General features: G+C 67.3%; 52 protein-coding genes (1 of these 52 cut by a window edge). 30 read left to right on the forward strand and 22 right to left on the reverse strand.

Features of this window, described 5'->3' with window-relative positions; genetic code table 11:
- From ACWPM1_RS01965 to ACWPM1_RS01975, 3 genes are all read left to right on the forward strand, one after another.
- Positions 1-1189, forward strand: partial view of an alkaline phosphatase D family protein gene (locus ACWPM1_RS01965; protein WP_455693164.1) — the 3' portion only. 470 nt of this gene lie to the left of the window's left edge; only the last 1189 of its 1659 coding nucleotides appear in the window; the start codon falls outside the window, past its left edge; the stop codon is at positions 1187-1189.
- 228 nt (positions 1190-1417) lie between these two features.
- Complete coding sequence (gene thrS / locus ACWPM1_RS01970) at positions 1418-3436, forward strand: threonine--tRNA ligase (RefSeq protein WP_455693165.1); 2019 nt, start codon at positions 1418-1420, stop codon at positions 3434-3436.
- Positions 3433-4176 carry a sulfite exporter TauE/SafE family protein gene (locus tag ACWPM1_RS01975; RefSeq protein ID WP_455693166.1) on the forward strand — a complete coding sequence of 248 codons (744 nt, stop codon included), beginning with the start codon at positions 3433-3435 and terminating at the stop codon, positions 4174-4176. Before thrS ends, ACWPM1_RS01975 begins: the two co-directional genes overlap by 4 nt.
- Here ACWPM1_RS01975 and ACWPM1_RS01980 read toward each other — a convergent pair.
- Genes ACWPM1_RS01980 through ACWPM1_RS01990 form a run of 3 tightly spaced genes read right to left on the reverse strand, consistent with a single transcriptional unit; the run spans position 4173 to position 7004 of the window.
- Entirely contained in the window at positions 4173-4295 is a 123-nt protein-coding gene (locus ACWPM1_RS01980) for a hypothetical protein (protein ID WP_455693167.1), read from the reverse strand. The two genes, ACWPM1_RS01975 and ACWPM1_RS01980, sit on opposite strands and share 4 nt — an antisense overlap.
- Positions 4296-4318: 23 nt before the next feature.
- Entirely contained in the window at positions 4319-5296 is a 978-nt protein-coding gene (locus ACWPM1_RS01985; protein WP_455693168.1) for an agmatine deiminase family protein, read from the reverse strand.
- A gap of 4 nt (positions 5297-5300) precedes the next feature.
- The gene (locus ACWPM1_RS01990) at positions 5301-7004 is read right to left on the reverse strand and encodes a M28 family peptidase (protein ID WP_455693169.1); all 1704 of its coding nucleotides are present in this window, start codon (positions 7002-7004) and stop codon (positions 5301-5303) included.
- A 115-nt stretch (positions 7005-7119) separates the two neighbouring features.
- On the opposite strand from ACWPM1_RS01990, the gene glnE reads away from it, so the two are divergent.
- From glnE to ACWPM1_RS02025, 7 genes are all read left to right on the forward strand, one after another.
- A complete protein-coding gene (glnE, locus tag ACWPM1_RS01995; protein ID WP_455693170.1) occupies positions 7120-9819 on the forward strand; it encodes a bifunctional [glutamate--ammonia ligase]-adenylyl-L-tyrosine phosphorylase/[glutamate--ammonia-ligase] adenylyltransferase in 2700 nt (899 codons plus the stop codon).
- Entirely contained in the window at positions 9816-10286 is a 471-nt protein-coding gene (locus tag ACWPM1_RS02000; protein ID WP_455693171.1) for a peroxiredoxin, read from the forward strand. Before glnE ends, ACWPM1_RS02000 begins: the two co-directional genes overlap by 4 nt.
- Complete coding sequence (locus tag ACWPM1_RS02005) at positions 10280-11071, forward strand: ferritin-like domain-containing protein (protein WP_455695104.1); 792 nt, start codon at positions 10280-10282, stop codon at positions 11069-11071. Before ACWPM1_RS02000 ends, ACWPM1_RS02005 begins: the two co-directional genes overlap by 7 nt.
- 199 nt (positions 11072-11270) lie before the next feature.
- The gene (locus ACWPM1_RS02010; RefSeq protein WP_455695105.1) at positions 11271-11903 is read left to right on the forward strand and encodes a M23 family metallopeptidase; all 633 of its coding nucleotides are present in this window, start codon (positions 11271-11273) and stop codon (positions 11901-11903) included.
- Positions 11904-12050: 147 nt separating this feature from the next.
- A complete protein-coding gene (locus ACWPM1_RS02015) occupies positions 12051-13583 on the forward strand; it encodes an acyl-CoA synthetase (protein ID WP_455693172.1) in 1533 nt (510 codons plus the stop codon).
- 2 nt (positions 13584-13585) lie between these two features.
- Positions 13586-14893, forward strand: a complete 1308-nt coding sequence (locus ACWPM1_RS02020; protein ID WP_455693173.1) for a cytochrome P450 — start codon at positions 13586-13588, stop codon at positions 14891-14893.
- 58 nt (positions 14894-14951) lie between these two features.
- The gene (locus tag ACWPM1_RS02025; RefSeq protein ID WP_455693174.1) at positions 14952-15143 is read left to right on the forward strand and encodes a hypothetical protein; all 192 of its coding nucleotides are present in this window, start codon (positions 14952-14954) and stop codon (positions 15141-15143) included.
- Position 15144: 1 nt separating this feature from the next.
- On the opposite strand, the gene ACWPM1_RS02030 is transcribed toward ACWPM1_RS02025, so the two are convergent.
- Both ACWPM1_RS02030 and ACWPM1_RS02035 read right to left on the reverse strand, forming a co-directional pair.
- On the reverse strand, positions 15145-16491 hold the full coding sequence (locus tag ACWPM1_RS02030; protein WP_455693175.1) for an SLC13 family permease: 1347 nt from the start codon (positions 16489-16491) through the stop codon (positions 15145-15147).
- The gene (locus ACWPM1_RS02035) at positions 16488-17381 is read right to left on the reverse strand and encodes a UTP--glucose-1-phosphate uridylyltransferase (protein WP_455693176.1); all 894 of its coding nucleotides are present in this window, start codon (positions 17379-17381) and stop codon (positions 16488-16490) included. The genes ACWPM1_RS02030 and ACWPM1_RS02035 overlap by 4 nt, the downstream gene beginning before the upstream one ends.
- A gap of 76 nt (positions 17382-17457) precedes the next feature.
- On the opposite strand from ACWPM1_RS02035, the gene murA reads away from it, so the two are divergent.
- The 3 genes from murA (at position 17458) to chrA (ending at position 20547) form a co-directional block, all read left to right on the forward strand.
- The gene (murA, locus tag ACWPM1_RS02040; protein WP_455693177.1) at positions 17458-18741 is read left to right on the forward strand and encodes a UDP-N-acetylglucosamine 1-carboxyvinyltransferase; all 1284 of its coding nucleotides are present in this window, start codon (positions 17458-17460) and stop codon (positions 18739-18741) included.
- Positions 18742-18806: 65 nt separating this feature from the next.
- Positions 18807-19055, forward strand: coding sequence for a hypothetical protein (locus ACWPM1_RS02045; protein WP_455693178.1), 249 nt, complete (start codon positions 18807-18809; stop codon positions 19053-19055).
- Between the two features lie 193 nt (positions 19056-19248).
- Positions 19249-20547 (forward strand): chromate efflux transporter, encoded by a 1299-nt coding sequence (gene chrA, locus ACWPM1_RS02050; RefSeq protein ID WP_455693179.1) that lies wholly within the window; start codon positions 19249-19251, stop codon positions 20545-20547.
- Here the strand turns inward: chrA and ACWPM1_RS02055 are convergent.
- Positions 20512-20769, reverse strand: coding sequence for a ribbon-helix-helix domain-containing protein (locus tag ACWPM1_RS02055; protein WP_455693180.1), 258 nt, complete (start codon positions 20767-20769; stop codon positions 20512-20514). The two genes, chrA and ACWPM1_RS02055, sit on opposite strands and share 36 nt — an antisense overlap.
- Positions 20770-20851: 82 nt before the next feature.
- Here ACWPM1_RS02055 and ACWPM1_RS02060 point away from each other — a divergent pair, with 82 nt between their 5' ends.
- Positions 20852-21517, forward strand: coding sequence for a murein L,D-transpeptidase catalytic domain family protein (locus tag ACWPM1_RS02060; protein WP_455693181.1), 666 nt, complete (start codon positions 20852-20854; stop codon positions 21515-21517).
- 13 nt (positions 21518-21530) lie between these two features.
- On the opposite strand, the gene phbB is transcribed toward ACWPM1_RS02060, so the two are convergent.
- Together phbB and ACWPM1_RS02070 are read right to left on the reverse strand one after the other, a co-directional pair.
- Positions 21531-22253, reverse strand: coding sequence for an acetoacetyl-CoA reductase (gene phbB / locus ACWPM1_RS02065; protein WP_455693182.1), 723 nt, complete (start codon positions 22251-22253; stop codon positions 21531-21533).
- Positions 22254-22368: 115 nt separating this feature from the next.
- Positions 22369-23130: a hypothetical protein gene (locus ACWPM1_RS02070; RefSeq protein ID WP_455693183.1), complete on the reverse strand. Its 762-nt coding sequence runs from the start codon at positions 23128-23130 to the stop codon at positions 22369-22371.
- Positions 23131-23472: 342 nt separating this feature from the next.
- On the opposite strand from ACWPM1_RS02070, the gene ACWPM1_RS02075 reads away from it, so the two are divergent.
- The 5 genes from ACWPM1_RS02075 (at position 23473) to ACWPM1_RS02095 (ending at position 29527) form a co-directional block, all read left to right on the forward strand.
- Positions 23473-23916: a DUF3576 domain-containing protein gene (locus ACWPM1_RS02075; RefSeq protein ID WP_455693184.1), complete on the forward strand. Its 444-nt coding sequence runs from the start codon at positions 23473-23475 to the stop codon at positions 23914-23916.
- A gap of 20 nt (positions 23917-23936) precedes the next feature.
- The gene (gene leuS, locus ACWPM1_RS02080; protein ID WP_455693185.1) at positions 23937-26456 is read left to right on the forward strand and encodes a leucine--tRNA ligase; all 2520 of its coding nucleotides are present in this window, start codon (positions 23937-23939) and stop codon (positions 26454-26456) included.
- Positions 26453-26950: an LPS assembly lipoprotein LptE gene (lptE, locus tag ACWPM1_RS02085; RefSeq protein WP_455693186.1), complete on the forward strand. Its 498-nt coding sequence runs from the start codon at positions 26453-26455 to the stop codon at positions 26948-26950. The genes leuS and lptE overlap by 4 nt, the downstream gene beginning before the upstream one ends.
- 10 nt (positions 26951-26960) lie before the next feature.
- Positions 26961-27998 carry a DNA polymerase III subunit delta gene (gene holA / locus ACWPM1_RS02090; RefSeq protein WP_455693187.1) on the forward strand — a complete coding sequence of 346 codons (1038 nt, stop codon included), beginning with the start codon at positions 26961-26963 and terminating at the stop codon, positions 27996-27998.
- A gap of 632 nt (positions 27999-28630) precedes the next feature.
- The gene (locus ACWPM1_RS02095) at positions 28631-29527 is read left to right on the forward strand and encodes a sugar transferase (RefSeq protein WP_455693188.1); all 897 of its coding nucleotides are present in this window, start codon (positions 28631-28633) and stop codon (positions 29525-29527) included.
- Between the two features lie 3 nt (positions 29528-29530).
- Here ACWPM1_RS02095 and ACWPM1_RS02100 read toward each other — a convergent pair whose 3' ends face one another.
- The 3 genes from ACWPM1_RS02100 to ACWPM1_RS02110 are packed head-to-tail and all read right to left on the reverse strand — an operon-like array spanning position 29531 to position 31396.
- A complete protein-coding gene (locus ACWPM1_RS02100) occupies positions 29531-30085 on the reverse strand; it encodes an LptA/OstA family protein (RefSeq protein WP_455693189.1) in 555 nt (184 codons plus the stop codon).
- Complete coding sequence (lptC, locus tag ACWPM1_RS02105; protein WP_455693190.1) at positions 30085-30750, reverse strand: LPS export ABC transporter periplasmic protein LptC; 666 nt, start codon at positions 30748-30750, stop codon at positions 30085-30087. Before lptC ends, ACWPM1_RS02100 begins: the two co-directional genes overlap by 1 nt.
- Positions 30751-30775: 25 nt before the next feature.
- A complete protein-coding gene (locus tag ACWPM1_RS02110; RefSeq protein WP_455693191.1) occupies positions 30776-31396 on the reverse strand; it encodes a ribonuclease D in 621 nt (206 codons plus the stop codon).
- Between the two features lie 79 nt (positions 31397-31475).
- Here ACWPM1_RS02110 and ACWPM1_RS02115 point away from each other — a divergent pair, with 79 nt between their 5' ends.
- Positions 31476-32159, forward strand: a complete 684-nt coding sequence (locus tag ACWPM1_RS02115; protein WP_455695106.1) for a uracil-DNA glycosylase — start codon at positions 31476-31478, stop codon at positions 32157-32159.
- A 218-nt stretch (positions 32160-32377) separates the two neighbouring features.
- Complete coding sequence (locus ACWPM1_RS02120) at positions 32378-33304, forward strand: helix-turn-helix domain-containing protein (protein WP_455693192.1); 927 nt, start codon at positions 32378-32380, stop codon at positions 33302-33304.
- Between the two features lie 18 nt (positions 33305-33322).
- On the opposite strand, the gene ACWPM1_RS02125 is transcribed toward ACWPM1_RS02120, so the two are convergent.
- On the reverse strand, positions 33323-33700 hold the full coding sequence (locus tag ACWPM1_RS02125; RefSeq protein WP_455693193.1) for a helix-turn-helix domain-containing protein: 378 nt from the start codon (positions 33698-33700) through the stop codon (positions 33323-33325).
- Between the two features lie 115 nt (positions 33701-33815).
- On the opposite strand from ACWPM1_RS02125, the gene ACWPM1_RS02130 reads away from it, so the two are divergent.
- Positions 33816-34691 (forward strand): acid phosphatase, encoded by an 876-nt coding sequence (locus tag ACWPM1_RS02130; RefSeq protein ID WP_455693194.1) that lies wholly within the window; start codon positions 33816-33818, stop codon positions 34689-34691.
- 41 nt (positions 34692-34732) lie between these two features.
- Here ACWPM1_RS02130 and ACWPM1_RS02135 read toward each other — a convergent pair whose 3' ends face one another.
- Positions 34733-35308, reverse strand: a complete 576-nt coding sequence (locus ACWPM1_RS02135) for a hypothetical protein (protein WP_455693195.1) — start codon at positions 35306-35308, stop codon at positions 34733-34735.
- 135 nt (positions 35309-35443) lie between these two features.
- Positions 35444-35629, reverse strand: a complete 186-nt coding sequence (locus ACWPM1_RS02140; RefSeq protein WP_455693196.1) for a DUF3606 domain-containing protein — start codon at positions 35627-35629, stop codon at positions 35444-35446.
- Between the two features lie 177 nt (positions 35630-35806).
- On the opposite strand from ACWPM1_RS02140, the gene ACWPM1_RS02145 reads away from it, so the two are divergent.
- Positions 35807-36058 carry a hypothetical protein gene (locus ACWPM1_RS02145; protein WP_455693197.1) on the forward strand — a complete coding sequence of 84 codons (252 nt, stop codon included), beginning with the start codon at positions 35807-35809 and terminating at the stop codon, positions 36056-36058.
- Here the strand turns inward: ACWPM1_RS02145 and ACWPM1_RS02150 are convergent.
- From ACWPM1_RS02150 to ACWPM1_RS02165, 4 genes are all read right to left on the reverse strand, one after another.
- Positions 36039-37475, reverse strand: coding sequence for a glutamate synthase subunit beta (locus ACWPM1_RS02150; protein ID WP_455693198.1), 1437 nt, complete (start codon positions 37473-37475; stop codon positions 36039-36041). The two genes, ACWPM1_RS02145 and ACWPM1_RS02150, sit on opposite strands and share 20 nt — an antisense overlap.
- Positions 37475-42115, reverse strand: a complete 4641-nt coding sequence (gene gltB, locus ACWPM1_RS02155) for a glutamate synthase large subunit (RefSeq protein WP_455693199.1) — start codon at positions 42113-42115, stop codon at positions 37475-37477. Before gltB ends, ACWPM1_RS02150 begins: the two co-directional genes overlap by 1 nt.
- A 175-nt stretch (positions 42116-42290) precedes the next feature.
- A complete protein-coding gene (locus tag ACWPM1_RS02160; RefSeq protein WP_455693200.1) occupies positions 42291-43142 on the reverse strand; it encodes a hypothetical protein in 852 nt (283 codons plus the stop codon).
- Between the two features lie 37 nt (positions 43143-43179).
- Positions 43180-44412: a TIGR04063 family PEP-CTERM/XrtA system glycosyltransferase gene (locus ACWPM1_RS02165; protein WP_455693201.1), complete on the reverse strand. Its 1233-nt coding sequence runs from the start codon at positions 44410-44412 to the stop codon at positions 43180-43182.
- A 182-nt stretch (positions 44413-44594) separates the two neighbouring features.
- Between ACWPM1_RS02165 and ACWPM1_RS02170 the strand changes: the two genes are divergently transcribed.
- Genes ACWPM1_RS02170 through ACWPM1_RS02190 form a run of 5 tightly spaced genes read left to right on the forward strand, consistent with a single transcriptional unit; the run spans position 44595 to position 49111 of the window.
- The gene (locus ACWPM1_RS02170) at positions 44595-45980 is read left to right on the forward strand and encodes a DUF5935 domain-containing protein (RefSeq protein ID WP_455693202.1); all 1386 of its coding nucleotides are present in this window, start codon (positions 44595-44597) and stop codon (positions 45978-45980) included.
- Positions 45981-46038: 58 nt separating this feature from the next.
- Positions 46039-46488 (forward strand): MaoC family dehydratase, encoded by a 450-nt coding sequence (locus ACWPM1_RS02175; protein WP_455693203.1) that lies wholly within the window; start codon positions 46039-46041, stop codon positions 46486-46488.
- 49 nt (positions 46489-46537) lie between these two features.
- Complete coding sequence (locus ACWPM1_RS02180; RefSeq protein ID WP_455693204.1) at positions 46538-47713, forward strand: acetyl-CoA C-acyltransferase; 1176 nt, start codon at positions 46538-46540, stop codon at positions 47711-47713.
- A gap of 37 nt (positions 47714-47750) precedes the next feature.
- The gene (locus ACWPM1_RS02185; RefSeq protein ID WP_455693205.1) at positions 47751-48317 is read left to right on the forward strand and encodes a carboxymuconolactone decarboxylase family protein; all 567 of its coding nucleotides are present in this window, start codon (positions 47751-47753) and stop codon (positions 48315-48317) included.
- Complete coding sequence (locus ACWPM1_RS02190; RefSeq protein WP_455693206.1) at positions 48314-49111, forward strand: SDR family NAD(P)-dependent oxidoreductase; 798 nt, start codon at positions 48314-48316, stop codon at positions 49109-49111. The genes ACWPM1_RS02185 and ACWPM1_RS02190 overlap by 4 nt, the downstream gene beginning before the upstream one ends.
- Here ACWPM1_RS02190 and ACWPM1_RS02195 read toward each other — a convergent pair.
- The 3 genes from ACWPM1_RS02195 to ACWPM1_RS02205 are packed head-to-tail and all read right to left on the reverse strand — an operon-like array spanning position 49108 to position 51481.
- Entirely contained in the window at positions 49108-49695 is a 588-nt protein-coding gene (locus ACWPM1_RS02195; RefSeq protein WP_455693207.1) for a hemerythrin domain-containing protein, read from the reverse strand. The two genes, ACWPM1_RS02190 and ACWPM1_RS02195, sit on opposite strands and share 4 nt — an antisense overlap.
- Before the next feature lie 17 nt (positions 49696-49712).
- Positions 49713-50906 (reverse strand): zinc-dependent alcohol dehydrogenase, encoded by a 1194-nt coding sequence (locus ACWPM1_RS02200; protein WP_455693208.1) that lies wholly within the window; start codon positions 50904-50906, stop codon positions 49713-49715.
- A complete protein-coding gene (locus ACWPM1_RS02205; protein WP_455693209.1) occupies positions 50903-51481 on the reverse strand; it encodes an SRPBCC family protein in 579 nt (192 codons plus the stop codon). Before ACWPM1_RS02205 ends, ACWPM1_RS02200 begins: the two co-directional genes overlap by 4 nt.
- A gap of 124 nt (positions 51482-51605) precedes the next feature.
- Between ACWPM1_RS02205 and ACWPM1_RS02210 the strand changes: the two genes are divergently transcribed.
- The gene (locus tag ACWPM1_RS02210) at positions 51606-52217 is read left to right on the forward strand and encodes a DUF4126 domain-containing protein (RefSeq protein WP_455693210.1); all 612 of its coding nucleotides are present in this window, start codon (positions 51606-51608) and stop codon (positions 52215-52217) included.
- On the opposite strand, the gene ACWPM1_RS02215 is transcribed toward ACWPM1_RS02210, so the two are convergent.
- The gene (locus ACWPM1_RS02215; RefSeq protein WP_455693211.1) at positions 52214-53458 is read right to left on the reverse strand and encodes a polyhydroxyalkanoate depolymerase; all 1245 of its coding nucleotides are present in this window, start codon (positions 53456-53458) and stop codon (positions 52214-52216) included. The genes ACWPM1_RS02210 and ACWPM1_RS02215 overlap by 4 nt on opposite strands.
- A gap of 144 nt (positions 53459-53602) precedes the next feature.
- Between ACWPM1_RS02215 and ACWPM1_RS02220 the strand changes: the two genes are divergently transcribed.
- A complete protein-coding gene (locus ACWPM1_RS02220) occupies positions 53603-55408 on the forward strand; it encodes an ABC transporter transmembrane domain-containing protein (protein ID WP_455695107.1) in 1806 nt (601 codons plus the stop codon).
- Positions 55409-55470 lie beyond the last annotated feature (62 nt).

Here is a 55470-nt window from a genome sequence, read left to right on the forward strand (position 1 = left end):
CTTCAACGGCTACGCGCACGCGGCCGCTGCCGACGAGTTCGACCTCGCGGTGCACCTCGGCGACTACCTCTACGAATATGACTCGAACAATTATCCGAGCGAGCAGCAGCGGATCGCCGGGCGCCGGCCAGAGCCGCTGAACGAGATCATCCAGCTTGCCGACTATCGCCTGCGCTACGCCAGCTACCGCCGCGATCCCGATCTCCTGCGGCTGCACCAGCTCTATCCCATGATCTCGGTGCTCGATGACCACGAGAGCGCCAACGATTCGTGGCGCGGCGGGGCGCAGAACCACACGCCCGAAACGGAAGGATCGTGGGAAGCCCGCAAGCGCGCCGCCATCCGGGCACGCAACGAATGGCTGCCGATCAGCGATGATCCCTGGGCGCGGTACGACGTCGGCGACTTGGCGACGATATTCCGGCTCGAGACGCGGCTCATCGCGCGCGACAAGCCGCTCGATCTGGCGTCGGTCACGCGGGACTTGCCGCCCGAACAAGCCGACAGCGCGCTGCGGGCATTGCGCGAAGGGGCGTGGGTGGATTCCGCGCGTACGATGATGGGCCCGGTGCAGGAAAGGTGGCTCGCGAAGGGACTCGCATCATCGGTGCGATCCGGGCGCAAGTGGCAGGTGCTGGCCCAGCAGGTCGTCATGGGCGGCCTGTCGACACCTCCCGGACTGCTAGATCGCGCCGGCAGCGATGTGCCCGACTACGTTCAGCGGCGACTGAAGGCCGCGGTTTCGGCGAGCCGCACCGGGCTCCCTGCAAACATGGACGCCTGGGACGGCTACCCCGCTGCGCGAGCGCGGTTGCTGCGGTCGGCGCGGGAGGCCGACGCCAATCTCGTCACGCTGACCGGCGATACCCACAATGCCTGGGCTTTCGAATTGGTCCACGGAGGCGAGAACGCCGGGGTCGAATTCGCCGGCCAGTCGGTCAGCTCGCCGGGATTCGAGGGTTCGCTCGGCAACATTCCGCCGGGCGATCTGGCCGCTATGCTTGTCGGCCATAACCCGCGTTTGAAGTGGGCGGATACCAGCCGCCGCGGCTACATGGCGGTCGAACTCACTCCACAGGCCGCGACGTGCGAATGGCGTTTCAGCGCGCCGGTCAGGCAGCGTTCGGCGGAGCTCGTCGGCACGCACCGGATGGTCGCGGCGCACAGCGCCCGGCGCTTCACGGGTTGAGCCGTTAACCCCCAGCCGCTATGGACGCCTCGATGACGCACCGCGCCGCCAGCACATCGACTACTACCACCCGGGTCCTCCGGGGGCGGTCGGTCGCGCGTTAGCACGATCTGCCGCCGCCCGGTTTCGGGCGGAGCGGCGTCACTCTCCCGAAGCCTCGATCACCTGACGCCTTTGCGGCCTTCGACCCTTTGTGCCAAGGGCCGCGCCAAAGAAACGAAGGTATTCATGAGCGAGCTTCTCAAGATCAGCCTGCCTGACGGTTCGGTGCGCGAGGTTGCGCCCGGCACCACTCCCGCGGATATCGCCGCCGCGATCGGCCCGGGGCTTGCCAAGGCCGCGCTCGCGGCGCGGGTCGATGGCGAACTGCGCGACCTCAACCGCGCGTTCGAGGGTGATGCCGAGCTTGCGCTGGTGACCAGCCGCGATGAGGCAGATGCGCTGGAACTGGCGCGTCACGATTTCGCCCACGTGCTCGCCGAGGCAATCCAGGCGTTGTGGCCGGGCACGCAGATCACGTTCGGGCCGGCGACCGACGACGGGTTCTATTACGATGTGATGGCACCCGCGAGCCGCGCCCCGTTCTCGATCGAGGACCTGCCGGTGATCGAGGACAAGATGCGCGAGATCATCCGCGCCGACAAACCGCTCACGCGCGAAGTGTGGAGTCGCCAGCAGCTGATCGAAAAGTGGCGGGCCGACGGCGAGACGTTCAAGGCCGAGTGGGCCGCCGAGCTTCCCGAAGGCGAGGAACTGACGGTCTATCGTTCGGGCCCGAAGAACTCTGAGGACTCTTGGCTCGACATGTGCCGCGGGCCGCATTTGCCCAGCACGGGCAAACTCGATCCTGCCGCTTTCAAGCTGACGCGTGTCGCCGGTGCCTACTGGCGCGGCGACCAGCGGAACGCCCAGCTTACGCGCATTTACGGGACCGGCTGGCTCAACAAGAAGCAGCTAGACGCGCACCTTTTCCGGCTCGAGGAAGCGGCCAAGCGCGATCACCGCAAGCTCGGCCGCGAGATGGACCTGTTCCACTTGCAGGAAGAGGCCCACGGCAGCGTCTTCTGGCACCCGCAGGGCTATCGCATCTGGCGCGAGTTGGAGGCCTACATGCGGCGCGCGATCGACGGTGCGGGGTATCAGGAGGTCAAGACACCGCAGGTGATGGACGCGCGCCAGTGGGAGCAGTCCGGTCATTGGGGCAAATACCGCGAGAACATGTTCGTCATTCCCGATGAGGTGCCCAACACCGAGGATGAAGGTCCGGTCATCAGCGGCGAGGCCGACTGGATGGCGCTCAAGCCGATGAACTGTCCGGCGCACGTGCTCATCTTCCGGCAGGGGTTGAAGTCCTATCGCGAACTGCCGCTGCGGCTCTATGAAAACGGATGCTGCCACCGCAACGAGCCGCACGGCGCGCTGCATGGGCTGATGCGCGTTCGCCAATTCACGCAGGACGATGCGCATATCTTCTGCCGCGAGGACCAGATCGTGTCGGAAGTGCGGGCGTTCTGCGAACTCGCCGACCGCGTCTACCGCGACTTCGGATTCACATATTCGGTCAAGCTCGCGCTGCGACCCGAACATCGCTACGGATCGGATGCCGACTGGGACAAAGCCGAGGCCGAACTGCGCCAGGCGGTGATCGACGCCGGCCTCGCGACCGAAGAATACGGCTGGGAAGAGTTGCCGGGCGAAGGCGCCTTCTACGCGCCCAAGCTTGAGTGGCACCTGACCGACGCGATCGGCCGCACCTGGCAGGTCGGCACGATCCAGTCCGATCGGGTCCTGCCCGAACGGCTCGATGCGAGCTACATCGGCGAAGACGGCGAAAAGCACCGTCCAGTCATGCTTCACAGGGCCATTTTCGGCTCGTACGAGCGCTTCATCGGCATCCTGATCGAGCATTTCGCCGGCAAATTGCCCGTCTGGATAGCGCCCACCCAAGCCGTGGTCGCCACGATCGTGTCGGACGCGGATGAGTACGCCCGAGACGTTGCCTCTCGGCTCGAAGCGGCGGGAATCCGCGTCGAGACCGACCTTCGGAATGAGAAGATCAACTACAAGGTTCGCGAGCACAGCGTGGCGAAAGTCCCGCATCTGCTGGTGGTCGGCAAACGCGAGGCAGACGAAGGGACGGTCGCCGTGCGTACCCTCGGCGCGGAGCACCAGAATGTGATGAAACTCGACGAAGCGCTGGCGATGCTGGTGGCGGAGGCGACCGCGCCGGACTTGCGCGCGGGTTGATCCTGGGGCTCACCGCCCTGGCGATCGCCACCGGACTCGCCGCAGCGCTCGTCGCTGGGTTCGTCCGCGGCCTCGCGGGATTCGGCCTTGCGATCCTGTTGGTGCCGGTGCTGGGCCTTGCCATCCCGCCCGCCGAAGCGGTGGTGGTGGGCAATTGCCTCGGGTTCATGATCAGCCTCGTGTCGCTGCGCAAGCAGGTCGCCGACACCGAACGGTCAGCCTGGCTGATCGCCGCGTGCGCGATTCTCACGATCCCGCTTGGGGTGCTTGCGCTCAATGCTGCCGGCCCGGCGCTCGCGCGCTTGCTGATCGCGCTGGTGGCGATTGCGGCGTTCATCGCCGTGGTGTTGCCCAAGCGGCCGCACGAGCGCGCGCGGCGGGGCGAAGCGGCCGCGACGGGTATCGCTTCGGGCGTGCTGACTGGGTTTGCCGGTATGCCGGGGCCGCCGGTGGTGCCCTTCTATGTCCGCCGTCCGATCCCTCCTGCGGTCGCGCGAGCCTCGATGATGTCGGTGTTTCTCGTTACGCAAGGTGTAGGGGCGATGACCGCGCTGGCACTCGGCCTAGCGACCTGGCGCGAAGGCGCGCTGGCTCTGGGCCTTTATCCGGCGGTATTGATCGGAAACTGGGCCGGTTCGCGGGCGTTCGGACGCATCAATCCGGATGCGTGGCGGCTGATTGCAGGGGTCGTCTTGGGCTTGGCCGCGGGAGGCGCGGTTCTCAAGCTGGCAAACGGCTAGAAAGGCAGCGCGCGGCCCGCGAAGATCAACGCGAGCGGGCAGCCGGTCACCAGCGCGAACCGGACGACTTCGCACAGAGGCGATTCGATCGTCAGGACTCGGGCGACGGCTCTGGCCATGACCGGATCGTGCGCGCGAAGAACTAATGTCCGGTTAAAAGCGGCATCTGCTGGCTGGCGCAATGAAATCCGCCTCCCCCGGCGAGAACCGCGTCTCCTGACAGACCGATGGTGGCACGGTCGGGGAACAGGGCGGCGATCGCCGCCACCCCATCGGTATCGTGAATCGATCCGAACGTCGGGACGACCACCAGGTTCGTCGTGATGGCGAAATTGGCGTAGCTCGCCGGTTCGACGAAATCACCGCGGGTGATCAATCCGGGCGACGGAATGTCATGGACCTTGAGGCCTGCGGCGAGCAGGCGCGCCCTGGCGTCGGCGTAGATGTTTCGGTTGGGGTCGTCCTCGCCGCAGGCGCGCGGCAATGCCACCTCGCCGGGCGCCACGAACCGCGCGAGGTTGTCGACATGCCCATCAGTATGGTCGTTCACCAGGCCGTCGCCAAGCCACACGACCCGTTCGAAGCCAAGATCGCGCGCGAGCCGGGTCTCGATGTCTTCGCGCGAAAGTTCGGGATTGCGGTTAGGGTTGAGCAGGCATTGCTCAGTGGTGAGCACGGTACCGGTGCCATCGGTATCGATCGCGCCCCCCTCGAGAACCCAGTCGGCCTGAGACACCGGTAATCCGGCATCGGTCGCCAGTGCCGCGCCGATGGATTGGTCGCCTTCCATAAGATACTTGCCGCCCCACCCGTTGAAGCCGCACCGCAAAGCGGTGCCGTCGGAACGCACCAGCGGCCCGGTATCGCGCAGCCAGATGTCGCCGAACTCCCGCCGCTCGAGCCCGACCGCTCCCGAAACGAGCGCTCGCGCCCGCCCCTCGTTGGCGGCATCGCGAACCAGCAGCCGCACCTCCTGCCCGCTCTCGGAGACCGCGTTCGCGAACGCGGCTATCTGCTCCTGGGCCTGGGCGAGATAACCGGGCCATTCCTCGGCCAGATGCGGGAAACCGATCCACAGCCACTGCTGCGGCGCCCACTCAGGCGGCATCGTCGAGGTCATCTTGTCAGCAGCCGGCTTGGGCTACCTTACAGCTCTCCTCGCGGATGCCGCGGAATTCGTCGCCTTCGACCCAGTTGGGCCAGCCGGTGGCCATCGCTATGCTGCGGCCGATACGGTAATAGAGCTGGAGCTGTTGCATCAACCCCGTCAGGTCCCAACCTGCGTCGTGTTCGTCCGACGGCTGGTGATAGCGATTTTCCTCGTAATCCTTGGCTGCCGCCTTGCCGGCGTCGACACCGCCGGCTTCGAGGTCCTCGCCGACGTCGATATACAACATCGGTACCCCGCGCTTGGCCATGCTGAAGTGGTCCGACCGGTAGTAGAAGCCCTTCTCGGGGGTCGGCTCGGGCGTGCCCTTGCGCTTCTCCGCACCGAGCGCCCAATCGAGATACTTGTCGAGATCGCTCTTCCCGCCGCCGACAATCGTAACGTCGTTAGAGCGGCCGCCGGGAAGCAGTCCGTCCATGTTCACCCCGCCGACCGTCTGGGCGAGGGGGAACACCGGGTTGGCTGCATAATACTCGCTGCCGAGGAGGCCGGATTCCTCAGCGGTGACCGCCAGAAAGATCTGACTGCGTCGCGCCGGCCCCGCTTTGACGTTGGCCTCTGCCAGCGCGACGAGCGCGGCGGTGCCGGTCGCATTGTCGACCGCGCCGTTGCAAATATCGTCGCCGCTTGCGTCTGCCTTGCAGCGCCCCAGGTGGTCCCAGTGCGCGGTGTAAAGCACGTATTCGTCTTTCGCTTCGCTGCCCTCCAGCAGACCGATGACGTTCTGCGATTCAAAGGTGCGAATCTTGTTGGTAAACCCGGTGGAGGCAGTGACTCCCAGAGGCACGGGCTTGAACCCCTTCTTCTTTGCCGCCGCGGAGAGTTTCGCGAGATCCTGTCCGCCAGCCGCCAGGATCTTCTCGGCGACGCGCTTCTGCACCCAGCCGTTGACCGTGGTCTGATTGGCGCCCTTGTCAGCTCTCTGGGCGTAGACCTGCGGGCCCGACCACGAGCTTTCGACAACGTTCCAGCCGTAAGCGGCCGGGAATGTGTCGTGGACGATGATGGCGGCGGCCGCGCCTTGCTTGGCAGCTTCCTCGTACTTGTAGGTCCACCGGCCGTAATAGGTCATTGCCCGGCCGCCGAATTCACCTTGCAGACCGGAAGCCTCGTAATCCGGATCGTTAATCAGGATGACCGCGGTCTTCCCTTTCATGTCGAGGCCGGCGTAGTCGTTCCAGCCTTTTTCGGGTGCGTTGATGCCGTAGCCGACGAACACCAGCTCGCTGTCGGCAAGGTCCACCGTCGGTGTTTCACGATAAGTCGCGCCGACCCAGTCGCTGCCGTAGGCGAAGCGTTGGATCGCACCGTCCTTACCGGTGATCGCTAGCGGCGCGTGGCCCTCGCCAGTGATTTCCACCAACGGCACCTTCTGCACCCAGCTACCCTTGTTCCCGGGCTTGAGCCCCGCCTTCTGGAATTGCTCGACCAAATAGGCGACCGTCTTTGCTTCCCCTGGAGTTCCCGGGGCGCGGCCCTCGAACTCGTCGGACGCGAGGCGCTCGGTGATCGCCTTCACCGTCGCCTCTGACAACGCACCGGCTGCGACCTCGGGCACATCGATCGCGGCGGAAGAAGAGCCCGCATCGCCGGTAGCGGACATCGAGCAGGCGGCCAACGACAAGGCAGTGGCCACGGCGGACATGGTGCGAAGAAACATCGGGCGATCCTTGGGAAATTGGTCCAGGTGCGTGGCACGCTTGTTGCAAAGCGCGCAGGCCATCGCAAGGCCCGGTGCTTGCGCGACAGGGGGCTAGCGGGCAGTGCGCCCGAGCATGGCGGCAGAATGGCAATCGGCAATGACTCGGGCGCGGGAACACGCGCCCTTCCTCGCCCGCGCGCTCGAACGCCAGCCCGATCTGGCGGCGCTACTCGAAGCCGGGGATGGCGATGCCGCCCTGGCATGGGCAAAGGCCGCCGGGGCCGAGGTCGAGAGCGTGGCCCTCGCGCTGCGGCGGGAAAGGCTGGCCTTGGCGACGGCCCTCGCGATCGGCGACCTCGCGGGCGCCTTTTCCCTCACGACTGTCATGACGGCACTTTCGGCCTTCGCCGACCACGCGCTCGATGCCGCGCTGGCGGCGGCGATGCGCACGCGGGTGAGCGATGCGGAGCCGGCGGGCATGATCGGCTTGGCGCTCGGCAAGCATGGCGCCGGCGAGCTCAATTACAGCTCCGACATCGACCCTATCCTGCTCTACGATCCCGGCTCGCTACCCCGGCGCGAGCGCGACGAGCCGGCGGGGGCGGCCCAGCGATACGCCCGCGAGGCCGTCCGCTTACTTAGCGAAGTGACCCCCGACGGCTACGTTTTCCGCGTCGACCTGCGGCTACGCCCGGCAAGCGAGGTCAGCCCTCCGGCGATACCGATCGAGGGCGCGCTCACCCACTACGAAAGTTCGGCGCTGGCATGGGAGCGTGCGGCATTCATAAAGGCCCGCGCCGCCGCGGGCGACATCGAGGCAGGCGAACGGTTCCTTGCCGCCATCCGTCCTTTCGTCTGGCGCAGGAGCCTCGACTTCGGGGCGATCGGCGATATCGGGCGCCTGACCGGGCGCATTCGCGCAAGCCATTCCGGGCCGCGCACGCCGGGGCCGGGATACAATGTCAAACTGGGCCGGGGAGGTATACGCGAAGTCGAGTTCTTCGCGCAGACTCACCAGCTCATCCACGGGGGCCGAGACAATTCGCTGCGTGTTCGCGGCACCCGCGCAGCACTCGACGCGCTGTCGGCAGCCGGCATAATCGACTCCGCCGATGCGCTGACTCTCGGCGAATCGTACGACCGCCTGCGCGTGGTCGAGCATCGGCTGCAGATGATCGGCGATCAGCAGACCCATTCGCTGCCCGCGGGAGCCGCGCTCGATGCCGTGGCCCGGCTGGACGGGCTCTCCGATGGCGCCGCGCTCATCGCCGACCTTGAGGCGGTCACGGAGCGGGTCGCGTCGCGTTACGATACTCTGATTGCGGAAAGCGAAGCCTCGGCCTCGGTCATCGTGGCGCGGGGCGACGGTCTCGAGAAACGGTTGAGCGAACTGAACTTCGCCGAGCCCGCGCGGCTCGCAGAGCGCATCGCCGGCTGGGGCGACGGCCGCATTCGCGCCCTGCGTTCGGAGCCGGCCCGAGCTGCGCTCGATGCCCTCCTGCCGACCATGCTGGAGCATTTCGCCCTCGCGCCCGACCCAGGCCAGGCGCTCAACCGCTGGGAGAGGGTGCTGGCCGCCGCTCCGAGCGCGCTGAATTTGTTCAACCTGCTGCTCCAGCGGCCCGCACTGCTCGACCAGCTCGCACGCGTTCTCGTGCTTGCACCGACGCTGGCCGACGAACTCGGCCGGCGTCCCGAACTTCTCGACACGCTGATCGGCCGCCAGGCGCTCGATACTCCCGGCCCTGTCGAAGAAATCGCCCGGTTGATGTCGGCGGGCGAAGCCGACGACGACTATGAACGGCGCCTCGATCGCATACGCCGTGTTACGGGCGAGCTCCGTTTCGGCCTTGGACTCCAGACCATCGCGGCCGTGCACGATCCGCTCGAGATCGCCGCTGCCCTGTCGCGTACCGCTGAGGCGGCGCTGTGCGTTGCCCAGGAGGCGGCTGAAGCCGAGTTCGAGCGCGCGCACGGAAAGGTTCCGGGGGGCGAGCTCGTGGTGCTCGGGCTCGGCAGGCTGGGGGGCGGTGCGCTGACTCACGCCTCGGACCTCGACCTGGTTTACTTGTTCACCGGCGGGTTCGAAGGCGAATCGGATGGACCGCGACCGCTCGGGGTCACGCACTACTTCAACCGCCTCGCCCAGCGGGTCACCGCAGCGCTCAGCGTACCGACGGCCGAAGGCGCGCTTTACGAGGTGGACACGCGGCTCCGGCCGCAAGGTGCGCAGGGGCCGCTCGCGGTAAGCTTCGATGCTTTCGCCCGCTACCAGCGCGAGGAAGCGTGGACCTGGGAGCATATGGCGCTAACCCGCGCGCGGCCACTCACCGGGTCTGGACCCGCGCGCGACAGCTTGCGCGAGATAATCGGCTCGGTGCTCGACCGCCCGCGAGAAGCTGCTTCGCTCAAGGGGGACGTGCTCAAGATGCGCGCCGAGATGGCCGCTCACAAACCGCCGCAAGGACCGCTCGATGCCAAGCTTCTGCGCGGCGGGCTGGTCGATCTCGAATTCCTCGTCCACTACCTGCAATTGCGTGAGCGGATCGGCTTCGACCCCGACCTGGGTTCGGCGATCAGGGTGCTGGCCGGTGCAGGGCTCATCCCCGCATCGGTCGGGGAATCGCTCCGGCTGATGACGCGTCTGCTCGTGGCGGCGAGACTGCTCGCGCCCGACCTCACCGAGCCGCCCCCCGTTGCCGCGACCGCGCTTGCCGAGGCGTGCGGCTATGCGGATCTTGCCTCCCTCTTGCACGCGCTCGATGGCGCACGGCAGGAGGTGGCGGCCGCCTGGGCCGATTCGTTCGGGCAGCAATTGGGAGAAATGGCATGACCTGTCCGACCGTAGGCGATCCAATGCCCGACATCGCGTTAGAGACGCCCGAGGGAGGCACGGTGCGGCCGTCGGAATTCAAAGGCAAGCCGGCGGTGATCTGGTTCTACCCGAAGGACAGCACCCTCGGGTGCACGAGCGAAGCCAAGGACTTCACCGCGCTCGCGGGAGAATTCGATGAGGCCGGAGTTGCCTTGCTCGGAGTCAGCAAGGACAGCGCGGCCAGGCACCGTGCGTTCATCGCCAAGCAGGAACTTACCGTGCCGCTGGCGACCGATCCGCCGGAAAATGGCCTGTCCGACGCGCTCGGCATATGGACCGAGAAGCAACTCTACGGGAAGAAGTTCATCGGCATGGTCCGCACGACGTATCTGCTCGATGCCGAGGGCCGGATCGCACGCGTATGGAACACGGTGAAGGTCAAGGGCCACGCGGCCGAAGTGCTCGAGACGGCGAAGGCATTGTGAGCCTTGGCGCTGCAATCCGGGGCGCGCTTCTGACTGCCGAACCGGCGCTCAAGGTAAAGGCTGCGCGCAATGTGGCACGCGACTGGCGGCTGGCACGGCTGGCGTTCGCTTTCGACGCGTCGATGCCCGCCCGGCCTGCCCGTCCGGCGCAACCCGAACTGTTGCCGCCGAACCGTATGCCCAAGCGGGGCAAGGGCGGCTCCGCACGGGGCCGGCAGGCGTTGTGGCATGCCCTGGCGCATATCGAATTCGTCGCGATCGACCTGGCGCTCGACATGGCCGGGCGTTTCGGCGGCGAGATGGGGCCCGCGTTCGTGTCGGACTTTCTGACAGTGGCGGCCGACGAGGCGATGCACTTCGCGCTACTCGACCGGCACCTGCGCCAGATTGGCAGCTTTTACGGCGCGCTGCCGGCACACGACGGTCTGTGGCAGGCCGCCGAAGAGACGGCGCATGACGTCGCCGCGCGGCTTGCGGTAGTGCCCATGGTGCTCGAGGCACGCGGCCTCGATGTCACTCCAGCAACCATCGAGCGGGTTCGCGAACAAGGCGACGAAGTGGGTGCGCGAATCCTCGAACGCATCCTTGACGACGAGATCCGCCACGTCGCGATCGGCGTCAAACATCTTAATGCGTGCGCTGCGGCGCATGGAGAAACGCCGGATTCGTTATGGATTTCGCTCGTGCGCAGACATTTTCGCGGGGGCCTGAAGCCTCCATTCAACGACTCAGCGCGTTCGACAGCCGGTTTATCGCTCAGTGCCTGTGCCGCACTTGCTTGTTAAATCTTTCGCCGGTTAACCCACAATCCACGAGACGGCGGGGGGTTCCGATCAGTCTCAGGAAATTTCGCGAAAGGCCGCTTTGCCGGTGATTTCGTGAAGGGTCGCGCGGCACCGGGGGGTGTCCGCATTACGAAGGACGGGTATTTTGGTCGCAAACCTTATCCAGCGCCGGTTCGTTGCTGCACTCGCGGCGGTTGGCATGTTTTTCTCGGCTGGCGCAACGCCGGCTCTCGCCAACGCCAGCGCAGCGGCCGCCGACATCGCCGCTCCGGTACGCGATGCCCGGGCCTCCGGGATCACCGCCGGCGACGAGCAGTTCAAGCAGCTCTTTGCCAGCTGGCAGGCCCTGGACACCGGCGTTCCCGCCACGGTGCAGAACCCGATCGCACCCAGCTCGACCGTTTCCATTCCCTCGCGCAACCCGCTGGCAGCTGGCTCGACCAGCAGCGGCTACGGCATGCGCACTCACCCGGTTCTCGGTGGCGCCCGCTCGCACAAGGGCATCGATCTAGCCGCGCCGACGGGCACTCCGATCTACGCCACTGCCGACGGCACCGTCGGCAAGGCCGAGTGGTTCTCCAGCTACGGCATGTTCGTCGCCATCGAGCACGGCGGCGACCTCGAGACCCGCTATGCCCACATGTCGCGTATTGCGGTCGCTTCGGGACAGCGCGTCCGCAAGGGCGACGTGATCGGCTACGTGGGCTCGACCGGCCGCTCGACGGGCCCGCACCTGCACTACGAGGTCCGCGTCGCCGGGACCGCCGTGAACCCGGTCCCCTACATGGCCGACAGCAGCGCCGCCTCGGGCTACGCACTAGCCGCCAAGTAACGCGGACAGACATACGGCCCGCCGCGCGAACGGCGGGTCCCGGACACTCGGGGAGGGTGCCGGATAAGGGCGGCGGGTGAACAACCTGCCGCCCTTTTCGCTTGCCCGGTTGCGAAGCGAAACTAGTCTCTCGCCCGGGAGAGACACATGCATCCGACGACTCACGCGAATACCCGGCCGGACCACCCGGCCATCATCATGGCGGGCAGCGGCCGCACCGTCTCCTTCGGCGAGATGGACGCCGCCGCCAATCGCATCGCGCAGTTGTTCCGCGCTCACGGCATCGGCCCGGGCGAGACCGTCGGGTTGTGGCTGGAGAACCGGCCCGAGTACCTCGAGATCGCCTGGGGCAACCAGCGCGCGGGCACCACGCTGGTGCCGATCTCCACCCATCTGACGGCGGACGAGGTGGCCTACATCTTGGCCGACAGCGGGGCGAAGCTGCTGATCAGTTCGGCCCAGTTCGGTCCGAGGCTGGAGGAACTGAAAGCGCTCTCCCCGCAAGTCGAGCAGCTCGTCTTCGAAGGCGAGCAAGGTGCCGCCGCCGCGATAGCGGCCATGCCTGCCGAGCCCGTCGCCGACCAGAGCGTGGGCCTTGCGATGCTCTACAGCTCCGGTACCACCGGTCGCCCGAAGGGCATAAAGCCGGTGACGCCGCCGGATCCCGACCACATGGCGGTTAGCCCGTTGCTGATGCTCGCGGCCCATGCGTTCGGCTGGCCGATCGACGGGAGCGTGATTTACCTTTCCCCCGGCCCGCTCTACCACGCGGCGCCGTTCCGCTGGACGATGACCGCGCACAGCCTCGGCGGCACGGTGGTGATCATGGAGAAATTCGACGCCGAGGCGGCGCTGGCGGCGATCGAGAAGTACCGGGTGACCGACAGCCAGTGGGTGCCTACGCACTTCGTGCGCATGCTCAAGCTGCCCGAGGACGCCCGATCGCGGTACGATCTGTCGACCCACAAGCGCGCCATCCACGCCGCCGCGCCATGCCCGGTCGACGTGAAGAAGGCGATGATCGACTGGTGGGGGCCGATCCTGCTCGAATACTATGCCGGGTCCGAGGGCAACGGGATGACCTTCCTCACCTCGCAGGCCTGGCTCGAGCATCCGGGCTCGGTCGGGAAGCCGATTATGGGGACGCCGCATATCTGCGATGCCGAGGGCAACGAAGTCGCGGTCGGCGAAGAAGGCGTGGTATTCTTCGAGAACGAGAACCAGTTCGCCTACCACAACGATCCCGACAAGACCGCCGAGGCGACGCACGCCAACGGTTGGACCACGCTCGGCGACATCGGCAAGCTCGACGAGGACGGGTATCTCTACCTCACCGACCGCCGCTCCAACATGATCATCTCGGGCGGGGTCAACATCTACCCGCAGGAGATCGAGAACCTCCTGATCACCCACCCCAGGGTGACCGACGCCGCGGTGATCGGCGCGCCCGATCCCGACATGGGCGAGCGGGTCGTCGCGGTGGTCCAGCCGGCCGACATGGCGCACGCCGGCGATGCGCTGAAGGCCGAGTTGCTCGAATACCTCGGCACCAAGCTCGCCCGCCTCAAGCTCCCCAAGGTGATCGACTTCCGCGCCGAGCTGCCGCGCGAGGCGAACGGCAAGCTCTACAAGCGCAAGCTGAAGGACGAGTACAAGCAGCGCGCCACGCAGGAGGCATGATTATGGCGACCGCCGCGTCAAACGTCGCCCCGAACGCAGTGGCCCGGGCCGTAATCGACCCCAACGCTTACGCCGAGTGGAACGGACTGCTCGACACGTTCGACTGGCTGCGCGAGCACATGCCGGTGGCGCGGATCGAGCCCGGTCCCGAGGCGCCGGGCCTGTTCCCGCCGTTCTGGCTGGTCACCCGCTACGACGACGTGATGCGCGTGTCGAAGGACAACGCGACCTTCCTCAACAACCCGCGCACCGTGGTGTTCAGCACCACCGACGGGATCGAGTTCGCCAAGAACTTCAGCGGCGGCAGCGAGCACATGGTGGCCAGCCTCGTCACCTTCGATGCGCCGCTCCACATGAAGTACCGCAAGCTGACCCAGGAATGGTTCATGCCCAAGAACCTGCGCACCATCGAGGACGAGGTGCGCGAGATCGCCTGGAACGCCGTCGACCGCCTGCTAGCGGGCGGTGGCGTAGTCGACTTCTGCAAGACGGTCGCCGCGCCTTATCCGTTGCACGTCGTCATGCAGATCCTCGGGGTGCCCGAGGATGACGAGCAACGCATGCTCACGCTGACCCAGCAGATGTTCGGCGGGCAGGACGAGGACCTCAACCAGTCGGGCATGAAGGACCTGCCGCCCGAGGTGATCACCCAGATCGTCGCCGGCGCGGTCAAGGACTTCGAAGCCTACTTCGCCCGGCTCACCGCGGAGAAACGGGCCGCGCCCACGGGCGACGTCGCCTCGATCATCGCCAATGCGCGCGTCGACGGCGAGCCGCTCAACGACCGCGACATGATGGGCTACTACATCATCGTCGCGGCGGCAGGCCACGACACGACCAGTGCCAGCACGGCCGGCGCCATGCTCGCCCTGGCGCAGGACCCGGAGCAGTGGGCGCGGGTCAAGGCCGACCGCTCGCTGCTGCCCGGCATCGTCGAGGAGGCGATTCGCTGGACCAGCCCGGTGCAGCACTTCATGCGCACCGCGGCCGAGGATACCGAAGTCGGCGGCCAGCCGATCGAGGCCGGCGACTGGCTGATGATCAACTACGTCGCCGCCAACCACGACCCGGCCCAGTTCGACAACCCGCGCAAGTTCGAGGCCGCCCGCAGCCCCAACCGCCACCTGGCGTTCGGCGCCGGCGCGCACCAGTGCCTCGGCCTCCACCTCGCGCGGCTGGAGATGCGCATCCTGTTCGAGGAGCTGCTCGACCGGATCGAACGCGTCGAGCTGGCCGGCCCCTGGGCGCGTTCGAAGAGCACCTTCGTCGGCGGGCTCAAGACGCTGCCGCTGCGAGTGACGGCGGCCTGATTCGCCGCTCCTTTGTTCAGCCAGCGCGGGTGCGGGTGCTTCACGCGCATCGCGCACGATGTCTCGATCACCGGGCAAGGTTGCGGTGGTCATCGGCCGCGAGACGTTCACTCCGACCGCGGCCAGTGACCTCGGCAAGGCGTACGGCGCGGTGCCGCTGCAGTGGCGCTACACCAACGTCTACCCGTGGGAAGGCGGCCGAGGGCAGCGGCTCGCGCGGCAGGCCGCCGTCATCCCGCCTCCGCGCTAGCCTAAAACGGAAACACCACCGGGATCGCCACACACGCCACCGCCCACGTGATCAGGTCCAGCGGCAGGCCCACCCGCACGAAGTCCATGTAGCGGTACTTGCCCAGCTGGTAGACCAGCGCGTTGGTCTGGTAGCCGAACGGGGTGGCGAAGGCGGCGCTGGCGGCGATCATCACCGCGGCGGTGAACGGCTTGGGGCTGACCGCGAGGCCTTCGGCGAGGCTCACCGCGACCGGGGTCAGCAGCACCGCCACCGTGGCGTTCGAGAGCAGCTCGGTGAGGAACAGCGCCGCGCCGTAGAACAGCACGAGCGCGAAGAACGGGCCCAACGGACCGATGCTGCCCACCAGCCGGTCGGTCGCGGCGGCGGCGAGGCCGGTTTCCTCCATCGCCACGCCGATCACCACCATTCCGGCGATGAGCATGAGGATCTCGGGGCGGAGGCCGTGGTAGGCCTCGTCGGCGTCGATCGCCTTGATAAGGATAAGCAGCACCGCGCCGGCGAACGCGGTCGCGGCGATCGGGGCGACGCCCATCGAGGCGGCGGTGACCGCGCCGATGAATACCCCGAGCGAGGCGATCGCGCGCCACGGGCGGAACTTGTGCTCAGGCGCGAACACGTCCGCGCTGCCGACCGAGGCCGAATGGTCGCCGTGGCGCGGCACCAGCATGGCGGGCGTGGCGGGCGCTTCCTGCGGATCGTCGTAGCGAATCAGCCGGCCCGAGAAGAAGAACAGGAAGGCCCCGCCGGCGAGCGCGACCGCGAGGCCCACCGGGGCGATCTCGAACATCGAGAACGTCGCGCTGCCGCTGCTGCGCGCCATGTCGTTGACAAGGAGGTTGGTCGAGGTGCCGATCAGCGTGCAGCAACCGCCGAGTACCGTGATGTACGACAGCGGCATCAGGTACCGTCGCGGGTCGCGTCCGGTGCTCATCGACACGTCGCGAATTACGGGGGCGGCCAGGACGACGATCGGGGTGTTGTTGAGGAAGGCCGACGCCGCGCCGCACAGCGTCATCACGATCCAGATGCCCGTCGCTCCCGCCTGCCTCGCCAGCCAAACCCCGCCGCGGATCGCGAGGTCGAGCAGCCCGGAACGCTCCATCGCGTAGGCGATCACGAACAGCGAGGCGAGCGCGATTATCGCCGGGCTGGCGAACGCGACCTGGACGTCCACCGGCCGCACCGCGCCGGTCATCAGCAACACCGCCGCGCCGGCCAGCGCGACCACGTCGGCGCGGAAGCGGTCGAGAATCAGCGCGCCCACAACCGCGACGAGCACCGCCAGCGTCACCGCCTGGTGCCCGGTGAGGCCGATGGCCTCGATAAAGGGCGGCGTGGGGATCACCGCCCGGCCAGCAAGCGCTCCGCCATCGCGCGCACTTCGGCGCCCATGTCCTCGCGTTCGAGTGCCAGCGCCAGCGTCGCCTCGACGAAGCCGGTCTTGCTGCCGCAGTCGAAGCGGCGGCCGGCGAAAGTCACCGCGTGGAACGGCTGGGTGCCGATCATCTTGGCCATCGCATCGGTGAGCTGGATCTCTCCGCCGGCGCCCTTCTCCTGCGCTTCGAGCGTGCGCATGACTTCGGGCTGGAGGATGTAGCGGCCCGAGATGATCTTGTTCGATGGAGCTTCGGTGCGCGGCGGCTTTTCGACGAGGCCGGTCACTTCGGTCAGCGTGTCGGACACGGTCGCGCCGGGCGCGATCACGCCGTAGCTGGAGACTTCCTCCTCGGGCACCTCGAGCACGCTGATGAGGTTGCCGCCGACTTCCCCGTACGCCTCCACCATCTGCTTCATGCAGCCGGTGCCGCCGCCCTTTTGCGCCACCATCAACTCGTCGGGCAGGAGGATCGCGAACGGCTCGTCGCCGACGACCGCGCGCGCGCACCAGATCGCGTGGCCCAGCCCGAGCGGCACCTGCTGCCGCACCGTGATGAGATTGCCCGGGGTGAAGCGCGTGGGCTCGAGCACTTCCAATGACTTGCCGCGCTCGGCCATCGTCGTCTCGAGCTCGTAGGCGATGTCGAAGTGCTCGACGATCGCGGTCTTGCCGCGTCCGGTGACAAAGATCATCTGCTCGATCCCCGCCTCGCGCGCTTCGTCGACCGCGTACTGGATCAGCGGCCGGTCGACGATCGGCAGCAGTTCCTTCGGGATAGCCTTCGTCGCGGGGAGAAAGCGGGTGCCGAGGCCGGCCACGGGGAACACCGCCTTGCGGATAGGTTTGCGACTGCTCATGCCAGCGCGATAGGCAGCCCCCGCGGCCCGCGCAACCGGCGCTTGCGGCGCGTCTAAATCAGGTTAGTGCGGCGCGATGGACAAGATCATCGTCGAAGGCGGCAAGCGCCTCAGTGGCACCATCCCGATCAGCGGCGCCAAGAATGCCGCGCTCACGCTGATCCCCTGCGCATTGCTGACCGACGAGCCGCTGACGCTGAGGAACCTGCCGCGCCTCGCCGACATCGACGGTTTCCAGCACCTGATGAACCAGTTCGGGGTCACGACCGCGATCCAGGGCAACCGGCCGGAAGATTTCGGCCGGGTGATGACGCTGGAAGCGACGCGGATCACCAACTCGGTCGCGCCGTACGACCTGGTGCGCAAAATGCGCGCCTCGATCCTTGTGCTCGGCCCGATGCTGGCCCGCAACGGCGAGGCCAAGGTCTCCCTTCCCGGCGGGTGCGCGATCGGCAACCGGCCGATCGACTTGCACTTGAAGGCGCTCGCCGCATTCGGCGCGGTGATCGAGATCGCGCAAGGCTACGTCGGCGCGCACGCGCCCGACGGCGGGCTGCCCGGCGGCGACTACGATTTCCCGGTGGTCTCGGTCGGCGCGACCGAGAACGCGCTGATGGCGGCCGCTCTGGCCAGCGGCACGTGCCGGCTGTTCAACGCCGCGCGCGAACCCGAGATCGTCGACTTGTGCAACCTGCTGGTGGCGATGGGCGCGGAGATCGAAGGCATCGGCACGTCCGACTTGACCGTGCACGGCAAGAAGCGGCTCCATGGCGCGACCTACCGGGTGATGCCTGACCGGATCGAAGCCGGTTCCTATGCCTGCGCCGCCGCCATCACCGGCGGCGAGGTAATGCTCGAAGGCGCGCGGGCGGAGGAGATGTCCTCGACCATCCACGCGCTGCAAACCATCGGGGTTCACGCGGAAGGCACGCTCGGCGGAGTGCGCATCGCGGCGGACGGCAAGCTCAAGGCGGCCAACCTGTCGACCGCGCCCTATCCGGGTCTCGCGACCGACATGCAGGCCCAGTTGATGGCGCTGCTGACAGTGGCCGAGGGGACCAGTGTGCTCAACGAGACGATCTTCGAAAATCGCTACATGCATGTGCCGGAGCTCAACCGCATGGGCGCACACATCGAGACCTCGGGCCGCACCGCAATCGTACACGGAGTCGCCAAGCTGACCGGCGCCGAGGTGATGGCCACCGATCTGCGCGCCTCGATGAGCCTTGTCATCGCCGGTCTCGCCGCCGAAGGGCAGACCCAGGTGCGCCGGCTCTACCACCTCGACCGCGGCTACGAGCGGCTGGAAGAGAAGCTCGCGCTCGTCGGCGCCCAGGTGGAGCGCGTCGGCGACGAATAGAGTCCGATTTCCGGGATACGACTCGCAGCCTCCGGAGTTAACCTTCCAAGCAACGGAGGTTCCCCATGGCACTGCTCAAACTGGCCGCGCTCGGTGCGCTCGGCTACACCGGATACAAGTATTATCAGAAAAATATCGCTGGTCATTCAGCGCGTCCCGCGTTCGCGGGCGGCGAAGGCAGCAAAGACAACATACATCAGGTGCGCGGCGCCGGTCCCGATGCTATGAGAGACGACACGGCGAAGGACTGGGACAAGGCGGACCAGGCCAGCGACGAGAGCTTTCCCGCCAGCGATCCCCCGGCGACCTATTAAGGAGCAACGGGACTGGATCGCTCCTGACGGGGCGAGAGGCGGGCGGACTTCTTCGGGAATCCGCCCGCTTTTCTTTGTCTTCCAGGCGCGTTAGACCTTGGCGGCACGGGGCGAAGCGGCCTCCCGTCCAAGCGCTTCGGATGCGCTCAAGCGTCGCGGTTCAGCGGGCGGTTCTCCGCCCGAAGGAGCGCGCATGAGTATCACCCCTACCCCATCGTTTGCCCAGCTGGTTCGCACCAGCGCCAAGATCGGCGCGCTGAGCTTCGGCGGTCCCGCCGGCCAGATCGCGCTGATGCACCGCGAATTCGTCGACGACCTCAAGTGGGTCGAGGAAGGCGCGTTCCTGCGCGCGCTTAACCTGTGCCACTTGCTGCCCGGCCCGGAGGCGCAGCAGCTCGCCACGTGGATCGGCTGGCGACTGCATGGAGTGCGCGGCGGCCTCGCCGCCGGACTGCTGTTCGTGGTGCCGGGCGCGCTGGTGATGCTGGCGCTGTCACTCTTGTACGTGGCGGCGGCGGGGCTCGGCTGGTTCGCGGCGCTGTTCCTCGGGATCAAGGCGGCGGTGCTGGCGATCGTCGCGCAAGCGGTCGTGCGGGTCGGCAGCCGTGCGCTCAAGACCCGGTTCAAGCTGGGGCTGGCGTTCGTTTCCTTCCTCGCGCTGGCGCTCGCGGAGGCGCCGTTCCCGCTGGTGATCGCGCTCGCGGCGGCGATCGGCGCGGTGGTCAGCAAGGTGCAGCCGGAGTGGCTCGGCGCGCACGCTGCGCCCATAGCGGCGGCCGAAGGGCCGCGCCGCGGCTCGCTGGTTGGCTCGACGCTCGCGACGATTGCCGTGTGGCTGGCGATCTGGGCCGCGCCGATGGCGCTCGTCGCGGCGACGCTCGGCACCGGCCACGTGCTGTGGGACGTCGGGGCGTTCTTTTCGCAGCTCGCAGTGGTGACTTTCGGCGGGGCCTACGCGGTGCTCGGCTACATGGCGCAGGAGGCGGTCTCCGGACTCGGCTGGCTCAGCGCGGGGGAGATGGCCGACGGGCTCGGGCTCGCCGAGACGACCCCCGGGCCGCTCATCATGGTCACGCAGTTCGTCGGCTTCCTCGCCGGCTGGCGCGAAGCCGCACCGCTCACGCCGCTCGCCGCCGCGGTGGCCGCCGCGGCCCTCACCACCTGGGTCACCTTCGCGCCATGCTTCCTGTGGATCTTCGCCTGCGCGCCGTGGATGGACCGGCTCGAACGCAGCCCCGCGCTGCAGGGCGCGCTGGCGGCTATAACCGCGGCGGTGGTGGGTGTTATCGCCAACCTCGCGCTATGGTTCGCCTGGCACGTGCTGTTTCCGGCGTTCGACACCTCGCAGCCCGGCCTCGGCTTCGATTGGCGCGCGGGGGTCATTGCGGCGGTCGGCGCGGCGCTGATCTTTGCATTGAAGCGCGGCATCCTGACGACGCTGGCGGTGTGCGGTGCGCTAGGGCTCGCGCTCGGGCTCGCTTTCCCGCTGTGACACCAGCCACAGGCGGATGGCGCCCGCCAGTCCGCAAGGTGTCGGAGAGCCGATCCGCTCCTCGTCGATTCGACCCACCAGTGCGTTGAGCGGGACCCCCTCCGCCGCGGCCGCTTGGCGCAGCATGTCCCAGAACAGAGGTTCGAGGCTGATCGAGGTCTTGTGGCCGGCAATCTCGACCGAGCGCTTTACCGGGGGGTGATAGGGCGCGGATGCGGACATCGCCCCAGCGCTACGGCGAACCTGTCGCTGGCACAACGGGGCGATACGGCGAGCGACAGGCAGGATTTGCTATGCCGCGCGAATGGACGAGGTGGGACTTCCATACGCCGCGCAGCGGCGGCGCTTTCTGGCCGGGGCAGGCATTGCCGTCGCCGGGCTGTCGCTGCCGTTGCTCTCGAGCGCCTTGCGCGAGGCCGCGCCGCGCGCCGCGATGCCCGCGACGCCGCGCCCTGCGCCCGACCTGACTATGCCCCGCCTCTATCCGCGCGCGATGGCCGCGCTCGAACGCCACGCGGACCTCATCGCGCACCGCGACCGGATCGCGGTGGTCGACTTCGCGCAACCCTCGCGCGAGCCGCGCTTCCATCTGATCGACCTCGAGAGCGGGCGAACAGACAGCCTGCTCGTTTCGCACGGCAGCGGTTCCGATCCCGACCGCAGCGGGTGGTTGCAGCGCTTCTCCAACGTGCCCGATTCGAAAGCCTCGTCGCGCGGCGCCTACCTTACCGGCCAGGCCTACGTCGGCAAGCACGGCCGCTCGCGCCGGCTCGTCGGGCTCGACCGCGACAACGACCTCGCCGAACCGCGCGCGATCGTGATCCACGGGGCCGACTACGTGAGCGAGGCGATGGCCTCGGCGCAGGGGCTCATCGGGCGCAGCCAAGGGTGCTTCGCGTTCGCTGAGGATGCGATCGAAGAGGTGTTGGAGCGTCTGGGTGAGGGGCGGTTGTTGTTCGCCTGGAAGTAGCCACCGGCCGCCGTCAGTACATGTGCTGACCGCCGTTGATGCTCATCGTCGAACCGGTCACGAAGCCTGCCTCTTCGGACGTCAGGAACACCACTCCGCGGGCGATTTCCTGGGCATGGCCGAGGCGGCCGACGGGGATCTTGGCGACGATCTTCTCGAGCACCGGGGGCGGAACCGCGGCGACCATGTCGGTATCGATGTAGCCCGGAGCGATGGCGTTGACGGTGACGCCCTTGCGCGCCCCTTCCTGCGCCAGCGCCTTGGTAAAGCCGTGGATACCGCTCTTGGCGGCCGCGTAGTTGACCTGGCCGTATTGCCCCGCTTGGCCGTTGATCGAGCCGATGTTGACGATGCGCCCCCAGCCGCGCTCGACCATCCCACCGAAGCAGGCCTTGGCCATGTTGAAGCAGCCGCCGAGGTTGATCCGCATGACGTCGTGCCAGTCGTCGTAGCTCATCCGCGCGAGCGTCCCGTCGCGGGTGATGCCCGCGTTGTTGACGACGATGTCGACCGGGCCGACTTCCTCGGTCACTCGCGCGCAGCCGTCGAGGCAGGCCTGGTGGGCGCCCACGTCCCACTTGTAGACCTTGATGCCGGTAGCCTCACTGAACTCGCGCGCCTTGGCGTCGTTGCCGCCGTAGTTGGCGACCACCGTGCGCCCTTGTTCCTTGAGCGCGAGGCTGATCGCCTCCCCTATGCCACGGGTACCCCCGGTGACGATTGCCACGCGTGCCATCCCAGCTCCTCTTTTTTTTGAGCGTTCTCTCCGCGGTCTTGCGTATAGGAACCGCACGCGAGCGCAAAGAAAAACCCCGCCGAAGCGGGGCGCGGCGACCGAGATTTCCGTAGCGTCAGAAGCGGAACTGGGTGCCCACATAAACGGCTTGATCGTCCCGCACCGCATCGGTCAGCGGGGCAAGCCGGTCGCGATCCTGGCTGAGGCGCACGCCCGCGGTCACGTTGAGATTCCGCGAGAGCCGATAACCTGCGCCGAGGTCGACCGCCTGCTCGCCGGCGCCCTGCAGGGTGCGTGGGCTGCTGCCGGCGCGAGAGGCCTCTTCCAGCGCGATGCGCGGCTGGAGCCGGCCCGGAGTTTCCTTCACGCCTTCGCGCGGCCGGAAGCTCGCCAGGTCGATCATCTCCACGCGCTTGAGATCGATCGTCGGTTCGGCAGTCTTGGCGAAGCTCTGGTAGCCGCGCGAAATACCGAGGTTGTAGCGCGCCGGGGCTAGGGTCGCGAGCGACGGGCCGAGCCCGGTATCGCCCTTCGCAGCGGCGATAGCACCGCGGACGGAAATGGCCCGCGCTTGTTCCGGATCGACGCGAATAGCCACGGTCACCGTACGGCCGGCTTCGAGGGTAGCCCCCGCGGGAGTGAAGCGCATCGCCTGTCCACGCGCAGCTATCTTGGCCGCTACGCGGCGAGCGATCGCAGGATCGCCGTTGGCCGGAGTGAACAGCCCAAGCCGGGTTATCGACGGGCGCGAAACGAACGTGTCGGTTACCGCGAGAACGGCCGTGGGCAGCCCGGTCAGCACAACCGCCGAAACGGCAAACGCAGCCAACCGGCCGGCCCGAGGATTCCTGCGGTCACGATTGCCGTCCAGCTTCACGATACCAGCCTTCGCATTCCCCAGAGCGACGCGTTTTGCCGCGCTTTCTAACCTGCCCGCCCTGAACGATCGATGAGCCGGGCTGGTTTCATCCGAAACCGACTCGCCTCGACCGACCCGGCGAACAACTGGGATAAGCCGACGCCGCCCCTTTCGCCAGCTTTTCCACAGGCATGCTCCCATTCCGGGGCAGGTGTTGCAGCGACCCCACAGAACCCCGCGCGCAGCCCGATTAAGGAGGCATTCACGGCGTGCCCCCGCTAGTGACGCACGACGCCTTGCCCGCATCGCGCGGGGGCACTAGAGGCTTTGCCGAATTATCATGAGGAACTCTCCTTGCGCATGACCGCCCTTTCGCGCGCCACCCGCATCGCGCTCGTTGCCGCCACCGCCACCGCCCTGTCGGCTTGCGCCAGCGGCCCGGACAAGCCGAAGGCCGACCTCGCCGCCAGCCAGGTCACCACGATCGGCGTCAACGCCTATCTCTGGCGTGCTGCGCTCGAGACCGTGAGCTTCGCTCCGCTGCTCCAGTCCGACAGCAATGGTGGCGTCATCGTGACGGACTGGTACACGAATCCGCGCAATCCGAACGAGCGGGTCAAGATCACCGTGTCGATTCTCGACCAGGATCTACGCGCCGACGCGGTGCGCGTGGCCGCCAGCCGCCAGGTCGCGCAGGCCGGCCAGTGGGTCGATGCCCCGGTCCAGGCCGCGACGGTTCAGCGCCTCGAGGACATCATCCTCAGCAAGGCCCGCGCGCTCCGGCGCCAGGCCATCGCGAGCTGATCGAAACAAAAGGTTCTCCCATGATTGACCAGCGTTTCGATCCGTCGGTGGCGGATGGGCGCTGGCAGCGCGCCTGGGACGAACGCCTGACGTTCCGCGCCGACAGCGCGTCGAACAAGCCCAAGAGCTACGTGCTCGAGATGTTTCCCTATCCTTCGGGGCGCATCCATATCGGGCACGTGCGCAACTACACGATGGGCGACGTTCTCGCGCGCTACAAGAAGCTGACCGGCCACGAGGTGCTCCACCCAATGGGGTGGGACGCGTTCGGCATGCCGGCGGAGAACGCCGCGATGGAAAAGGGCGTTCACCCCGGCGGCTGGACCCGCGCCAACATCGACCACATGAAGGCGCAATTGAAGCGTCTCGGCTTCGCGCTCGACTGGTCGCGCGAATTCGCCACCTGCGACCCGGAATACTATGGGCACGAGCAGGCGCTGTTCCTGAAGCTCTACGAGGCGGGACTCGTTTACCGCAAGGAGAGCGAGGTCAACTGGGACCCGGTCGACATGACCGTGCTCGCCAACGAGCAGGTGATCGACGGCAAGGGCTGGCGCTCGGGCGCGCCGGTGGAGCGCCGCAAGCTGAGCCAATGGTTCCTGCGCATCACCGACTTCGCCGAGGAACTGCTGGAAGGGCTGGGCAAGCTCGACACCTGGCCCGACAAGGTCCGGCTGATGCAGGAAAACTGGATCGGCAAGTCAACCGGCCTGCAGTTCGCCTTCGACCTTTCGAACGGCGATAGCCTTGAAGTCTATACCACGCGGCCCGACACGATCTTCGGCGCCACTTTCGTGGCGGTCGCGCCCGACCACCCGGTGGCGCAGGCCGTGGCGCTCAACAATTGCGAAGCGGGCAAGTTCATCGACGCATGCAAGCGCGGCGGCACGACCGCGGCCGAGCTGGAGACGGCCGAGAAGCTCGGCTTCGACACCGGCATCGGCGCGGTCCACCCGTTCACCGGAAAGCACCTGCCGGTCTACATCGCCAACTTCGTGCTGATGGAATACGGCACCGGCGCCATCATGGCCGTGCCCGGCCACGACCAGCGCGATTTCGAGTTTGCCACCAAGTACGGCCTGCCCATCCCGCGCGTCGTGGCGGCGAGCCCCGAGGACGCCGACAAGCCGTTTACGGGCGAGGCCGAGTCCGGCGAAGGCGTGGTCGTCAACTCCGACTTCCTCGACGGAATGAGCGTCGAGGACGCCAAGCGCGAGGTGATCGCGCGGCTCGAGGCGCAGGGGCGGGGGCAGGGCAAGACTGTCTGGCGGCTGCGCGACTGGGGTGTCTCGCGCCAGCGCTATTGGGGCACGCCGACTCCGTTCATTCATTGCCCAGCCTGTGGCATCGTCCCAGTTCCCGAAAGCCAGCTACCGGTAGTGCTCCCCGACAACGTCGACTTCGGGATGCCCGGCAATCCGCTTGAGCGGCACCCCACCTGGAAACATGTCCGATGCCCCGGCTGCGGCAGCTCGGCCACCCGCGAGACCGACACGCTCGACACGTTCGTCAATTCGAGCTGGTACTTCCTGCGCTTCGCCAGCCAGCCGGCCGACCGGCCATTCGACCGCGACGAGGTCGCCAAATGGCTGCCGGTGGACCAGTACATCGGCGGGATCGAGCACGCGATCCTGCATCTGCTCTACGCGCGCTTCTGGACCCGCGCGCTGCAGCGCATCGGCATGCTCGACTTCGCGGAGCCGTTCGCTTCGCTGTTCACCCAGGGCATGGTGACCCACGAGACCTACTCGCGCCGCGACGGCGACCGGGAGGTCTGGTTCGGTCCCGACGAAGTGGAGCGGACCGGAACCGGGGCGACCTTGTCGGCGGACGGCGGGCCGGTGACCATCGGCAAAGTCGTCAAGATGTCGAAGTCGAAGAAGAACGTCGTCGACCCCGACATGATCGTCGACCGCTTCGGCGCCGATGCCGTCCGTTGGTTCATGCTGTCCGACAGCCCGCCCGAACGCGACCTGCCCTGGTCGGAATCCGGCATCGAAGGCTGCTCGCGCTTCGTGCAGCGGTTGTGGCGGCTGTTTCAACAGTTCGATCAGACATCGAATGGCCCCGATCAAGCGCTTGATCGCAAGGTTCACCAGACCATCGACGCCGTCGGGCGGGACATCGAGGCGCTGGCGTTCAACAAGGCGGTGGCGCGGATTTACGAGCTCACCAGCGCCGTTGAAAAGGCCGAGGCCTCCGGCGTGCGCAGCCGAGCGATCCGCACGCTGGTCCAACTCGTCGCACCGATGATGCCTCATCTTGCCGAGGAAGCCTGGGCGATGATCGGAGGCGAAGGCCTCGTCGCCGAGTGCGCCTGGCCGGCCGTCGATCCAGCTCTGCTCGTCGAGGACGAAGTGACCGTGGCGGTGCAGGTCAAGGGCAAGCTGCGCGACACGCTGACTGTCGCCAAGGGCCTGCCCAATGCCGAGCTGGAGGCGCTTGCGCTGGCCTCGGACAAAGTCCAGCGTTCGCTGGATGGAGCGCAGATACGCAAGGTGATCGTGGTGCCCGACCGGCTGGTGAACATCGTCGCATGACCCGCGCTGCGCTCATCGCAGGGCTTGCACTCGCACTCGCCCTTGCCGGCTGCGGCCTGCAGCCGATGTATGCCGGCGGCGGCAGCGGCGTGGTAGGCCGCGAGCTGGCCGCCGTCGAAGTGCCGCCGATCGAGGGGCAGTCCGGATGGCTGGTACGCAACGCGCTGGTCGACCGGCTCGGCGCCGCCGGGCAGTCTGCGGCGCGCTACCGGCTTGACGTGCGCCTCGACGACAAGCTCGAAGGGCTCGGCGGGCTTAGCGACGACACGATAGGCCGCGAGCGCCGCACGCTTCGCGCGCGCTATCAGTTGGTCGACTTGTCCGACGGGGAGATCCTCGTCGATGCGACCGCGGGATCGGATGCTGGGATCGACGTCGTCTCGAGCGAATACGCGACGATCGCCGCCGAGCAGACGGCGCTCGAGAATCTCGCGCGGGAAGTCGCCTCGCAGATCACCACCCGGCTGGCGCTGACGCTGCGCAACCAGCAGTGACGGGCGGCCGATGAAGGCCAGCCAGAAGGATTTTGCCGCCGTCGCGCCCCGCGCGGTGCGGGCGTGCAAGACGTTCTTCTTCTGCGGCCCGGACGAAGCGGGCGCCGCGGCCGCGGCGCAGCGCGTCGCGGCCATGCTGGCGGAGCCCGGCGAACGGGTCGAACTGGCCGGCGGCGACTTGCGGCGCGACCCGGTCATCCTCGCCGACGAGGCGCGTTCCACTTCGCTGTTCGCCGGAGCGCGGCACATCGTCGTTCGCGCGACGGGGGACGAGGTGCATGACGCGTTGGCCAATCACCTGGCGGCGATCGATGCAGGCGAGGGCGAGCCGTGCCCGGTGCTGATCGTGGCGACCTCCGCCACCGACAAGTCGCGCACGGCCAAGCTGCTCGAGGCGCGGGGCGACGCGCTGGTGGCGATGTTCTACCCGCCCGACCTCAACCAGCTACGCGACTCGGTTCGCACGATGGGCGAGGAACTGGGCCTCAAACTGACGGGCGAGTTGGCCGCGCGCATCGCTCGCGCCGCCGGTCTCGACGTTCGGCTAGCGCGATCGGAAATCGAGAAGCTGGCGCTTTACCTCGACGCCAGCCCGACCGCTCCAGTCGCTGCGGATGCCGAGGCGCTCGATGCAATTGGGGCGCGGACCGAGGACGACGGCTCCATCCCGCTGGTGAACGTGGTGCTGGCCGGGCGCACCGATCGCCTCGCCGGTGAACTCGCGCGGATGCGCGAGCTGTCGCTCAACCCGGTCGGGCTGCTGCTCGCCTTCGAGCGCCGCACCGCGCAGCTAGCTCAGCTCAACGCTAAGCTGGGGCGAGGCGGAAGCCCGCGGGCGCTGGTCGAGGCGGAAACCAAGGCCCGCCGTGTGTTCTTCAAGGACCAGCACGATCTGGCCGAGCAACTCGAGCATTGGCGCGGGCGGAAGTTGGCGCGATTGGCGGCGCGGCTGATCGAACTCCACCGGTCGCTGCTCGCTAACAGCGCGGCCGGCGAGACCATGCTGGCGCAGGCGTTGGCGGGAATTGCCAGTGCTGCGCGCCGCTGAACTGGCTGACGCGAGGAGTGGACTCGGCCAAGGGTTGGTATTGTATAATTAACCTTGTTTCGGCACCCTCGTGCTCGACGGCGGGTTGGCCAGCACTCTTGCTCGCCGCGCCTCCCGGCGATGAATCGCGGAGCGTGAGATGAATGCCCCATTGAGACCGGGACCGACCGCGCCACGCACGATGCGCCCGCTCGCCCCGTCGCTCGAACGGCGGCGGGTCCGCCTGTATATCGCGGTGCTGCTTATCGACGTTGTGCTGTTGCTAGGCGCGTTCGGCTTGGTCGGCACACTCTACCGCGACGTTATCGGTGCGCGCTCTGTGCTTCAGGAGGGGCAACTGTTGTTGCCGTTGTACCTTACGCTGGCGCTCTATCAGCAAGCGTATTCGATCGGCGCCCTCAATGACTGGCGGTTCGGAGTGTGGCGCTCGCTGTGGGCTTTGGCCGTGGCCGCTGCGCTGCTCATCTTCATAACCTTCTTCACCAAGAGTACCGCCAGCTTCTCCCGGGTCCTGTTTACCGGCGGTCTGCTGCTCACCGCTCTGCTCATCGTCGCCAGCAGGCGTGCCGTGGCTGTGTGGATTGAGAAGACCTGGGGCACCGCCGTCACCAACCAGCTGCTGCTTAGGGCCGGTGGGGCCGGAGGTCACCCTTCGCGATGCCATCCGCATCGACGCTGCCGCGCATGGCTTGCGCCCCGATGCCGCCGATCCGCAGGCGCTGGACCGGCTCGGGCGTTACCTCGTCAACATGGACCGGGTCATCGTCAGTTGTCCGGCAGTCGACCGGCCCGCCTGGGCGCAAGTACTCCGCGCCGCAGGGGTGCGCGGAGAGGTGGTAAGCGACCGGCTGAACGAGCTCGCCCCGATCGGCCTCGCGGTCGAGGACGGCTGGACGTCGCTCATCGTCTCGGCCGGCCCCTTGGGCTTGCGGCAACGGGTGATGAAACGCGGGTTTGACATCGCCGTAGCGGTCGCCGGTCTCGTCGTCCTCTCACCGGTTATGTTGCTGACGGCGCTCGCGATCAAGCTGACTGATCGCGGGCCGGTGTTCTTCGTCCAGCGCCGGCTAGGCCGAGGGAACCGGTTCTTCGAGGTCTACAAGTTCCGCTCGATGCGGGCCGAGGGCAGCGACCATGACGGCGGCCGGTCCGCCGCGCGGGACGATGATCGGGTAACTGCCGTTGGCCGTTTCATCCGCCAAACCAGCATCGACGAACTGCCGCAGCTCATCAACGTTTTGAAGAGCGAGATGAGCGTGGTCGGGCCGCGCCCACATGCGCTGGGATCTCAGGCCGGCAAGAAGCTGTTCTGGGAGGTGCACGGCGACTACTGGCACCGTCACTCGCTGAAGCCGGGCCTGACCGGGCTGGCGCAGGTTCGCGGGCTGCGCGGAGCGACAGACATGGAGGTTGATCTCACCGACCGGCTCGGCGCCGACCTCGAGTATATTCGCGGCTGGAGCATCTGGCGCGATGCGCTGATCGTGTTGCAGACCGTGCGCGTGCTGGTGCATCCGCGGGCGTATTGAGCGCTAGTTCTGCGGCACGCTGAACGACCCGCTGACACGTCCGCTGCCGCTGCTGTTCACCGAACCGGTAACCGACGACGAGCCGTTGGCACGCCCATCGACACTGGAAATTCCGCTCCGGAGATCGATCACTAGCCGTCCGCCATTGAGCGTGTCGCCGCCGCGGTTGAGGCGCACGTTACCGGCCAACGTGATCAGTCGGCGATTGAAATCGTACACCGCGACCTCGCCCGCCGCGCGCTCGTTGCCCCGCGTGACCGTGACGCCCCCCGTGGCCGTGATACGCTGGATGCGCAGGCTGCCCGCGTCGGTGTAGTTCACCTGAGTGCGCGCCGCCTGCAGCCGCAGCCCCCCCTGAGTGATATCGACGCCGCCCGACAGCACCACGCGGTTCTGCCGGTCCTGCAGCTCGATGCGGTCGGCCGAGTAGTTGACCGGCGCGTTCGAGTTGTGCCCGGCGATGTCCTGCGCGCCCGCCTGGATGCAGGCGAAGGCCGCGGCGGTAGCGGCGAAGGCGCCCAAGCCCCAGCGGGCGGCGGTGTGGAGGTGAGCGTTCATCAGGGCATCCTCAGCTTGCCGGGCACCATGCGCAGCCGCGCATTGCCGGCGAGTGTCACTGTCCGGGCGTTGAGATCGGCCTCGAGCCGGTTGGCGGAGAAGGTTCCTGCGGGAATGCTGCCGGACACCCCGCCCGCGCCGACCAAGCGCTTGCCCGGCAGGTCCACCGATACCCCTCGCGCGGTCATCCGATAGCCGTCGGCCGCGGTCACGGTGACTCCGCCAGGCACGCCGACCACTTCCTCGCGAATATCGTACTGGCCCACCCCGGCGTTCACACTGGCTGGGCCTTCGGGCAGCAGGATGCGCGCGACGAGATCGCGCATGCGCACGATCCCCTCGGCGCCCGAGCGCTGGACGGCCTCGCCCGCGGTCAGCGAGAACGGACGGCCTTGAGCATCGGCGCCCCGGTACATCGCGTTGTCCACCCGCAGGCGCTCGTCGATCACTTCCACTTTGTTGCGGTCGAGCAGGAAGCTGATCTCGCCGCGGGGCGACAGCGGGGTGACGATCATCAGCGCCGCGATCACGCCGACGCCCATCGGCAGCGCGCGCGAGAGCACCCACACCACCTTGTCGTGCGATCCCCCGGGCGCGGCGAAGCGCCGCCGCGCGCCACGCAGCTCCTTGGCCTCCTGGGTCTCGATGCGGCGGGTTAGGATCATCGCAGTTGCCAAACGCCCCGGCGGCCTAATCGTGGCTGAATATGTCGCGATCGGCCCAGCCGGCGAGGTCCAGCAAGGCTCGCGTCGGAAGGAACGCGAAGCAGGCCTCGGCGATCTCGGTGCGGTGCTCGCGCTCGAGCCGCTGGGTCAGCACCTCGCGAAGCCGGTGGAGATACCGCACGTCGCTCGCCGCGTATTCGCGCTGCGCCTCGTTGAGCTCGGGCGCGCCCCAATCGGAAAGCTGCTGCTGCTTGGAGAGGTCGGCGGCGAGCAGTTCCGACACGAGGTTCTTGAGCCCGTGACGGTCGGTATAGGTCCGCGTGAGCTTGCTGGCGATCTTGGTGCAGAACACCGGCGCGGCCCAGAAACCCAGGTAGTGGTAGATCGCCGCAAGGTCGAAGCGGGCATAGTGATAGAGCTTCAGCCGCTTGGGATCGCCGAGCAGCGCCTTGAGCCGCGGCGCTTCGTATTTCGAGCCCGGCGAAAAGCGGACGAGATGCTCGTCGCCGTGCCCGTCGGAGAGCTGCACCACGCACAGCCGGTCGCGGTGCGTGATGAGGCCCAGCGTCTCGGTGTCGACCGCGATCGGGCCGTCGGCGAAAGTCAGCCCTTCGGGCAGGTCTTCTTCGTGAAAGTGAACGGTCATGCCCGCCGCACTTAGGAGCAATGGGGATAGAGGGAAAGGGGCGCTGGCGGCGCAGGGTGCCGAGTTCTATTTCCGCAGGATGGGCAGCGAGACCATCCCCGAGAGCTGGCGGCCGGTACTGGAGCCGGTGCTGGCGAGCCCCGAGGCGCGGCGGCTGGGCGGCTGGCTTCGCGCGGAAGAGGACGCCGGCAAGCGGGTATATCCACCCTCCGGATGCCGATTGAAGGCGTTCGAGCTCACCCCGCTGGAGGCGGTTCGGGTCGTCATCCTCGGGCAGGATCCCTACCACGGCCCCGGCCAGGCAATGGGGCTGTGCTTCGCGGTGCCCGAGGGGTGCAAGTTGCCGCCGAGCCTGGCCAACATCTTCAGGGAGCTCGCCGGCGACTGCGGCATCGACCGCCCCGCGCATGGCAATCTTAGCGGCTGGGCGCGGCAGGGCGTGCTGCTGCTCAATACCTGCCTGACGGTCGAGGAGGGCAAGGCCGGTAGCCATGCCGGGCGGGGGTGGGAGACGCTGACCGATGCCGCCGTTTCCGCGGTGGCCGCGCGGCCCCAGCCGACGGTGTTCATCCTCTGGGGCAGCCATGCGCAAGCGAAGGCCGGGCGCATCCGGTCGCTCGGCGACCAGCGCCACTGCGTGATCGAGAGCCCGCATCCCAGCCCTCTGTCGGCGTATCGCGGGTTCTTCGGCAGCCGCCCGTTCAGCCGCGCCAACGCCTTCCTCGAATCAAGCGGGCGGGGGACGATCGACTGGCGGCTGTAGGACTTGGGACAGTTGGCACACTGTTCAGGCGATGAATCGATGCCGGTGCAATCAGGCCGTGCTCTCGGCCCGCACGCCCGGCCGGAGCGGGCGCAAAGGAGGGGGCGACGGAGCTTGTGCATGGGCCGATTGATGCACGCTCGCGCCTTTGTAGGAAAACGATTTTCCGCCGCCAATCCCCGCTGGACAGGGACGGTGCGGCAGGCGACAAGGTGGCGATGGGTCGCGCCGCCACCGATGTCGAAGAAGCCCCCCGGCTAACCCACGCCGGGTCCATCCGCATGTCGCTGATCGCGCCTGCGGGAGCGGCGGCACCGCTGGCTACCACGTTCTTCCGCCTGAGCTGCGACGAGGAATGGATCCGCGATGTCCAACCCTCCAGCTTGGGCATCTTCGCGGTCATGGCGCGGGGGGGCGGCCACCTCCATTTCCTCGACGGGCGTGTCGAGCCGAGCCACCCGCTCACGGTGATAACCCCGACCGATGCCGCCGCGACATTCGTGGTGCAGGGTCCGTGGGAACTCTGCGGCGCGATGCTGAGCCCGGTGGGGTGGGCCAGCCTCACCGGCCGCTCGGCGGCCGTCGAGGGCAACCGGCTGCACGATGCGCGCGAATACCTGCCGGGCCCCCTAGTGGCAGCGGGCGAGGGAATCCTGCGCGATTTCGACCGGCTATCCGACGCCGAGATTAGCGAGCGGCTCTCGAACGGACTGCTGGCCGCCGCCCGGCCGTTGCCCGAAGCGCACGTGCGCTTCATCCAGACCATGGGCCAATGGCTCGCGCGTTCGCTGTCACCCGAGGTCGCCGACCTGCCCGCGATGACCGGCTACAGCGGACGACAGGTCCAGCGACTGGCCGAGCGCTACTTCGGCCTCACTCCGAAGGCGCTGGCGCGCAAGTACCGAGCCCTGCGCGCGGCGGTGCTTCTATCGCGGCCGGACGCTTCGGCAGACGACATCGCCCCGGTGCAAGAGCATTTCTACGACCAGTCGCACATGATTCGGGAATTGCGCCGATTCGCCGGGCGGACACCCGCGCGCATCGCGGATCCCGATACGCCCTATCTCGCGTCGTTCATGAGTCTGCGTGACTTCGGGGAGCCCGGCGTTCGCATGGCGCCGATCCCGAGCGACCTCAGGGCCTGACGGAAGGGCTCCTCGCGATCATTCGGCTGATTCGCGGTCCGCCTCTTCGCTTCGACCGGTCCCTAGCGTGACCTTGATCGCCACTTGCTCGGCCGGAACGCCGAGCGCCTTGGCGATGCTGTGCTGATGGCTCTCGAGCAAGGAAGCGACGCTATGGCCTGTCCTTGCCTTGTCGGCGCCGTTGAGAAGGATTTCGACGGGAATCTCGAGAATCTCGCTCAACCGGCCGAGCATCTGCAGCCGCGGGCGCGACCGGTCCATCTCCCAGCCCCATACGGACACCTTGGAGATGCCGAGCTTGCCGGCCAGCGTCTCCAGGCTCCACCTGTGCGCATGCCGCGCTTGGCGGATGCGACCGCCGAGGGTGTTTTCCTCAACGAACATGCGATCGAGCATGCTCACGAACGTGAAGCTTTGGTGCGACCCATGTCGGGTCGTCTAACGCCGGCTAACAGGTTGTGCAACTGAGATAAGTTAGTTGTGAAACGCGACCCGCGCCTTCTGGAAGGGCATGCTGGTGCTGGCGATCGGCACGGAGTTCGGGCATCAGCCGGGCATGAACCGATTTCTCGCCGGCATCCTCGCGCTTTCGCTCACTGGCTGCGCCGCCGCCTACGCGGCGCCCGAAGACGCCACGCCGACCGCCGCCGCGCAAGCACCGCCCAGCGACCGCGCGTTGTTCGACATGGGCCCGGCCTACCTCGGTGGGCCTCTACCGGATGGGGGTCTGCTCGTGGGGCCGCCGCCGGGCGAGGGGTCCGAAGCGCTGGCGCGCGACCGGGCGGCCAATGCAGCCGCGCTGCTGCTCGCCGGTTCGACGCGATTTGCGCTCGCCGGGCGCGATGCAGACCTCGGACCGGGCGCGTTGCCGCAGGCCCTTTCATGCGCTGCGGGCGCGACCATTTCAGACCAGGCCACGCCCGCAATTGCCCATTTGCTTCGCCGCGCGACCGCCGATTTCGCCACCTCCACGAGCGGGGTGAAGGCGCAGCACATGCGCGCGCGCCCGTTCACGCTGAGCGGCAGGGCAACCTGCACGCCCAAAGCGGAGGCGGCGCTGCGCAACAACGGTTCGTACCCCAGCGGTCATGCGGCAATCGGTTACGGGGACTCGCTGGTGCTCGCCGCGGTGTTTCCCGCCCGCGCCGCGGTGCTGGTCAGGCGCGGCGTCGAATACGGCGATAGCCGCCGCGTATGCAACGTTCATTGGCTGAGCGATGTCGAGGCCGGCCGCACGATTGCCGCCGCGACTTTCGCGCGCCTGCAAGCGGACCCCGGCTTCCGCGAAGACCTCGCCAAGGCCCAGGCCGAGGCCAAAGGCCCGCTCCCCGCACCCGACGCTGCGGCGTGCACGATGGAAGCGGCCGCGCTCGGCGGCCAGGCTTGACGTGATCGGGAGCCGCCGGTTTCCCGGCGGCCCCGCTTCACTCAGCGATTGTCCGGACGGTTGCTCTTGAAGCTGCTGACGCAATCACCCTGATTGCGGAAGCCGGCCGCCTGCCAGCCGTCGTTCTTGCACTGGTCGGCATTCGCCAAGCCGAGCCCGCCAGTGGCGAGGTTGATGCGCTGCCCGTCGATCGTGAGGTTGCGCACCTGGATCACGTCGGGGTTGGCGATCTGATTGTTGACGATGCCGACCTGCCCGGCCGCGCCACTGGTGATCCCGGTGATGGTCTCGGTGACCGTGAACCAGCCGTCACCGTCGGTATCCGTGCCGCACGCCGATCCGTTCGGGTCCTGGTCGAACGTGTTGTAGGCGCCGCCCTGAATGAACACCCGCGGTGCGCCGCCGCCGCATGGGCCTTTGTACTCGAAGCTGATGACGTCGCCGTTCTCGACCGCGAGGTTGAGGTTGGGAATCTCGTGAGATGTCCCAGCAGCCTGACCGCGCGCGTCGAGGGTAACCACCCCTCCGCTTACCGTAGTGCCCGGATTGAGGGTCTGCGCGTTGGCCGGAAGGGCAAGGGCGGAGGCAGCGACTGCTGCCATTGTCAGTTTCTTCATGGCGTCTCTCCTGATTGCAGGCCTTTGCCTGCGACGGGGTGACAACGCCCCGGCAACCCGATGGTGACTCAGCTCGGCCAGTGAAAACAACGCCCTAGCGGGAAATGCAACATGCGGCGCCGGCGGGAAGCCAGGCTAGCTCTTCATCTGCCGAACTGCTTCCTCGAGCTCCTCGCGGCTGCTGCCGTGACGCTCGATCAGCTGTTCGGCTTGCTCCATGCTGATCCCATTTTGCTCCGCGAAGTAGCGCACCTCGTGCTCCTGGCTGCCGGAAACGCGCGCGCGATCTTGCGGGCCGCGATTGTTGGTATCGTCGGACATTACTGTTCTCCTTCGCCTTTCGAATCCGCGAGCGGCGCCTTGGTTTCAGGAAACGTACTAACCCAAGTCAGTTTTCGTGGGTTTGCCTGTAATCATTGTTAAATAACGCGTTTCTCCCTTGGAACGTCGGTGCTCGCTCCGCTTTTCCGAGGTCCACGGATGGCGCGGAGAGACGATATGCCGCTTATCGCTGCAGCCACGTTCTACAGCAGGACGGACCTTCGCAACGCCATTGAAGGCCTGCGCGAAGCGGGGGTGCCGGAGGAGTACGTCGCGGTTGCTTCGCGCGACGTTGCCGGTCCCTTCGCCGTGACCGTCGGCGAGCATGCCGGGGTCGAACCCGACCGGGTCACGAGTATCCTCGAGCTGTTCGGCGGCCACTCGGAAATGCAGCCAGCGGTCCAGCCGATCAGCGCGGAAGCTCGCTGACTCCCATCAGCATCTCGTCCACCGCCCTGGCCGCCTGGCGCCCTTCGCGGATGGCCCATACGACGAGGCTTTGGCCGCGGCGCATGTCGCCGCAGGCGAAGACGCCCGCTTCGCTGGCGGCGTAGGAGAATGTGTCCGCCGCTACGTTTCCGCGCGGGTCAAGCTCAACGCCAGACTGATCGAGCAGGCCGCCCTTGAGTGGGCCGACGAAGCCCATCGCCAGGAGGATAAGGTCCGCCGGAACGGTGAATTCGCTGCCAGCGACTTCTTCCATTTGCCCGCCGCGCCATTCCACGCGCACGCATTCGAGCCCGGAGACCTCGCCGCCCTCGCCGATGACCCGCTTGGCGAGCACCGACCAGTCGCGCTCGACGCCTTCTTCGTGGCTCGAGGAGGTGCGCAGCTTCATCGGCCAGTGCGGCCAGGTGAGCGCCTTGTCCTCCTTCTCCGGCGGACGCGGCATGATCTCCAGCTGGACGACGCTCTCCGCGCCTTGGCGGTTGCTCGTGCCGACGCAGTCCGAGCCGGTATCGCCGCCGCCGATCACGATCACCTTCTTGCCGGTCGCCACCAGGCTGCCGCGCGGTGCGGCGCGGACTTCGTCGTCACCCGCATTGCGCTTGTTCTGCTGGGTGAGGAATTCCATCGCCAGACGCACACCGGGGAGCTCGGCGCCCGGGATGAGCAGGCGGCGCGGATCTTCCGCTCCCCCTGCGAGCACGACCGCGTCGAAGTTCTCTTTGAGGCTCGCGAACGAGACGTCGACGCCGACTTCGGTGCTGGTGCGGAATATGACCCCTTCCGCCTCCATCTGCACCGCGCGGCGATTGACGAGGTGCTTTTCCATCTTGAAGTCGGGGATGCCGTAGCGGAGCAGGCCGCCGAGGCGGTCGTTCTTCTCGAACACCGTCACCGAGTGGCCGACCCGGGCCAGCTGCTGGGCGCAGGCAAGGCCTGCCGGCCCGCTGCCGACGACAGCGACGCGCTTGCCGGTGCGGGTCTCCGGCGGCTCGGGGACGATCCAGCCTTCCTTCCACCCGCGGTCGGCGATCGCGCATTCGATGCTTTTGATGGTCACCGGCGCGTCGATGAGGTTGAGCGTACAGCTCGCCTCGCACGGGGCGGGGCACACCCGGCCGGTGAATTCGGGGAAATTGTTGGTCGAATGCAGGTTGTCGAGCGCGTCCTTCCAGTCCCCTTCGTAAACGAGCTGGTTCCAGTCGGGGATCAGGTTGTTCACCGGGCAACCGTTGTGACAGTAAGGGATGCCGCAATCCATGCAGCGGGCCGCCTGCTGGCGCAGATCCGGCTCGGCGGGCGGAATGGTGAACTCCTTGTAGTGCCGCAGGCGCGCCTTCGGGTCCGCGTAACTGCGGTCTTTGCGCTCGAATTCGAGAAAGCCGGTTTCCTTGCCCATTATTCGGCTGCCTCGAATTCATGCTCGAGGCGCTCGGCCTCGAGCTGGCGCAGGGCCTTGGCGTAGTCGGACGGCATGACCTTGACGAAGCGAGCCAGCGAAGCCTCCCAATCGTCGAGAATCTCGCCGGCTTTGGCGCTGCCGGTGTGGAGCTTGTGCCGCTCGATGAGCACACGCAGGCGCTCGGCATCGTGGCGTAGCATGTCGCCCATGCCGGCGTCATCCACGCTGCGCGCGCGCTGGAGCGGACGACCGGTGCCGTCTTCCTCGTCGCGCGCGGCGGATACCGAAGACAGCTCGACCTGCGCCTGGTTGCACAGCTTCGCGAACGCGCCGTCCTCGTCGTAGACGTAGGCGACACCGCCGCTCATCCCGGCGGCGAAATTACGCCCCGTCCGGCCGAGCACGACGACCACGCCGCCGGTCATGTATTCGCAGCCGTGGTCGCCGCAGCCTTCGACCACCGCGACCGCGCCGGAATTGCGCACCGCGAAGCGCTCGCCGGCGACCCCGCTGAAGTACGCCTCGCCCGCGACCGCGCCATAGAGCACGGTGTTGCCGACGATGATGTTCGCCCGCGGATCGCGGTCCACGCCGCCGGGCGGGCGGACGACGATGCGGCCGCCCGAGAGGCCCTTGCCGACGTAGTCGTTGGCGTCGCCGGTCAGCCGCAGGGTGATCCCGTGCGCGAGCCAGGCGCCGAAGCTCTGCCCGGCGACCCCGGTGAGCTCGATGCGGATGGTGTCGGGCTTCAATCCCTGGTGCCCGTAGCGTCGGGCTACTTCACCCGAGAGCATGGCCCCGGTGGCGCGGTTGGCGTTGCGGATGAAGCGCTCGATCTGCACTGGAACACCGCTTTCCAATGCTGACTCGCACGCTTCGATCAGCTCGACATCCATCGCCCCGCCGAGCGCGTGGTCCTGCTCCTCGGAATGGTACAGCGTATGGCCGTGGACCGGCTCGACCTGGTGGAGCAGGCGCGAAAGGTCGATGCCATGCGCCTTCCAGTGCCTTGTCGCGCGGGCCATGTCGATCCGGTCGACCCGCCCGACCATCTCCTCGACGGTGCGGAAACCCATCCCGGCCATGATCGCGCGCAGTTCCTCGGCGACGAAGAAGAAGTAGTTGATCACGTGCTCGGGGGTGCCGGTGAAGCGCTTGCGCAGCACCGGGTCCTGCGTCGCGACGCCGACCGGGCAGGTGTTGAGATGGCACTTCCTCATCATGATGCACCCGGCCGCGATCAGCGGGGCGGTCGCGAAGCCGAACTCGTCGGCGCCGAGCAACGCGCCGATCGCCACGTCGCGGCCGGTCCTGAGGCCGCCGTCGACCTGCACCGCGATCCGGCTCCTGAGGTCGTTGAGCAGCAGGGTCTGCTGGGTCTCGGCGAGGCCGATCTCCCACGGGCTGCCCGCGTGGGTCAGCGAGGTCAGGGGCGAGGCGCCGGTGCCGCCCTCGTAGCCCGAGATGGTCACGTGGTCGGCCTTGCACTTGGCGACGCCCGCCGCGACCGTGCCGACGCCGACCTCGGCCACTAGCTTGACCGAGATGCGCGCCTCGCGGTTCACGTTCTTGAGGTCGTGGATTAGCTGCGCGAGGTCTTCGATCGAGTAGATGTCGTGGTGCGGCGGCGGGCTGATGAGGCCTACGCCGGGCGTTGAGTGGCGGACCTTGCCGATCACCTTGTCGACCTTGTGCCCGGGAAGCTGGCCGCCCTCGCCGGGCTTGGCGCCCTGGGCCATCTTGATCTGGATATCGTCGGAGTTGACGAGGTACTCGGTGGTCACCCCGAAGCGCCCCGAGGCGACCTGCTTGATCTTCGAGCGCATCGTGTCGCCGTTGGGCAGCGGCTTGAAGCGGTCGATCTCTTCGCCGCCTTCGCCGGTGTTCGAGCGCCCGCCAATGCGGTTCATCGCGATAGCGAGCGTGGTGTGCGCCTCGCGGCTGATCGAACCGAAGCTCATCGCGCCGGTGCTGAAGCGTTTGACGATCTCGGCCGCCGGCTCGACCTCGTCGAGCGGTACTGGGGTCGCCGCCGGCTTCAATTCCATCAGCCCGCGGATCGTCAGCAGCCGCTCGGACTGTTCGTTGATCGCCCGCGCATAATCCTCGTAGCGCTCCAGGCTGTTGCCGCGCACCGCGTGCTGGAGGTCGGCGACGGTGCCGGGGGTCCAGGCATGGTCCTCGCCGCGCAGGCGGAACTGGTAGATGCCGCCGGGGTCGAGCATGTGCTCGTAGGCCGGGTTATGACCATAGGCGAGCGCATGGCGGCGCACCGCCTCCTCAGCCACTTCGGCGAGGCCGACGCCTTCGATGGTGGTCGCGGTGCCGGTGAAATACTTGTCCACGAACGCGCTCGACAGCCCGACCGCGTCGAAGATCTGCGCCCCGCAATACGACTGGTAGGTCGAGATGCCCATCTTGGACATGACCTTGAGAATGCCCTTGCCGATCGCCTTGACGTAGTTCTTGCGCACGTCCGCTTCGCTTGAGTGCGGCAGCTTGGTGCGGCGGATATCCTCGAGTGTTTCGAACGCCACATAGGGGTTGATCGCCTCGGCGCCGTAGCCCGCCAGCGCGCAGAAGTGATGCACTTCGCGCGCCTCGCCGGTCTCGACGATGAGGCCGGTCTGCATCCGCAGGCCCTGACGGACGAGGTGATGGTGCACCGCCGCGGTCGCCAGCAGGGCGGGGATCGGAATGCGGTCCTGCGACTGCGCGCGGTCGCTCAGCACGAGGATATTGTGATCCTGCAGCACCGCCTCTGTGGCCGCCCAGCACATCTCGCGCAGGGCCAGCTCGACGCCCTCGACCCCGGCGCCGGCATCCCAGCAGATGTCGATCGTCTCGCAGCGGAACGCCCCGTCGAGCGCCGCCTCGACCGAGCGGATCTTGGCGAGATCCTCGTTGGTGAGGATGGGCTGGCTCACCTCGAGCCGCTTGTGGGTGCCCGCATCGCGGCCGAGCAGATTGGGGCGCGGGCCGACCATGCTGGTAAGGCTCATCACCAGCTCCTCGCGGATCGGATCGATCGGCGGGTTGGTGACCTGCGCGAAGTTCTGCTTGAAGTAGTCGAACAGCAGGCGCGGGCGACTGGAGAGCACCGCGATCGGCGTGTCGGTGCCCATCGATCCGAGCGGGTCGTCGCCCAACTGCGCCATCGGCTCAAGGAACTTGGAAATGTCCTCTTGTGTGTAACCGAACGCCTGCTGCCGCTCCAGCAGGTCGGTCGCCGGCTCGGGCACGGCCGACAGCTCGGGCTCGATATGGTCGAGGTCTTCGAGCTTGTACTGTGCGTCTTCGAGCCACTTTGCGTAAGGCTGCGCGGCTGCGAGGCTCGCCTTCAGCTCGGCGTCCTCGATGATCCGGCCCTGTTCGAGGTCGACCAGCAACATTTTGCCCGGTTGCAACCGCCACTTGCGGACGATGTCGTCTTCCTTGAACGGCAGCACCCCGCTCTCGCTCGCGAGGCAGATCAGGTCGTCCTTGGTCACGCAATAACGCGAGGGGCGCAGGCCGTTACGGTCGAGCGTGGCGCCGATCTGGCGCCCATCGGTGAAGCACACCGCCGCCGGCCCGTCCCACGGCTCCATCAGCGCGGCATGGTATTCGTAGAACGCGCGCCGTTCGGGGTCCATCAGCCGGTCCTTCGCCCACGCTTCCGGGATCAGCATCATCATCGCGTGCGCGAGGTCGTACCCGCCGAGCAGTAGCAGCTCGAGCGCGTTGTCGAGGCACGCGGTGTCCGACTGGCCGTGCGGAATGATCGGCCACAGCTTGTCGAGGTCAGCGCCGAGAAGCGGCGATTCCATCGTCCGCCGGCGCGCGTTCATCCAATTCACGTTCCCGCGCACGGTATTGATCTCACCGTTGTGCGCCATGAAGCGGTACGGGTGCGCCAACTTCCAGCTGGGGAAGGTGTTGGTGCTGAAGCGCTGGTGGACGAGGCCCAATGCGCTGACGCAGTCGGGATCGCGCAAGTCGTCGTAGAAGCTGCCGACCTGGTTCGCCAGAAGGAGGCCCTTGTAGACGATCGTCCGGCTCGAGAAGCTCGGGATGTACATCTGAGTCAGGCCCGCGATGCCGAGCTTCTCTTCCTGCTTGCGGAGCGGGTTCTGGACCTGCTTGCGGATGACGATCAGCTTGCGCTCGAAGGCATCCTGGTCGGCGCAGTTGGGCCCGCGGGCGATCACGCACTGGCGCATCACCGGCATCGACGCGACGACCGCCCTGCCGAGGCCGTCGAGCGTGACCGGCACCTCGCGCCAGCCAATCATCCGCTGGCCTTCCTTGGCGACGAACTTCTCGAACTGCTCCTTGACGAACGCGCGTGCGCTGTCGCCCTGCGGCATCATGCATTGCGCGACCGCGTATTCGCCGGGCGGGGGCAAGTCGTGGCCATTGGCCTCGGCCCACTTGCGGAACAGCGGATCCGGGATCTGGATGAGGATGCCTGCGCCGTCGCCGAGCAGCGGATCGGCGCCGACCGCGCCGCGGTGATCGAGGTTGGCGAGAATTTCGAGCGCCTGGGCGACGATGGCGTGGCTCTTCATGCCCTTGATGTGCGCGAGCAAGCCGACGCCGCAGGCATCGTGCTCGTTACGCCGGTCGTACAGTCCCTGGTTGGGCGGAAAACCCATCGTGCTCGCAATCTACAACGCCTGGCCCGCGCGCCGGCGGGCAATGAAACGCGACTCGCCGTGCTGCCTCGCGCAGCAAAGTTATCGCAGCTTCGGGCCATGACGACACGAACGTTTTTCCGCAATCGCGAAGGGAATTGAGCGCGATAAAGCCCCGCTTTCGCGAGGCCGGCCGTCAGGCGGCGCCGCTCATGCGCTCCAGCTTTTGGAGGGCTTCGCGCAGCGCGCGCTCGTTGTCGCCCGGCTCGCGCGGGGGAGCGCGCCTCATCGACAGCAGCGACGGATAGTTCTCGGCCAGCGGCTCGGCCGTGTCGAATTCGGCCGGTTCTTCGGCGAGCGGGCGTTCCACCGGCGCGGCGCCCGGCATGTCCGCCGCGTCGCCGGCGCGGTCGCGATGCTGTTGCAACGCGCGGGCGAGACGCTCGACCAATTCGACCATGGCCAGTTCGCCGAGCGGGCGGCTATCTGCCGGCGTGGCCGTAGCCTCGGCGACAGTCCCCTCGGGCTCGCCTTCTTCGCGGTGCAGCGCCTCGCGCTTGCGGTCCTCGGAAATCCAGTCGCCCGCCGCAGAGATTTCGGCAGCTGGCGGCAGTTCTTCGCTGTCGAAGTCGCCGATGTCGTCGTCCTCGACGAGTTCGGCGCTTTCGAAGTCCTCGGCGACGGCGAGCGACGGTTCGGCATCGAACCCGTCCTCGCCCAGCTCATCGGGCGCGGAGAGCGGAGCCTTGGCGAAGTCTTCGCCTGCCGCTGGTGTTCGGCGCGCGCCGGTTGCCGCCGCCACGCGCCGGGCAATGGCCAGGCCTGCGAGGGCTCCGAGCGCCGCGCCGGCCAGCGCCACCGCTGTCCGCGCGTACTCGCCGAGGGAGGCGATGCCGCCGGCATTGCTCACACGCTCGATCACAACGGGGGGCATCACCATGCTGCCGAGACCCAACAGACCGGCAAACCACAGCGCGACGATCGCCGGAAAGGCCGGGTGCGCGCTGATCGGGGCCTTAGCCCCCTGTCGTCTGGTTTGGCTGCTCATTGGACACCCCGTTGGCGGCTGCCGCCGCGATCGCCGGTCAGGCGGCGGCGGACAATTTCCCGTTCGGGCGATGAGCTAACAGGTGTTGGTAAACGTCCTGATAACGACGAATGTTGCGCGACCAGTCGTGGCGCTCGCGCACCCGGGCCTGCGCGCGCGCCAGCATCGCCGGCCAGTCGTCGCGCTCGTCGAGCAGGCCTGACAAGGTATCGGCGCACGACCGGGCGTCGTCGGCGGAGAACAGCGCGCCGGTGACGCCGTCCTCGATCAGTTCGCGGTGGCCGCCGACGTCGCTCGCGGCAACGAGCCGGCCCTGCGCCATGGCTTCGAGCGGCTTGAGCGGGGTGACGAGTTCGGTCAAGCGGCTGGCCTTGCGCGGGTACGCGAGCACATCGATCAGCGAATAGTAGCGCTCCACTTCGGCGTGCGGGACCCGGCCGGTGAAGTGGATCGCGTGGGCCGCGGGCGAGGCGGCGGCGCGGGCCCGCAGCCGGGTTTCGCATGGGCCACCGCCGACCAGCAGCAGGCGGGCGCTGGGATGATGCCGGCGCAGCTGTGGCAGCGCGTCGATGAGCAGATCGAGCCCTTCGTAGTCGTAGAAGCTGCCGATGAACCCGATCACCGGGTCTTCGGCCCCGTAGCCGAACTCGTCCGCCAGCGCCGCGTCGCGCTCGGGCGGCGTGCCGAACAGGCCCAGATCGACGCCGTTCGGCGAGAGCCCGATCTTTCCCGGCGCGTGGCCCCGCGCCACGAGATCGTCGCGCAATCCATGCGAGATGGTGAACACCGCGTCGGCGTCGGCGACGACCCGATCCTCGAGCGCGCGGGTGAGGCGATACTTGACTGAGCCTTCGCGTCCCGTGCCGTTGTCGACCGCGGCGTCTTCCCAGAAGGCGCGGATCTCGTAGATCACCGGTATGCCGAGCGCGCGCCCCGCGCGCAGCGCGGCGTGGCCGCACAGGGCGGGCGAGTGCGCGTGCAATACGTCCGGCCGCCAATCCTCGGCGAGAGCGATGATTGCGTCGGCGAGGCGAGCGATCTCGCGCCATTCGCGCATTCCGGTGACGCCCGACGCCACCCCTGGCGTGCGGTGGAACAACAGCCCGTCGGCGACTTCCGCGACCGGCCCATCGGCCGCGTGACGCAGACCGGTCACCCCGCGCACTTCGAGCCCCGAGGCGGCCTGCGCGGTCATGATCGCGCGGGTGCGGAAAGTGTAGCCGCTGTGGAGCGGCAGCGAATGGTCGAGGACGTGCAGCACGCGGGTCATGCGGCGGTTTGTCGCACGACAGGCTTAACGGCGCGTCAACTGCGATGCGCTAGGCCTGCGCGCTCGATGATTGACCTGTTCTCCCTCGCGCTCGTTCACGGGTTGCTGTTGCTGATGATGCTGCGGCTGATCGGCCGCGACGACCTCGACCGCGATCCGCCGCAGCAGCCGGAACAGCCGGAATGATCGACCTCGGACTGTTCCTGTTCATCGCCGGGGTGCTGCTGCTCGGCATCCGCCGCCCGTTCGTGTGGGTGCTCGCCTACATCTACATCGACACGCTCAGCCCGCAGGACATCGGCTGGCAACTGGTCGCCTCGCTTCCGGTATCGCTGATCGCCTTCTGCGCCGCATTCGGCGGCTGGTTGCTCGCCGATTCCAAACACGGCGCGCGCTTCGCCTTCCGCCAATGGCTGCTGGTGATCCTGCTCGGGTGGTGCGCGCTGACCACCGCCAACGCCGATTTCCCGATCCCCGCGGCGGAGAAGTGGGATTGGGTGTGGAAAGCCCTCGTGTTCGCGATCTTCCTGCCGCTGACGCTCACCACCCGGTTGCGGTTCGAGGCGGTCGTCCTGACGATGGTCCTCACCGCAGGGGCGATCATCATCAATGGCGGGATCAAGACCGCCACCGGCGGCGGCGGATACGGGGTGCTCTACCTGCTGGTGAACAACAACACCGGGATGTACGAAAGCTCGACCATAGCCACCGTCGCCATCGCTATCATCCCGCTGATTCTGTGGGCGATGAAGCACGGCACGGTCTTCCCGCCGGACTGGCGGGTAAAGACCTTCGGCTATGCGCTGATCTTCGCCTGCCTGCTGATGCCGATCGGGACCGAGGCGCGCACCGGCCTGCTGTGCATGGCGGTGCTGGCGGTGCTGATGCTGCGCGACGTCAAGCGGCGCCTTGTCTATCTCGGGGCAGCCGCGGCGCTCTCTCTGGTCGCGCTGCCTTTTCTCCCGCAGAGCTGGCACCAGCGCATGTCGACGCTGGAATCGGCTGAGGAAGATACCTCGGCCTCGACCCGGGTGGCGGTGTGGCGCTGGACGGTCGACTACGCCAACAATCACCCGCTCGGTGGCGGGTTCGACGCCTATCGCGGCAACGAGTTCACCTACAAGCTGCCGGTCCGCAAGAGCGAGGGCAACACGAGCTCGGTCGAGTACGAGGACCATACGGACCGCGCGCGCGCCTACCATTCGGCGATCTTCGAAATGCTCGGCGAGCAGGGCTGGCCGGGGCTGTTCCTGTGGCTGTGGATCCACGCGCTGGGCTTGTGGCAGATGGAACGCATCCGTCGCCGCTGGAGGGGCCGCGAGCGGGCCGACCAGCAATGGCAGGCGCCGCTGGCGGTCGCGCTGCAGTTCGCGCAGGCGATCTACCTCGTCGGTTCGCTGTTCCAGGGGATCGCGTACCAGCCGTTCATCCTGACGCTGATCGGCGTGCAGTGCGCGCTGTGGAGCTGGTGCCGCCGGGTCGATTCGCCCGTGCGGAGGCGTTTGCGGCGGTCCAAGCAGGCGGCCGGCGGCGATGCCGTAACGGCAGGCGAACCGGCGTTGCGCTAAGCCGAGTCCTGCGCCTATGGAATCCGCGCATACCGCGGTTTCTAACGAGGAGAGGCGCATGACCCCGCAGGAATTGAAAGCCAAGGTCGGCCAGAACGTCGGCACGAGCGAATGGGTCGTGATGAGCCAGGAGCGGATCAACCAGTTCGCCGAGGCGACGGGCGATCACCAGTTCATCCACGTCAACGAAGAAGCCGCCAAGATGACCCCGTTCGGCGGGACCATCGCGCACGGCTTCCTGACGCTGTCTATGATTCCGTACCTTTCCGCCAATTCGGATCTGCCGAAGGTCGACGGCGTGAAGATGGGCGTCAACTACGGCGGCAACAAAACCCGCTTCATCTCGCCCGTCCGCAGCGGCAAGCGCATCCGCGGCCACTGGAAGCTAGTCGACCTCGAGGAAAAACGCCCTGGCCAGTGGCAGCAGACGCACGAGATCACCATCGAGATCGAAGGCGAGGACAAGCCCGCCCTGATCACCGAATGGATCATGCAGTTCTTCGTCTGAATGCCCTCCCCAGGCCCGGACCAACACTCGCTAGCTACAGGAATTGACCATGCGTGACGCCGTCATCGTCTCCACCGCCCGCACTCCAATCGGCCGGGCCTATAAGGGCGCTTTCAACAATACGCTCGGGCCCACGCTCGGCGCGTTGTCGCTCAAGCCCGCGATCGAGCGCGCCGGCATCGAGCCCGGCGAGATCGACGACGTCCTGTGGGGCAGCGCGCTGCAGCAGGGCACCCAGGGCGGCAATCTCGCGCGCCAGGTCGCGCTGCGCGCCGGCTGCCCCGTCACCGTCTCGGGCATGACGATGGACCGCCAGTGTTCGAGCGGCCTGATGAGCATCGCCACTGCGGCGAAGCAGGTCATCGTGGACCGGATGGATATCGTCGCCGCCGGCGGCCAGGAATCGATCAGCCTCGTGCAGACCAAGGACATGCGGGTGCAGCCCGATCCGTCGCTGATGGCGATGCACAAGGCCATCTACATGCCGATGCTGCAGACCGCCGAGAACGTCGCCAACCGCTACGGCATCGGCCGCGACCGGCAGGACGCCTACGGCCTGCAGAGCCAGCAGCGCACCGCCGCCGCGCAGGCGGCGGGCGTGTTCGACGACGAGATCGTCGAAGTGAGCACCGTCATGAAGGTGCAGGACAAGGCGACCGGCGAAATCTCCGATCGCGAGATCACCCTCAAGAAGGACGAAGGCAACCGCCCCGAAACCACCCTCGAAGGGTTGCAGGGGCTCAAGACCGTAGTCGAAGGGGGCTCCATCACCGCCGGCAATGCCAGCCAGTTGTCCGACGGCTCGGCGGCAGTGATCGTGATGGAAGCCGCCGTCGCGGCGAAGAAGGGTTTGACCCCGCTCGGCCGCTACGTCGGCATGGCGGTCGCCGGCACCGAGCCCGACGAGATGGGCATCGGCCCGGTGTTCGCGATTCCCAAGCTGCTCGGCCATTTCGGCCTTTCGGTGGACGATGTCGGCGTGTGGGAGCTGAACGAGGCGTTCGCGGTGCAGGTCCTCTACTGCCAGGACGTGCTCGGCATCCCCAACGACCGGCTGAACGTCAACGGCGGGTCGATCTCGATCGGCCACCCCTACGGCATGACCGGCGCGCGCTGCGTCGGCCACGCGCTGCGCGAAGGCCAGCGCCGCAAGTCGAAATACGTCGTGGTGACGATGTGCGTCGGCGGCGGCATGGGCGCGGCGGGGCTGTTCGAGGTCCTTTAACCGGCCTACCGCTTCGCCACTTGAGGCCGGAGGTGCAATGCGACTGAGCGAACCCCGGATTGCCCCGCTCGACCCCGCGGCGCTCGACGACGAGCAGGCCGAGGCGTTGTCGCCGGTCACGCGCGAGGGTGACCGGCCCCTCAACATCTTCCTCACGCTGGCGCACGCGCCGGAAGCGCTCAAGCGCTTCCTCGGCTGGGGCAACTACGTCCTGTCCAAGCGCAACGCGCTCGACCCTCGCCAGCGCGAACTTGCCATTCTGCGGACCGGGTTCAACTGCGGCTCGGGCTACGAGTTCGCCCAGCACACCGTTATCGGCCTACGCTCGGGCATTTCGTCCGAGGAGGTCGAACTGCTTAAGCAGGGCCCGGGCGCGGGCAAATGGAGCGAGCTTGAGCATGCGATCCTGACCGCGTGCGACGAACTGCACCACGATCATTTCGTCTCGGATGCGACCTGGACCAAGCTGGCGCCGTTGGGTGACAAGGGGCGCATGGACCTAGTGTTCACCGTCGGCCAGTACACCCAGGTCTCGATGATGCTGAACTCGTTCGGTGTGCAATTGGAAAAGGGCGAGCCTGACCCGGAGCTCGATCGGCGTTGAGCGGCCGGCTGGCGGGCAAGACGGCCGTCGTCGTCGGCGCCGGCCAGCAACCGGGCGAGACCGTCGGCAACGGCAAGGCGATCGCGCTGACACTCGCGCGCGAGGGTGCCGCGGTGCTGTGCGTCGACCGTGATCTGGCGCGGGCCGAGGAAACGGTGGCGGCGATCGCCGGGGTGGGCGGCACCGCGTTCGCACTGGCGGCCGACATCGTTAACGACGCCGAAGAGATAGTCGCCGCCGCGCTCGACCGCTGGAGCCGGATCGACATCTGCATCGACAACGTCGGCATCGGCCATCGCGGCGATGGGCCTGCGCACCGGCACGATGACGATGCCTTCGAGACGGTTTTCGCGGTCAATTTCACCGGTGCGCGGCGATTGGTGAAGGCGGTGCTGACGCCCATGCGCGAGGCAGGCGGCGGGTCGATCGTGCTGATCAGCTCGCTCGCGTCGACCGCGGGGGCCAACATGGTCGCCTACGAAGTCTCGAAAGCCGCGCTCAACCGGTTGGCGATCGCCACCGCGCTCGGGTCCGCCAAGCACGGCGTCCGTTGCAACGCCATCCTGCCGGGCCTGATCGACACCCCGATGGGCGTCGGCGGCACCGCCGAGCGCGACGGACGCGATCTCGGCGCCCAACGCGCCGCGCGCGATGCCATGGTGCCGCTGAAGGGCGGCATGGGCAGCGCCTGGGACGTCGCCAACGCGGCACTCTTTCTCGCCGGCGACGAGTCGCGTTTCGTCACCGGCGTGCTGCTCCCGGTGGATGGCGGCCAGGGAGCCCGGATCGGCTAGGCGAGCTCCCGCGCGTCGGCCGTCCGACCGGCCGCCATGCTACCGCTGCCGCTGCCGCCCGAGTAGCGCTCGAACTCCTCGCGGAAGCGCATGATCACATGCTCGTGCTGGGCCTGCGGAATTTGCTCGATCAGTTCGGGGAACCAGGTTCCTTCCTCCTCATACATGTGGTGCGCGACGGCGCCCTGGATGTGCTCGAGCTTGTCGCGCCATTCCTGGCTCATCGGGTCGATCATCTCGAGCTTTGCGAGCTGGATCTTGGTCATCGCCTGCTCTTGATAGGCCATGCCCGCGTGGCCCTTCTCGTGGTTGTCGGCCATCGCCGGATAGAGCACCGCCTCCTCGGCATTGGCATGTGCGCCGAGGATCGCGGCCAGGCGCTTGAGCGCCGCCGTGCGTGCGGCGGGGTCGTTGGCGGAGAGGCCGGCGACAAATGCCTGTTCGATCTGGCGGTGGTGGTCGAGCACGTCGGCGAGAAACGGGCATTCGGTTGCCATCGCTTCCGCCTTGCGGCGCGCTTCCGCGCGGTCTTCGGCGGACTCGGGCGGCATGACCGCCGAGGCTACCTTATCGAAAATAGACATCGCTCTCTCCTTGCTGCTTAGGCCGCGGCGCGCTCCATGCCGGGCTTGAGGACGACCTTGGTGTAGTTGTCCTGGTCGTCGTGGAATTTCTTGTAGCCCTCGGGGCCGTCCTCGAGGGCCATCGTGTGGCTGATCAGGAAGGTGGTATCGATCTTCTCTTCCGCGATCATCGCGTAGAGTGCGTCGCTGTAGCGCTGGACGTGGGTCTGCCCGGTCTTGAGCGTGAGCCCCTTCTGCATCAGAGCCCCGATAGGGAACTTGTCGAGGAAGCCGCCATAGACGCCCGGCATCGACACATGGCCGCCCTTGCGAGTGGCCATGATCACCTGGCGGATGACATGACCGCGGTCGGTACCGAGGAAGGTCGAGACCTTGATCTGGTCGATGATGTTGTCGACGTAGCCGCCGTGCGCCTCGAGGCCGACACAGTCGATCGAGGCATCCGGCCCGATACCGCCGGTCATCTCCCACAGCGCCTCGTAGACCTTCGATTCCTCGAAGTTGAGGCATTCGGCACCGAACTGCTTGGCGAGCTCGAGCCGGCGCGGGAAGTGATCGATTGCGATTACGCGCTCGGCACCCAGCAGGAACGCCGACTGCACCGCGAACAGACCGACCGGGCCGCAGCCCCAAACCGCCACGGTGTCGCCCGGCTGGATGTTGCAGTTCTCCGCCGCCATCCACCCGGTGGGGAGGATGTCGGTCATGAACAGCACTTTCTCGTCCGGCATGCTGTCGTCCGGGATCACGTAGGGGCCGATGTCGGAATAGGGCACGCGGACGTATTCTGCCTGCCCGCCAGAGTACCCGCCGGTAAGGTGCGAGTAGCCGAAAATCCCCGCCGCCGGCTCGCCGTAAGCCTCGCGGCCCATGTCCTGCTTGTCGGCGGGATTGGAGTTGTCGCAGCATGAATACTGCTGCTTCTTGCAGTGGTAGCATAGGCCGCACGAAATGGGGAACGGCACGATCACTCGCTGCCCGGTCTTGAGCGTGCTCTTGGGGCCGACCTCGACGACCTCGCCCATGAACTCGTGGCCGAGAACATCGCCCGGCTTCATGGCGGGCACGTAGCCGTCGTAAAGGTGGAGGTCCGAGCCGCAGATCGCGGTTGAGGTTATCCGCAGGATCGCGTCGCGCGGGTTGAGGATCTCGGGATCGTCGACGGTATCGCAGCGGACGTCGTGTTTGCCGTGCCAGGCTATCGCTTTCATGCCGCTTGCTCCGCTTGCGTGTCTTCGTTGCGCTTCTCGAGTTCGCGCCGGTTGCGCGCGCTGACGGTGATCTCGCCGGTCTCCATCAGCTGCTTGAAGCGGTGGAGGTCGCGGCGGGCCTGGATGCGCGGCTCGCGCTGGAACAGCTTGGCGACGGCCTGGCCGATCACGCCCGCAGGCGGCTCGTAAGCGATCACCGCGCGCACCACGGTGCCGCGCTCTCCGGCTTCGGCGAACGTGATCTTGCCGCTGTTGGCGACGTCCGCGCCTTCGACCGACTGCCAGTTCATCTCCCGGCCTGTCACTTCGTGGGTAATCTCGGCGTCCCAGCTCACCTCGCGCCCGAGCGGGGCCTTGACCGTCCAGCGGAAGCGGTTGCCGCCCGCCGGCTCGATGGAGACGACATTCTCCATGAACTGGGCAAGATTGGTCTGCTCGCGCCAGAAATCGTAAAGCTCCTCGGCAGGCCGGTCGATTGTCACGGCCTCGCCGAAAAGCGCCCTTGCGGACTCTGTATCCTTGGATGCGGTCACCGGCGCGTCGTCGCGCTGGAGATTATCGGTCGTTTGCGTCATTTCCACCTCGCGAAAACCGAATGATCGCAACGAGTTTGGGTTTCGCGGGAAACTCACCTAGGTTGGTTCGCGCGCTAGCTCCCGCGCCGTGCGGTTGCTTTCCCGCGACGAAAGGATGCGCGGCATGGGCATCATCGAAATACTCGGCATTGCGGGCAGCGTGAGCCTGCTGGCCGGATGGCGGCTTTACCTCACGATCTTCGCCACCGGGCTCGCCATGCGGCTGGGTGCGTTGCCGCTTCCCGAGCATCTCGCCGCGCTCGACGCGCTTGCCGATCCGTGGGTCATGGGTATCGCCGCGATCGCCGCGCTCGCCGAGTTCTTCGCCGACAAGGTCGCGTGGCTCGATAGCGCGTGGGACGCGGTGCACACGTTCGTGCGGCCGGTGGGCGGCGCGTTGCTGGCGTTGGCGGTGGTCGATCCGGGCGACCCGGCGACGCAGGTGGTCGCCTTCATCCTCGGCGGCGGCGCGGCGCTGGCGGCGCACGGCGGCAAAGCCGGCGCGCGGGCGGTCGTCAACGCCAGCCCCGAACCGTTCAGCAACATCGTGGTTTCGACCACCGAGGATATCGCAACCGCCGGATTGCTGTGGGCGGCTTACGAGTATCCCTATGCGGCGGCAGGTATCGCCCTGTTCCTGCTCGCACTTACCGTCGGCCTGCTGGTAGTGGCGCGGCGGGCGATCAGGAAGCTCTTCGGCCGGCGGAAGTCACCTTCGTCCGAGACGCTGCACTAGGCAGCGACCCTCAGGCGCCTCGCCGAGTGGCGCTCGATGAATGCTTCGACCACCGGGGCGATCTTGTCGCGCCAGCGGCTGCCGTTGAAGATGCCGTAGTGGCCCGCGCCTTCGGCGAGCAGATACTGCTTCTTGGCCTTGGCAAGCCCCGTCGCGAGATCGAGCGCAGCCATTGTCTGGCCGATGCCCGAAATGTCATCGCGCTCGCCTTCGATGGCGAGGATGGCCGTGTCGCGGATATCGCCCAGGTCGACGGGCTTACCGCGATGGACGAAAGTGCCATTGGGCAGCGAGTGCTTCTGGAACACTTCCTCCACCGTCTGGAGGTAAAACTCAGCGGTCATGTCGCACACCGAGCGGTATTCGTCGTAGAAATCCTTGGTCGCCTGCGCGCTTTCGTCGTCGCCGACGGTGAGATGCTTGAACATCTCGTAATGGCTCATCAGGTGGTTGCCGAGGTTCATGCTCATGAACCCGGCGAGCTGCAGGAAGCCGGGGTAGACCCGCCGTCCTGCGCCCGGGTACTGCATCGGCACGGTTGCGATCACGTTGTGGCGGAACCACGCGATCGGCCGCTCCATCGCGAGGTCGTTGACCGTCGTGGGCGAGCAGCGCGTGTCGATCGGGCCGCCCATCATGGTCAGCGTGGCGGGGCGAGCCGGATGGCGCGCGGCGCCCATCACCGCGGTCGCGGCGAGCGCGGGAACCGAAGGCTGGCAGACCGCCACCACATGCGTGCCCGGACCGATGAACTCGAGGAAATCGATGAGGTAGTCGATATAGTCGTCGAGGTCGAAGCGGCCCTCGCTCGCCGGCACCTGCCGCGCGTCCGCCCAGTCGGTGATGTAGACCTCGCTGCTTTCGACCATCCGCTCGACGGTGCCGCGCAGCAGGGTGGCGAAGTGCCCGCTCATCGGCGCGACGATGAGCACCTTGGGGGCGTCGCCGGCGAGACCGTCGTGGCTGAAGCGGCGCAAGTCACCGAACGGCCTGCGGCGCACCACGGCTTCGGTCACCGCGTACGAGCGGCGCCCGAGCTTGACCCCATCGATGCCGAAACCGGGCTTGCCGCGGACCTGCGTGGCGTGAGCGAAGACCTCCAGAGCGCTCGATGCTAGCGGGGCCAGCCCGAGGTACGCCATGGGATAACGGGGGTTGGAAAGCATCTCGGCGCTGACCGTGGCCCAGGCACTGACGCCGGCCAGCCAGGCCCGCTGCAACTCGTACGCATTGTAAAGCAACCGTATTCCCCTGCTTCGGCACCTCTCGGGGCGCTTGCTGCAAAGCATCGTGCCCGCATTCGTTTCATTGTGCAACGCACAAGAGAGAAGTCGGGTCCGGTGCTGGTGGATTTAGCCGAGCGGGCGTCCTATGAGGCCGCGGCGATGGACGAGAGAACCGAAGAAGCCCCCGGCGAGTCCGCCCCTCCGGCAAAGGCGCGCAGCATTCGCCCACTGGTGATGATCTGGCGACAGGCGCTGAATTACCCTGGCCGGGTGGCGCTTGCCCTCGTTGCGCTGACGATCACCGCCGCGGCAACGCTGGCGATTCCTTCGGGCTTCAAGCTTATCATCGACCGCGGGTTCGCCGCCGGCGGCGATCCGGCCGACATAGCCCGCTGGTTCCGTTACCTCGCGATCATCGTGGTGGTGCTCGCGCTCGGCACCGCGATGCGATTTTATTTCGTAAGCTGGCTCGGCGAGCGGGTGGTCGCCGACATTCGCCAGAAAGTGCAGGACAATCTCCTGCGGCTGGCGCCCGGTTTTTATGAAGAGAACAGCCCCAAGGAAATCTCCAGCCGGATGACCAGCGACACGACGCTGATCGAGCAGGTCGTCGGCACCACGGTCTCCGTGGCCTTGCGCAATCTGTTGATGGCGATCGGCGGCACGGCATATCTGTTCTATCTCGTTCCGCAGTTGACACTGTGGATGGTGCTGGCGATCCCGGCGGTGGTCATCCCGATCGCTATCTTTGGCCGTCGCCTGCGCAACGTCTCCCGTACCAGCCAGGACCGAGTGGCCGACATCGGGGCCATGGTGACCGAGGTGCTGGGCGCGATGAAGATCGTGCAGGCCTTCAACCAGGAGAAACGGGAGCAGGACCGCTTCCGCGACGCTGTCGAGCAGAGCTTCGCCACTGCGCACCGGCGGATCGTCATCCGCGCGAGCATGACGGCCCTGATCATCGCGATCGTGTTCGGGGCAATCGTGCTCCTGATGTGGCGGGGCGCCGTGGGCGTCGCCAGCGGCGAGATTTCCGGCGGCACGATCGCGGCGCTGGTGATCACGGCCGGACTGGTCGCGGGCTCGTTCGGCGCGCTGACCGAAGTTTATGGCGACCTGCTGCGCGGCGCGGGTGCGGCGAGCCGCCTTGCCGAACTGCTGCACGAGGAACCGGCGATCGCCCCGCCGGCCCGGCCCGAGGCGCTGCCCCTTCCGCCGCGCGGTTCGCTGAGCTTCCGCAACGTCAGCTTCCGCTATCCCACCCGGCCCGAGAGCCCGGCCCTTCGCGACTTTACCCTCGAGGTACAGCCGGGCGAGACGGTCGCCATCGTCGGCCCGTCGGGGGCAGGCAAGAGTACGATCTTCCAACTGGTCGAACGGTTCTACGACCCGCAGGGCGGAACCATCCGGATAGACGGCGTCCCCCTGACCCGCGCCGACCCGGCCGAGATCCGCCGGCGCATCGCCTTCGTCCCCCAAGAGGGCGTCCTGTTCAGCGCAAACGCGCGCGACAACTTGCGCTACGGCAACTGGGAAGCGACCGACGAGCAGATCTGGGCGGCCGCCCGGGCCGCCAATGCGGAGCGATTTCTCACCCAGCTGCCGCAGGGCCTCGATACTTTCCTCGGCGAAAACGGCACCCAGCTGTCGGGCGGCCAACGCCAGCGCGTGGCGATCGCAAGGGCGATCCTGCGCGAGGCGCCGATCCTGCTGCTGGACGAAGCGACCAGCGCGCTCGACGCCGAAAGCGAGCGGCTCGTACAGGACGCGCTCGAACGGCTGATGCAGGATCGCACCACGCTCGTCATTGCCCACCGGCTTGCGACCGTGCGCGCGGCGGACCGTATCGTGGTGATGGACGAGGGCCGTATCGTCGAGCAGGGCAGCCACGGCGTGCTCGCCACGGGCAGCGGGCTCTATGCGCGGTTGGCAGCGCTGCAATTCGGCGCGACTGAAGCGGCCTGACCCGCACGGGCGTTCGACCAACGACGCACTGCGCCCTGCGAGCGCGATTGCATTCAGCGTCC

This window comes from Tsuneonella sp. HG249, from assembly GCF_053819205.1.

Excerpts from the sequence above, each read along its gene's own strand:
- ACWPM1_RS02135 (WP_455693195.1), bottom strand. The coding sequence starts at position 35,308 with ATGAAGAAACTGACAATGGCAGCAGTCGCTGCCTCCGCCCTTGCCCTT.
- ACWPM1_RS02025 (WP_455693174.1), top strand. The coding sequence starts at position 14,952 with ATGTCTCGATCACCGGGCAAGGTTGCGGTGGTCATCGGCCGCGAGACG.
- ACWPM1_RS02015 (WP_455693172.1), top strand. The coding sequence starts at position 12,051 with ATGCATCCGACGACTCACGCGAATACCCGGCCGGACCACCCGGCCATC.
- ACWPM1_RS02185 (WP_455693205.1), top strand. The coding sequence starts at position 47,751 with ATGCGACTGAGCGAACCCCGGATTGCCCCGCTCGACCCCGCGGCGCTC.
- leuS (WP_455693185.1), top strand. The coding sequence starts at position 23,937 with ATGATTGACCAGCGTTTCGATCCGTCGGTGGCGGATGGGCGCTGGCAG.
- ACWPM1_RS01990 (WP_455693169.1), bottom strand. The coding sequence starts at position 7,004 with ATGTTTCTTCGCACCATGTCCGCCGTGGCCACTGCCTTGTCGTTGGCC.
- ACWPM1_RS02055 (WP_455693180.1), bottom strand. The coding sequence starts at position 20,769 with ATGTCCGCATCCGCGCCCTATCACCCCCCGGTAAAGCGCTCGGTCGAG.
- ACWPM1_RS02110 (WP_455693191.1), bottom strand. The coding sequence starts at position 31,396 with ATGACCGTTCACTTTCACGAAGAAGACCTGCCCGAAGGGCTGACTTTC.
- glnE (WP_455693170.1), top strand. The coding sequence starts at position 7,120 with ATGGCGGCAGAATGGCAATCGGCAATGACTCGGGCGCGGGAACACGCG.
- murA (WP_455693177.1), top strand. The coding sequence starts at position 17,458 with ATGGACAAGATCATCGTCGAAGGCGGCAAGCGCCTCAGTGGCACCATC.
- ACWPM1_RS02125 (WP_455693193.1), bottom strand. The coding sequence starts at position 33,700 with ATGCTCGATCGCATGTTCGTTGAGGAAAACACCCTCGGCGGTCGCATC.
- ACWPM1_RS02060 (WP_455693181.1), top strand. The coding sequence starts at position 20,852 with ATGGACGAGGTGGGACTTCCATACGCCGCGCAGCGGCGGCGCTTTCTG.
- ACWPM1_RS02200 (WP_455693208.1), bottom strand. The coding sequence starts at position 50,906 with ATGAAAGCGATAGCCTGGCACGGCAAACACGACGTCCGCTGCGATACC.
- ACWPM1_RS02165 (WP_455693201.1), bottom strand. The coding sequence starts at position 44,412 with ATGACCCGCGTGCTGCACGTCCTCGACCATTCGCTGCCGCTCCACAGC.
- chrA (WP_455693179.1), top strand. The coding sequence starts at position 19,249 with ATGAGTATCACCCCTACCCCATCGTTTGCCCAGCTGGTTCGCACCAGC.
- ACWPM1_RS01985 (WP_455693168.1), bottom strand. The coding sequence starts at position 5,296 with ATGACCTCGACGATGCCGCCTGAGTGGGCGCCGCAGCAGTGGCTGTGG.
- ACWPM1_RS01980 (WP_455693167.1), bottom strand. The coding sequence starts at position 4,295 with ATGGCCAGAGCCGTCGCCCGAGTCCTGACGATCGAATCGCCTCTGTGC.
- ACWPM1_RS02195 (WP_455693207.1), bottom strand. The coding sequence starts at position 49,695 with ATGTCTATTTTCGATAAGGTAGCCTCGGCGGTCATGCCGCCCGAGTCC.
- ACWPM1_RS02180 (WP_455693204.1), top strand. The coding sequence starts at position 46,538 with ATGCGTGACGCCGTCATCGTCTCCACCGCCCGCACTCCAATCGGCCGG.
- ACWPM1_RS02175 (WP_455693203.1), top strand. The coding sequence starts at position 46,039 with ATGACCCCGCAGGAATTGAAAGCCAAGGTCGGCCAGAACGTCGGCACG.
- ACWPM1_RS02205 (WP_455693209.1), bottom strand. The coding sequence starts at position 51,481 with ATGACGCAAACGACCGATAATCTCCAGCGCGACGACGCGCCGGTGACC.
- lptC (WP_455693190.1), bottom strand. The coding sequence starts at position 30,750 with ATGATCCTAACCCGCCGCATCGAGACCCAGGAGGCCAAGGAGCTGCGT.
- ACWPM1_RS02210 (WP_455693210.1), top strand. The coding sequence starts at position 51,606 with ATGGGCATCATCGAAATACTCGGCATTGCGGGCAGCGTGAGCCTGCTG.
- ACWPM1_RS02140 (WP_455693196.1), bottom strand. The coding sequence starts at position 35,629 with ATGTCCGACGATACCAACAATCGCGGCCCGCAAGATCGCGCGCGCGTT.
- ACWPM1_RS02220 (WP_455695107.1), top strand. The coding sequence starts at position 53,603 with ATGGACGAGAGAACCGAAGAAGCCCCCGGCGAGTCCGCCCCTCCGGCA.
- ACWPM1_RS02145 (WP_455693197.1), top strand. The coding sequence starts at position 35,807 with ATGCCGCTTATCGCTGCAGCCACGTTCTACAGCAGGACGGACCTTCGC.
- ACWPM1_RS02075 (WP_455693184.1), top strand. The coding sequence starts at position 23,473 with ATGACCGCCCTTTCGCGCGCCACCCGCATCGCGCTCGTTGCCGCCACC.
- lptE (WP_455693186.1), top strand. The coding sequence starts at position 26,453 with ATGACCCGCGCTGCGCTCATCGCAGGGCTTGCACTCGCACTCGCCCTT.
- gltB (WP_455693199.1), bottom strand. The coding sequence starts at position 42,115 with ATGGGTTTTCCGCCCAACCAGGGACTGTACGACCGGCGTAACGAGCAC.
- ACWPM1_RS02045 (WP_455693178.1), top strand. The coding sequence starts at position 18,807 with ATGGCACTGCTCAAACTGGCCGCGCTCGGTGCGCTCGGCTACACCGGA.
- ACWPM1_RS02010 (WP_455695105.1), top strand. The coding sequence starts at position 11,271 with ATGTTTTTCTCGGCTGGCGCAACGCCGGCTCTCGCCAACGCCAGCGCA.
- ACWPM1_RS02170 (WP_455693202.1), top strand. The coding sequence starts at position 44,595 with ATGATCGACCTCGGACTGTTCCTGTTCATCGCCGGGGTGCTGCTGCTC.
- ACWPM1_RS02120 (WP_455693192.1), top strand. The coding sequence starts at position 32,378 with ATGGGTCGCGCCGCCACCGATGTCGAAGAAGCCCCCCGGCTAACCCAC.
- ACWPM1_RS02000 (WP_455693171.1), top strand. The coding sequence starts at position 9,816 with ATGACCTGTCCGACCGTAGGCGATCCAATGCCCGACATCGCGTTAGAG.
- ACWPM1_RS02035 (WP_455693176.1), bottom strand. The coding sequence starts at position 17,381 with ATGAGCAGTCGCAAACCTATCCGCAAGGCGGTGTTCCCCGTGGCCGGC.
- ACWPM1_RS02160 (WP_455693200.1), bottom strand. The coding sequence starts at position 43,142 with ATGAGCAGCCAAACCAGACGACAGGGGGCTAAGGCCCCGATCAGCGCG.
- ACWPM1_RS02020 (WP_455693173.1), top strand. The coding sequence starts at position 13,586 with ATGGCGACCGCCGCGTCAAACGTCGCCCCGAACGCAGTGGCCCGGGCC.
- ACWPM1_RS02150 (WP_455693198.1), bottom strand. The coding sequence starts at position 37,475 with ATGGGCAAGGAAACCGGCTTTCTCGAATTCGAGCGCAAAGACCGCAGT.
- ACWPM1_RS02115 (WP_455695106.1), top strand. The coding sequence starts at position 31,476 with ATGGGCAGCGAGACCATCCCCGAGAGCTGGCGGCCGGTACTGGAGCCG.
- phbB (WP_455693182.1), bottom strand. The coding sequence starts at position 22,253 with ATGGCACGCGTGGCAATCGTCACCGGGGGTACCCGTGGCATAGGGGAG.
- thrS (WP_455693165.1), top strand. The coding sequence starts at position 1,418 with ATGAGCGAGCTTCTCAAGATCAGCCTGCCTGACGGTTCGGTGCGCGAG.
- holA (WP_455693187.1), top strand. The coding sequence starts at position 26,961 with ATGAAGGCCAGCCAGAAGGATTTTGCCGCCGTCGCGCCCCGCGCGGTG.
- ACWPM1_RS02100 (WP_455693189.1), bottom strand. The coding sequence starts at position 30,085 with ATGAACGCTCACCTCCACACCGCCGCCCGCTGGGGCTTGGGCGCCTTC.
- ACWPM1_RS02130 (WP_455693194.1), top strand. The coding sequence starts at position 33,816 with ATGCTGGTGCTGGCGATCGGCACGGAGTTCGGGCATCAGCCGGGCATG.